Origin of the sequence: Enterobacter cloacae complex sp. IR53030, from assembly GCF_049238365.1 — a bacterium.
Taxonomy (GTDB): Bacteria; Pseudomonadota; Gammaproteobacteria; order Enterobacterales; family Enterobacteriaceae; genus Enterobacter; species Enterobacter kobei.
This window is the reverse complement of record NZ_JBMKHA010000015.1, coordinates 54,253-111,328: the sequence shown is the minus strand read 5'-3', so window position 1 is coordinate 111,328 and position 57,076 is coordinate 54,253. Positions and strand designations below refer to the sequence as shown.

The window sequence follows — 57,076 nt, the reverse complement described above, 5'->3', positions numbered from 1 at the left end:
TGAAGTCGAAGTGACTTCAGCGACTGAACTGAGTGATGAACAGCTTGCGAAAATCACCGCCGCGATGGAAAAACGTCTGTCACGCAAAGTTAAGCTGAATTGCAAAATCGATAAGTCTGTAATGGCAGGCGTAATCATCCGCTCGGGTGATATGGTCATTGATGGCAGCGTACGCGGCCGTCTTGAACGCCTTGCAGACGTCTTGCAGTCTTAAGGGGACTGGAGCATGCAACTGAATTCCACCGAAATCAGCGAACTGATCAAGCAGCGCATTGCTCAGTTCAATGTTGTGAGCGAAGCTCACAATGAAGGTACTATTGTTTCTGTAAGTGACGGTGTTATCCGCATCCACGGCCTGGCCGATTGTATGCAGGGTGAGATGATTTCCCTGCCGGGTAACCGTTACGCTATCGCACTGAACCTGGAGCGCGACTCCGTAGGTGCGGTTGTGATGGGTCCATACGCTGACCTCGCCGAAGGCATGAAGGTTAAGTGTACTGGCCGTATTCTGGAAGTGCCGGTTGGCCGTGGCCTGCTGGGCCGCGTTGTTAACACCCTGGGTGCGCCAATCGACGGTAAAGGTCCGGTTGAGCACGATGGCTTCTCTCCAATCGAAGTTATCGCACCAGGCGTTATCGATCGTCAGTCCGTCGATCAGCCTGTTCAGACAGGCTATAAGTCTGTTGACGCCATGATCCCAATCGGTCGTGGTCAGCGTGAACTGATCATCGGTGACCGTCAGACCGGTAAAACCGCGATGGCAATCGACGCCATCATCAACCAGCGTGACTCCGGCATCAAATGTGTGTACGTGGCCATCGGCCAGAAAGCGTCCACCATTTCTAACGTGGTTCGTAAACTGGAAGAGCACGGCGCGCTGTCTAACACCATCGTGGTTGTGGCTACCGCTTCTGAATCTGCTGCACTGCAATACCTGGCGCCATACGCGGGTTGCGCAATGGGCGAATACTTCCGTGACCGCGGTGAAGATGCACTGATCGTATACGATGACCTGTCTAAACAGGCTGTTGCTTATCGTCAGGTTTCCCTGCTGCTCCGTCGTCCACCAGGACGTGAAGCATTCCCGGGCGACGTATTCTACCTCCACTCTCGTCTGCTGGAGCGTGCTTCCCGCGTTAACGCGGAATACGTCGAGAACTTCACCAAAGGTGAAGTGAAGGGTAAAACGGGCTCTCTGACCGCACTGCCGATCATTGAAACCCAGGCGGGTGACGTTTCTGCGTTCGTTCCGACCAACGTAATTTCCATTACCGATGGTCAGATCTTCCTGGAAACCAACCTGTTTAACTCCGGTATTCGTCCGGCGGTTAACCCGGGTATCTCCGTATCCCGTGTTGGTGGTGCTGCTCAGACCAAGATCATCAAGAAACTGTCCGGTGGTATCCGTACCGCGCTGGCGCAGTATCGTGAACTGGCTGCGTTCTCTCAGTTCGCATCCGATCTGGACGAAGCAACCCGTAAACAGCTGAGCCACGGTCAGAAAGTGACCGAGCTGCTGAAGCAGAAACAGTACGCACCAATGTCTGTTGCTCAGCAGGGCCTGGTACTGTTCGCGGCTGAACGCGGTTACCTCGAAGATGTGGAACTGGCGAAAATCGGTAGCTTCGAAGCCGCTCTGCTGGCTTACGTCGACCGTGATCACGCTCCGCTGATGCAAGAGATCAACCAGACCGGTGGCTATAACGACGAAATCGAAGGCAAGCTGAAAGCTATCCTCGATTCCTTCAAAGCAACCCAATCCTGGTAATCGTCCGGCGGCTTGTCTCAGGACAAGCCGCCTGGCATTGAGGAGAAGCTCATGGCCGGCGCAAAAGAGATACGTAGTAAGATCGCAAGCGTCCAGAACACGCAAAAGATCACTAAAGCGATGGAGATGGTCGCCGCTTCCAAAATGCGTAAATCGCAGGATCGCATGGCGGCCAGCCGTCCTTATGCAGAGACCATGCGCAAAGTGATTGGTCACCTTGCAAACGGTAATCTGGAATACAAGCACCCTTACCTGGAAGAACGCGACGTTAAGCGCGTGGGCTACCTGGTGGTGTCGACTGACCGTGGTCTGTGTGGCGGCTTGAACATTAACCTGTTCAAAAAACTGCTGGCGGATATGAAAGGCTGGTCCGATAAAGGCGTTCAGTGCGATCTGGCACTGATTGGCTCTAAAGGCGTCTCTTTCTTTAACTCCGTTGGTGGCAACATTGTCGCTCAGGTGACCGGTATGGGTGATAACCCGTCCCTGTCCGAACTGATCGGCCCGGTTAAAGTGATGTTGCAGGCCTATGATGAAGGCCGTCTGGACAGACTGTACGTTGTCAGCAACAAATTTATTAACACCATGTCTCAGGTGCCTACGATCACTCAGATGCTGCCTTTACCGGCATCAGAAGATGACGAGTTGAAGCAGAAAGCCTGGGATTACCTGTATGAACCCGATCCGAAACCGCTGCTGGATACCCTGCTGCGTCGTTACGTTGAATCTCAGGTTTATCAGGGCGTTGTAGAAAACCTGGCCAGCGAGCAGGCCGCACGAATGGTGGCGATGAAAGCCGCGACCGATAATGGCGGCAGCCTGATTAAAGAGCTGCAGTTGGTTTACAACAAAGCTCGTCAGGCCAGCATTACTCAGGAACTCACCGAGATTGTCTCGGGGGCCGCCGCGGTTTAACCAGGTTTACGAATTACGTAGAGGATTCAAGATGGCTACTGGAAAGATTGTCCAGGTAATCGGCGCCGTGGTGGACGTCGAGTTCCCTCAGGACGCCGTACCACGCGTGTACGACGCGCTTGAGGTACAGAATGGTAACGAGAGCCTGGTGCTGGAAGTTCAGCAGCAGCTCGGCGGCGGTATCGTGCGTACCATCGCGATGGGTTCTTCCGACGGTCTGCGTCGTGGTCTGGAAGTGAAAGACCTTGAGCACCCGATCGAAGTGCCTGTAGGTAAAGCAACACTGGGTCGTATCATGAACGTATTGGGTCAGCCAATCGACATGAAAGGCAACATCGGTGAAGAAGAGCGTTGGGCTATCCACCGCGCGGCACCTTCCTACGAAGAGCTGTCAAGCTCTCAGGAACTGCTGGAAACCGGCATCAAAGTTATCGACCTGATGTGTCCGTTTGCGAAGGGCGGTAAAGTGGGTCTGTTCGGTGGTGCGGGTGTAGGTAAAACCGTAAACATGATGGAGCTGATCCGTAACATCGCGATCGAGCACTCCGGTTACTCTGTGTTTGCGGGCGTAGGTGAACGTACTCGTGAGGGTAACGACTTCTACCACGAAATGACCGACTCCAACGTTCTGGACAAAGTATCCCTGGTTTACGGCCAGATGAACGAGCCACCAGGAAACCGTCTGCGCGTTGCGCTGACTGGTCTGACGATGGCTGAGAAGTTCCGTGACGAAGGCCGTGACGTTCTGCTGTTCGTTGATAACATCTATCGTTACACCCTGGCCGGTACTGAAGTATCTGCACTGCTGGGTCGTATGCCTTCAGCGGTAGGTTATCAGCCTACGCTGGCGGAAGAGATGGGTGTTCTTCAGGAACGTATCACCTCTACCAAAACCGGTTCTATCACCTCCGTTCAGGCGGTATACGTACCTGCGGATGACTTGACTGACCCATCACCAGCCACCACCTTTGCGCACTTAGATGCAACCGTGGTACTGAGCCGTCAGATCGCGTCTCTGGGTATCTACCCGGCCGTTGACCCGCTGGACTCCACCAGCCGTCAGCTGGATCCACTGGTTGTGGGTCAGGAACACTACGACACCGCGCGTGGCGTACAGTCCCTGCTGCAGCGTTACCAGGAACTGAAAGACATCATCGCCATCCTGGGTATGGATGAGCTGTCTGAAGAAGACAAACTGGTGGTAGCACGTGCGCGTAAGATCCAGCGCTTCCTGTCCCAGCCGTTCTTCGTTGCGGAAGTATTCACCGGTTCTCCGGGTAAATACGTTTCCCTGAAAGACACCATCCGTGGCTTTAAAGGCATCATGGAAGGCGAATACGATCACCTGCCAGAGCAGGCGTTCTACATGGTTGGTTCCATCGAAGAAGCAGTGGAAAAAGCCAAAAAACTTTAACGCCTTAATCGGAGGGTGATATGGCAATGACTTACCACCTGGATGTCGTCAGCGCAGAGCAACAAATGTTCTCTGGTCTGGTCGAGAAAATCCAGGTAACGGGTAGTGAAGGTGAACTGGGTATTTTCCCGGGTCACGCACCGCTGCTCACCGCCATTAAGCCTGGTATGATCCGCATCGTTAAACAGTTCGGTCATGAAGAGTTTATCTATCTGTCCGGCGGCATTCTTGAAGTGCAGCCTGGCAGTGTGACCGTTCTGGCCGATACCGCTATTCGTGGCCAGGATCTCGACGAAGCACGAGCCCTGGAATCGAAGCGTAAGGCTGAAGAGCACATTAGCAGCTCTCATGGTGACGTGGATTACGCTCAGGCGTCTGCGGAGCTGGCCAAAGCGATCGCGAAACTGCGCGTTATCGAGTTGACCAAAAAAGCGATGTAACACCGGCTTGAAAAGCTCAAAAGCCAGTCTGTATACCAGGCTGGCTTTTTTTTTGTGCCTTAATTCATGATGAAAAAGATGTAGAATTTTAAGCATCAAACGTTTTTACTTCTCACTTAAATTACCGTCAGGATGCGTATGTCAAACAGTGCGATGAGCGTGGTGATCCTTGCCGCTGGCAAAGGTACCCGCATGTATTCCGATCTGCCTAAAGTGCTTCACCGTCTGGCAGGAAAGCCAATGGTGCAGCATGTCATTGATGCAGCGAATGAACTGGGGGCCCGTCAGGTCCATCTGGTTTATGGACACGGTGGCGATCTGCTTAAAAAGACGCTGAGCGATGACGCGCTCAACTGGGTGCTCCAGGCTGAACAACTGGGTACTGGCCATGCAATGCAGCAGGCCGCCCCTTTCTTTGCCGATGACGAAGACATCCTGATGCTCTACGGAGACGTCCCGCTGATCTCCGTCGAGACGCTGACTCGCCTGCGTGCAACCAAACCGCAGGGCGGCATCGGTTTATTAACCGTCGTGCTGGACGACCCAACGGGCTATGGCCGTATCACACGTGAGAACGGCCACGTAACGGGTATCGTTGAACACAAAGACGCCAGCGATGAACAGCGTCAGATTCAGGAGATCAACACCGGTATCCTGATTGCCAATGGCGCAGATATGAAGCGCTGGCTGTCGAAGCTCAATAACAACAACGCGCAGGGTGAGTACTACATCACCGATATCATTGCGATGGCGTACCACGAAGGGCGTGAAATTGCCGCCGTTCATCCGGCGCGCATCAGTGAAACGGACGGCGTGAATAACCGTCTGCAGCTTTCTCGTCTCGAGCGCATTTATCAGTCTGAGCAGGCCGAAAAGCTGCTGCTGGCCGGCGTAATGCTGCGCGATCCAGCGCGTTTCGATCTGCGCGGGACCTTGTCGCACGGGCGAGATGTTGAGATTGATACTAACGTTATCCTTGAAGGCAACGTTCAGCTTGGCAACCGCGTCAAAATTGGCGCCGGCTGTGTTATCAAAAACAGCGTCATCGGTGACGACTGCGAAATTAGCCCGTACAGCGTGGTTGAAGATGCTCATCTGGACGCGGCGTGTACTATCGGTCCGTTTGCGCGTCTGCGTCCAGGTGCTGAGCTGCTGGAAGGCGCTCACGTAGGCAACTTCGTGGAAATGAAAAAAGCGCGTCTGGGGAAAGGCTCGAAAGCCGGTCATCTGACCTATCTGGGTGACGCAGAAATTGGCGACAACGTGAATATTGGTGCAGGAACCATTACCTGTAACTATGACGGTGCCAACAAGTTCAAAACCATTATCGGCGACGACGTGTTTGTAGGTTCTGACACGCAGCTGGTGGCGCCTGTCACCGTAGGTAACGGCGTGACCATTGCCGCCGGGACGACCGTGACGCGTGACGTGGCGGATAACGAGTTAGTGTTAAGCCGCGTGCCGCAGGTGCACAAGCAGGGCTGGAAACGCCCGGTGAAGAAGAAGTAACAACAAGGCGGGTGGCGCTACGCTTACCCGCCCTACCATTGAGTAGGCCTGATAAGGCGTAGCCGTCATCAGGCAAACCCGGGTGAGGAGATAAATATATATCTCCCCCCACAAGCAGTACCCATAACTATAACCCCACTCTCTACAAGGCTCGGGGTGCCCGGAAAGGGCAAATACAGGTCAGCGACAACGCAGGCATCATGCCTAAATTCGGAATCTAAAATATGTGTGGAATTGTTGGCGCAGTTGCGCAGCGTGATATTGCTGAAATCCTTCTCGAAGGTTTACGTCGTCTGGAATACCGTGGTTACGACTCTGCCGGTCTGGCTGTCGTAGATGCAGAAGGTCATATGACCCGTCTGCGCCGCCTGGGTAAAGTGCAGATGCTGGCCCAGGCTGCGGAAGAACATCCGCTGCACGGCGGGACGGGTATTGCGCACACCCGCTGGGCGACGCACGGTGAACCATCCGAAGGTAACGCCCACCCGCATGTGTCTGAACACATCGTGGTCGTCCATAACGGCATTATCGAAAACCACGAACCCCTGCGCGAAGAACTGAAAGCGCGCGGTTATACCTTTGTCTCTGAAACCGACACCGAAGTGATTGCTCACCTGGTGCACTGGGAGCTGGCACAGGGCGGCACGCTCCGTGAAGCGGTACTGCGCGCTATTCCTCAGCTGCGCGGTGCATACGGTACGGTAATCATGGATTCCCGCGACCCGTCCACGCTGCTGGCCGCGCGTTCCGGTAGCCCAATGGTTATCGGTCTGGGGATGGGGGAAAACTTCATCGCCTCCGATCAGCTGGCACTTCTGCCGGTGACCCGCCGCTTTATCTTCCTGGAAGAGGGAGATATCGCGGAAGTGACTCGCCGCAGCGTGACCGTTTTCGATACCAAAGGCGAGCAGGTTAAGCGTCAGGAGATCGAATCGAATCTGCAGTACGATGCGGGCGACAAAGGCGCCTACCGTCATTACATGCAGAAAGAGATTTACGAGCAGCCAAACGCGATCAAAAACACCCTGACCGGGCGCATTAGCCACGGCGAGGTGGATCTGAGCGAACTGGGTGCCAATGCCAATGAACTGCTCGGCAAGGTTGAGCATATTCAGATCGTCGCCTGTGGCACCTCCTACAACTCCGGTATGGTCTCTCGCTACTGGTTTGAATCCCTGGCGGGTGTGCCGTGCGACGTGGAAATCGCGTCTGAATTCCGCTATCGCAAATCCGCTGTGCGTCGCAACAGCCTGATGATCACCTTGTCTCAGTCCGGTGAAACGGCAGATACCCTGGCAGCGCTGCGTCTTTCTAAAGAGCTGGGTTACCTGGGCTCTCTGGCCATCTGTAACGTTCCAGGTTCTTCACTGGTGCGCGAGTCCGATCTGGCGCTGATGACCAAAGCGGGCACCGAAATTGGCGTCGCTTCTACTAAAGCGTTTACCACTCAGTTGACGGTTCTGCTGATGCTGGTGGCGAAGCTGGCGCGTCTGAAAGGCGAAGATGCTTCCGTTGAGCACGACATCGTTCACGGGCTGCAGGCGCTGCCGAGCCGTATTGAGCAGATGCTGTCTCAGGACAAACGCATTGAAGCACTGGCAGAGGATTTCTCTGATAAACATCACGCCCTGTTCCTGGGTCGTGGCGATCAGTATCCGATCGCGCTGGAAGGCGCACTGAAGCTGAAAGAGATCTCCTACATTCACGCTGAAGCTTATGCGGCAGGTGAGCTGAAACACGGCCCTCTGGCGCTGATTGATGCGGATATGCCGGTCATCGTTGTGGCACCAAACAACGAACTGCTGGAAAAACTGAAATCCAACATCGAAGAAGTGCGCGCCCGCGGCGGTGTCCTGTACGTCTTCGCTGACAAAGATGCCGGTTTTGCCAGCAGCGACAATATGCACATCATCGAAATGCCGCATGTCGAAGAGGTGATTGCACCGATCTTCTACACTGTTCCGCTGCAGCTGTTGGCTTATCACGTGGCGCTGATCAAAGGCACTGACGTTGACCAGCCGCGTAACCTGGCGAAATCGGTCACGGTTGAATAATTTTATATATTGAAGTGAAATAGCCCCATAAATCTATGATTGTGGGGCTATTTTTTGATCGGTAAATATAAATTTACTCTGAAAATATAATTCTGGAATAATAGAGATATATAAACCCTGGTAGAATTAATCCTGTTTTTTTAAATATAATATTATATTAAGACCTCATTTCATCCTGAACTATTCCATATTCGGCAGGCGAGAATAATAGAATAATATTTCTTCTTGTTATTTTTTATTTTAAAGAGTTTAATGCTCTTCGCTTGTATGCCCTGAAGTATTTATCAGGGAAATAGTATTTTGCAATGTATAATTCAGGATGGTGTTGTAATGAAAGGAAATACGTTAAAGAGCATTGTTGTGCTTTCCTCTTTATTTTTCGGTGCGCAGACACATGCGGCCAATGGCAATGGTACTGTCCATTTCACGGGCGAAATTATCGATAGTACCTGTGAGGTGTCTACCGGTACTAAAGACCAGACCGTTGATTTAGGCAAAGTGAATAAATCAACGTTTACCGGCGTGGGGTCAATGGCGTCGGTTCAGGCATTCCAGATCGATCTGCTGAACTGCCCGGATACCTACAAAAAAGCCAGCGCCCGTTTTGACGGCACCGAAGACGGTGACGGGTACCTGAAGCTGTCTTCTGGCGGGGCGAGTGGCGTTGCGATTGCAATTTATAACCGCGCCGATAACAGTCTGCTTAAGCTTTACAATCAGTCTACGCCTGCCACTATTTCCTCCGGCAAGGCGTCGTTACCATTTATGGCTCGCTATATCGCCACGTCTGCAACCGTAACGGCGGGCACTGCCAATGCGGATTCGGAATTTACGATTACATACAGTAATTAATTCCTTCAATCTCTTTCTGTAAAAAAATAATCAGGCCTGGTGAGGTTGGGTTTGTTGCGCCCTTTTATCGGAAATTATCCAGGCCTGTTACAGGATATAATATGCGCAGGCGTTTTATAATTTTATTTGTTGCTCTTCTTTTCTCATTCGCTACCGGGACGTCAAGTGCCGGGATTGTTATTGGTGGCACCCGCGTTATCTTCCCTGGAAATAAAGCAGATACCACCCTCTCTGTCTTAAATAAAGATACGGCACTGCCTTACCTTCTTCAGGCGTGGGTTGAGCCTTTTAACAATGCGGATAAGCACCAGCCGCCCTTTACGGTTATTCCTCCCGTCTCCCGGCTGGAGCCCGGCCAGGAGCGTGTCCTGCGTATCATTAAAACTCAGGGCGAATTACCGTCTGACAGGGAGTCCGTGTTTTGGCTGAATATTAAAAATATTCCCCCGTCGACAACCGAAGAAAGCAGCAAGCTGGAAATTGCCATCAAAACGCGCATTAAACTCTTCTGGCGTCCGGCGGGTGTTAAGGAAACGCCTGAAACAGCCGCTCTGAAAGTGAAATGGCAACGGCAGGGCAGCATGCTGGTGGTCACCAACCCGACGGCCATTCACGTCAATGTGATCGACGTGGCTATTGATGGCAAGCCGCTCGACCTGGCGATGATAATGCCGTTTGAGACACGTCGGCTGGCGCTGCCTGCTGGCGTGAGCAAAATGCTCACCTGACACAGTATTAATGATTACGGCGCGATTAGCGACGCTATTCAGCAACCTCTTTAACCGCGGCGGGGTTGCTTGTATTGAAACGTTTTCACTCTTTGATTTTATCCCTGCTGTGGCTGGGAGGAAGCTATCCGCTTCTCGTCAGTGCCACACGACCACTCTTTAACGTGCGTCTGCTGGAGCTTGATCGGCCAATTGAGGTCGATATCAGCCAGTTCAATCGCCCGGATAACCTGCCTGAAGGAGAATATCAGGTTGATATCTATGTGAACGATCGATTCATTGCGCGCAGGGCGGTGCGTTTTTTCCGCCACGATCCGGAGAGTGCGTTGGCGCCTTGTTTTGTGGATGTAAAAAACACGCTGGCGATGTTTGGCCTGAAAGTGAACGCGATTAAAGCGCTGGATACGGTGAATGCTGAAGGTTGTGAACCGGTGCCGGTGCTGCCTGGCGCGAAATGGACGCTGGACAGCGAAAAGCTTGCGCTGAAGGCGTCGATCCCTCAGGTCTATCTGGACGCCACGGCGCGTGACGCCATTTCGCCCTCGCGCTGGGATCAGGGTATTGACGCTTTGATGCTGAACTACGATTTCTCCACGACCCAGACGCTGAAGTCAGACTATGACAGTGACGATCTTTACTACCTGAATTTACGCAGCGGGCTGAACATTGGCGGATGGCGTCTGCGTAACTATAGCGCCGTAAATGCGGTCAACAGCCGCGGTAACGTTCGTTCGCTGAGCACGTACTTACAGCATGATATTGCCAGCCTGCGCAGCCAGGCCATGGCGGGTGATACGTGGACCGCGAGCGATCTCTTCGACAGTTCACAGGTGCGCGGCGTGCGTCTGTACACCGACAGCGACATGCTCCCCGATAGCCAGAACGGTTTTGCGCCGGTGGTGCGCGGCGTGGCGAAAACCAACGCCGTGGTCACCATCCGCCAGAACGGCTACATGATTTATCAGTCGGCCGTGCCGCAGGGGCCGTTTGCGTTGACCGATCTCAACACCACCTCAAGCGGCGGAGATCTGGACGTCACCATCAAAGAGGAAGACGGCAGCGAGCAGCATTTTGTTCAGCCTTACGCATCTCTGGCAATTTTGCGTCGGGAGGGGCAAACGGATGTGGACATCAGCATCGGCGAGCGTCGTGATAACGATCGGTTTATGCCAGAGGTGATGCAGGCACAGGTATTGCACGGAATGGCGTGGGGAATGACGCTGTATGGTGGTACGCAGCTGGCAGACGATTACCGCGCGTTTGCCGCCGGCATTGGTAAAGATCTCGGCAATATCGGCGCTATTTCGATGGATATCACCCATGCCCAATCGCACTTTACGGACGATGACGAGCAGGGGCAATCCTGGCGTTTTCTGTACTCAAAAACGTTCGACGTCAGCAATACCAGCCTGCGTATTGTAGGTTATCGCTATTCAACGGAAGGGTTTTACACCCTGGGCGAATGGGCATCGCGCTCGGGCGATAGCGAGAACTTCTGGCATACGGGCAACCGCCGCAGCCGGGTAGAAGGCACCTGGACCCAACCGTTTTCCGAGGGGTACGGTAATGTCTATCTTACGCTGAGCCGGGAGCAATTCTGGCGTACGGACGATGTGCAGCGCCTGATACAGATAGGCTACAGCAACAGCTGGAAGCAGGTCGCGTGGAACCTGTCGTGGAACTATACCGATACGGTGTCTGACAGCATGGGAGAGTGGCAACAAGAAGATGAAAGCGAGCATCTCGTTATGCTGTCGCTGTCTCTGCCGCTTTCGGCCTGGTTACCCAACAGCTACGTCAACTACAACTACGCCCACAGTAACCATGGCACACCTTCCCACCAGATTGGGTTGAACGGCAATCTGCTCGACGATAACAATCTGAGCTGGAACATACAGCAGTCCGTGTATGAAAACCGCGGCACCTCGGCGGGAAATGCGGGACTGGTCTGGGATGCGTCCTACGGCTCGCTAAAGACGAATTATGCCTGGAGCGACGAAAGCCAGAGCCTGAACTACGGCGTCAGCGGCGGCGTGTTGATCCACGACGAAGGCATCACCTTCTCGCAGGAGATGGGCGAAACGGTGGCGCTGATCAAAGCGCCTGGTGCGGCAGGGTTATCGGTAGATAACGCCAGCGGCGTTGCCACCGACTGGCGCGGCTACACCGTGAAGACGCAGCTTTCACCCTACGATGAAAACCGTATTGCGCTTCAGAATAAGGATTTTGTTTCAGGCAACGTTGAGCTGGAACGCAGCGTGCAAAACCTGGTGCCTACGCGTGGCGCGGTGGTGAAAGCCGAGTTTGTTACGCACATCGGCTATCGGGTGCTGTTTAGCGTTTCACTTGCGAACGGCAAGCCTGCACCGTTTGGTGCGGTGGGTACCGCTGCGCTTGATGTGGGAAGCGCAACGGGAATTGTCGGTGACAAAGGTGAACTCTATCTCGCCGGGATGCCCGAATCGGGGCAATTTTCGCTGACGCTCAGCAGCGGCAAGGCCTGTCTGGCTGATTATCACATCCATCAGAAACCTGATTCCGGGCTTGTGCAACTGCCTGTCATTTGTCGATAAAGGATAAGAATGAAACCCCAATTCTGGCTTTTTACTCTCTTTTTTGCCGCTTTTTTTTTACAGGCGGCGCCTACCGGATACTGCGTACCAGACAACGGCAAATACCATAACTATTTCACTGTCGCGGAAGAATTAACGACGCTTGATAACCTGGTTGGCATGCAGCATATGATCGATATGAATAACTCTACGACTTCGTTTAAGGGAACGTGCTACTGCCAGACGGGGAAAAATGAAAGTTACGATCATGCTTACATCACCAGCGTGGTTAATCCAGCCCTGCAGCCCACCACTAGCAGAAACAATATCTCCTATTATTATCTCAATAAGTATCTTGATATCGGTTTGCAAATCTACATTCTTGGCGTTGGCTACACCACCGTTCCCTTCGATCACCTGCCAAATGACATTGGGGGAACGTACCGGTGTCATAATGGCGTCAGTTCGCAAACCACGTTTTACAGCGGCGGGTCGGGCTTTATTTATTTGTATGTCAAAAAACAATTTACCGGCACGATCACCATACCGTCGATGGTCATGGCAAATATCTATGCCACTATCGATCCCCGTACCGTCTCGAGCGAAATCATTTCGGATGTGATTGTGCAGGGATCGGTCACGGTACCGCAAACCTGCGAGATAGATGAAGGCCAGGCGATAATGATTGATTTCAAGTCTATTCTGGCATCGGAATTCTCAGCAAACCGGGGCCAGGCGGTGTCTTCACGCAAGATTACCCGGCAGGTCAATATCAAATGTTCAAATATGATGTTTACCGACACGCTGGGTGCAACCTTCCACGCCTCTGCCGCGACAGCCGACAGTACGATGGTAGCCACCGATAATCCTGACGTGGGTATTAAGATTTACGATAAACATAACAGGGAAATTAATGTAAACGGCGGTGAACTTGAGGCGGAAACGACGAAAATGCCCGTGACTCTGGAAGGCGAGACGCTGGGGACACTCACGTTTTCAAGCGCTCCGGCTAGCGCAACCGGGTCCAGACCCGCGCCCGGTCCGTTCAACGGTACGGCTACCCTGACGATTGAAATCGGACACTAATCCTTTAACGGCTGTTTATGACAGCCGTTGTCATATTTCACGGACAAAACGGCGATCTTTAAAATAAAAATGACAAAAAAATGAATGCCTGATGAATTAAGTGCTATATTTTTCATGTGGTTACACCTTCCTTTGTGTTTGTCATAAAACTGTCATATTTCGTACATTTATCTGTCACCTGTTTGTCCTATTTTGCTCATCGTAGCCACTTAAACAATGATTTACGAAATCCTTGCAGGAGACATTATGAAAGTTATGCGTACCACTGTCGCAACTGTTGTCGCCGCGACCTTATCTCTGAGCGCGTTCTCTGTATTTGCAGAAGCAAGCCTGACTGGCGCTGGTGCAACCTTCCCTGCGCCGGTGTATGCCAAATGGGCGGATACCTACCAGAAAGAAACCGGTAATAAGGTTAACTATCAGGGTATCGGCTCCTCCGGTGGCGTAAAACAAATTACCGCTAACACCGTTGATTTCGGTGCATCAGACGCGCCGTTGTCTGACGATAAACTGAATCAGGAAGGCCTGTTCCAGTTCCCGACCGTGATCGGTGGTGTGGTTCTGGCTATCAACTTGCCGGGCGTGAAGTCTGGTGAGCTGGTGCTGGACGGCAAAACCCTGGGCGACATCTACCTGGGTAAAATCAAAAAATGGGATGACGAAGCGATCGCTAAGCTCAACCCGGGCCTGAAGCTGCCTGCTCAGAACATCGCCGTGGTTCGCCGCGCGGATGGTTCTGGTACTTCCTTCGTCTTCACCAGCTACCTGGCAAAAGTGAACGAAGAGTGGAAATCGAAAGTCGGTTCCGGCTCTACCGTTAACTGGCCAACTGGTCTGGGCGGTAAAGGTAACGACGGTATCGCTGCGTTCGTACAGCGTCTGCCTGGCTCAATTGGCTACGTAGAATACGCGTACGCGAAGCAGAACAACCTGTCCTACACCAAACTGGTGTCTGCTGATGGCAAACCAGTAAGCCCGACCGAAGAGAACTTTGCTAACGCTGCAAAAGGCGCTGACTGGAGCAAATCCTTCGCGCAGGATCTGACGAACCAGAAAGGCGAAGGTGCGTGGCCAATCACCTCCACCACCTTCATCCTGGTTCACAAAGAGCAGAAGAAACCTGAGCAGGGCGCTGAAGTGCTGAAGTTCTTCGACTGGGCATACAAAAACGGCGCTAAACAGGCTAACGACCTGGACTACGCCAGCCTGCCAGACAGCGTGGTTGAGCAGATTCGTGCTGCATGGAAAACCAACGTGAAAGACAGCAGCGGTAAAGCATTGTATTAATTTAGCATTCTGACGAAAATGGCGGGTGGCGCTTGCGCTTACCCGCCGATTTCGTAAACGCGTTTAACAGAAGAGTGATTTATGGCTGCAACCAAGCCTGCATTTAACCCTCCGGGTAAAAAAGGTGACATGATTTTCAGCGCGCTGGTCAAACTGGCTGCGCTGATTGTGCTATTGCTGCTGGGCGGCATTATCGTGTCTCTGATTTTCTCCTCCTGGCCGAGCATTCAGAAATTCGGTTTCTCCTTCCTGTGGACCAAAGAGTGGGATGCGCCGAACGACGTTTACGGTGCGCTGGTGCCCATTTACGGCACGCTGGTGACCTCGTTCATCGCTCTGCTGATTGCGGTTCCAGTAAGCTTCGGTATTGCCCTGTTCCTGACGGAGCTGGCGCCAGGCTGGCTGCGTCGTCCGCTGGGCATCGCCATTGAATTGCTGGCGGCCATTCCAAGTATTGTGTACGGCATGTGGGGCCTGTTTATCTTTGCGCCGCTGTTTGCCACATACTTCCAGGAGCCGGTGGGAAATGTTCTTTCTGCCATTCCGTTTGTTGGCGCCCTCTTCTCTGGCCCGGCATTCGGTATTGGTATTCTTGCGGCAGGGGTGATCCTCGCCATCATGATTATTCCGTACATTGCGGCGGTTATGCGCGATGTCTTTGAACAAACGCCGGTGATGATGAAAGAGTCGGCCTACGGCATCGGCTGCACCACCTGGGAAGTCATCTGGCGCATTGTCCTTCCGTTCACCAAAAATGGGGTGATCGGCGGCGTCATGCTGGGATTAGGCCGTGCGTTGGGTGAAACCATGGCGGTCACCTTTATCATCGGTAACACCTACCAGCTCGACAGCGTCTCTCTGTATATGCCGGGTAACAGTATTACCTCAGCACTGGCGAACGAGTTTGCCGAAGCGGAATCCGGGCTGCACGTCGCGGCGCTGATGGAACTGGGTCTGATTCTGTTCGTTATCACCTTCATTGTTCTGGCGATTTCCAAGCTGATGATCCTGCGTCTCGCGAAAAATGAGGGGGCACGCTGATGGCGACTCTCGAAATGCAAAGCACCGCTCAGCTGGCGGAATCCCGCCGCAAAATGCAGGCAAAGCGTCGTTTTAAAAACCGCATTGCGCTAACGCTTTCCATGGCGACGATGGCGTTCGGCCTGTTCTGGCTGATCTGGATCCTGATGTCCACCATCACCCGTGGTATTGATGGCATGTCGCTGGCGCTGTTCACCGAAATGACGCCGCCGCCAAACACGGCGGGTGGTGGTCTGGCGAACGCCCTGGCGGGGAGTGGATTACTGATCCTGTGGGCGACCGTGTTCGGTACGCCGCTGGGCATTATGGCGGGTATCTACCTGGCAGAGTACGGGCGTAAATCCTGGCTGGCTGAGGTGATTCGCTTCATTAATGACATCCTGCTTTCTGCTCCGTCGATTGTCGTGGGTCTGTTTGTTTACACCATCGTGGTTGCGCAAATGGAACACTTCTCCGGCTGGGCGGGTGTGATTGCGCTGGCGCTGCTGCAGGTGCCTATTGTGATTCGTACCACCGAGAACATGCTGAAACTGGTGCCGGACAGCCTGCGTGAAGCGGCTTATGCGCTGGGTACGCCGAAGTGGAAAATGATCTCTGCGATTACGCTGAAAGCGTCGGTCTCCGGGATCATGACCGGGATTCTGCTGGCTATCGCCCGTATTGCCGGTGAAACGGCTCCGCTGCTGTTTACTGCCCTCTCCAACCAGTTCTGGAGCACGGACATGATGCAGCCGATCGCCAACCTGCCGGTGACGATCTTTAAATTTGCGATGAGCCCATTCGCGGAATGGCAGCAGCTGGCCTGGGCCGGGGTGCTGATCATCACCCTTTGCGTACTGTTGCTGAACATTCTGGCGCGCGTCATTTTCGCGAAGAAGAAACACGGTTAATTTTTTACGGCGCGGCAGCTCGCGGCGCCGAATGAGGAAAAGAGTCAATGAGTATGGTTGATACTGCCCCGGGTAAGATTCAGGTTCGTGATTTGAACTTCTACTACGGCAAATTCCATGCCCTGAAGAACATCAACCTGGATATCGCGAAGAACCAGGTCACGGCATTTATCGGTCCGTCTGGCTGTGGTAAATCCACGCTGCTGCGTACCTTTAACAAAATGTATTCGCTCTATCCGGAGCAGCGTGCTGAAGGTGAAATCATCCTGGACGGTGAAAACATTCTGACCCAGGCGCAGGATATCGCCCTGCTGCGCGCCAAAGTGGGGATGGTGTTCCAGAAACCGACGCCGTTCCCGATGTCCATTTATGACAACATCGCCTTTGGCGTTCGTCTGTTTGAAAAGCTTTCCCGTGCCGATATGGACGAGCGCGTGCAGTGGGCGTTGACCAAGGCCGCATTATGGAACGAAACCAAAGATAAACTTCACCAGAGCGGGTACTCTCTGTCCGGTGGTCAGCAGCAGCGTCTGTGCATTGCGCGCGGTATTGCTATTCGCCCGGAAGTGTTGCTGCTTGATGAGCCGTGTTCAGCGCTGGACCCGATCTCAACTGGCCGTATTGAAGAGCTGATCACCGAGCTGAAGCAGGATTACACCGTGGTTATCGTGACCCACAACATGCAGCAGGCTGCGCGTTGCTCCGATCACACCGCGTTTATGTACCTGGGCGAGCTGATCGAGTTCAGCGATACGGACGCGCTGTTCACCAGACCGGCGAAGAAACAAACCGAAGATTACATTACTGGCCGCTACGGTTGATTTGGAGTGAATCATGGACAACCTCAATCTTAACAAACACATTTCCGGCCAGTTCAACGCAGAGCTGGAGAGTATTCGCACGCAGGTGATGACCATGGGTGGCATGGTTGAACAGCAGCTTTCCGATGCGATTACGGCGATGCACAACCAGGACAGCGAGCTGGCGAAGCGCGTCATTGAAGGCGACAAGAACGTCAACATGATGGAAGTCGCCATCGACGAAGCGTGCGTGCGCATTATCGCGAAACGTCAGCCGACGGCGAGCGATCTGCGTCTGGTGATGGCCATCATCAAAACCATCGCCGAGCTGGAGCGTATTGGTGACGTGGCCGACAAAATCTGCCGCACCGCGCTGGAGAAATTCTCTCAGCAGCACCAGCCGCTGCTGGTGAGCCTGGAGTCACTGGGTCGGCACACCGTGCAGATGCTGCACGACGTGCTGGATGCTTTTGCGCGTATGGATCTGGACGAAGCGGTGCGTATCTACCGGGAAGACAAGAAGGTCGACCAGGAGTATGAAGGCATTGTGCGTCAGCTGATGACCTACATGATGGAAGACTCCCGTACCATCCCAAGCGTGCTGACCGCCCTGTTCTGCGCGCGCTCCATCGAGCGTATCGGCGACCGCTGCCAGAACATTTGCGAATACATTTTCTACTTCGTGAAGGGTCAGGACTTCCGTCACGTCGGCGGCGACGAGCTGGACAAGCTGCTGGCGGGTAAAGACCCGAAAGAGTGATTTTTGTGGCGGATGGCGCTAGCGCTTACCCGCCCTACGCTCTAACTGGTTTTCTCCCTCTCCCTTTGGGAGAGGGGAAACACTACCGAGTAATATCCCACCCGCGCGCTTTCCACAGCTCCGGCAACTGCGCCAGATCGGTAAAGGTCGTCACGTTTGGATGAACGATCGGCTTGTTGTGCGGATCGGCACAGAAGTAAAACACCTCCATCCCTGCATCAATGCCGGACTGCGCACCCGCAGACGAGTCATCCACCAGAATGCAGTTCTCGACGTTGACGTTCATCGCTTTCGCCGCATGGAACATCAGCGCCGGGTCGGGCTTCCAGCGCTGGATATCGTAGCCGCTGAACAGTTTTTCCGGGAAATGGTGCAACATTTCAAGCTTGCCGAGCGAGTGCTGCATTTTGCTGACCGGACCGTTAGAGACCACGCAGATCGGCACCGTCATCGCATCCAGCAGCGTGTTTGCGCCTGCTATGACTTCCAGCTCTGAGTCGAACAGGCGTGCAACCTCGGCGCGATACACCGGCTCCAGATCCGCTTTTGCCAGAAAGACACCGTGTTCTTCGTTAATGATGTCGATAATCTCGTAGAGCTTCACGCCCTTAAAGCGCTTAAACACCTCTTCGAGCTCCAGCGTAATGCCAAATTCCTGGAACATGGTGACATACGCGCGGGAACAAATGACCTCACTGTCGACCAGCGTACCGTCGCAGTCAAAAAATACCGCTTCAATTCCGGACATGCCTTTCCCTTTTAACAAGTTTAACGTTTTCGTACGGCAGTTCGCCGGGACGCAATCGTTGCCGTATAAGCAAAATCAATGAAAAAAGTATCACGTAACCGCCACTATTGTCGCATTTTGGTATAGGATAGCGACGAATTTTCCCTCCTTGTTCGGAAATTGATGATGAGTCAACAACACACTACCCAGACATCTGGTCAGGGTCTGCTTGAGCGCGTGTTTAAACTGCGCGAGCACGGCACAACGGCACGCACCGAAGTGATCGCCGGTTTCACCACCTTCCTGACGATGGTCTACATCGTTTTTGTGAACCCTCAAATTCTGGGCGTTGCTGGCATGGATACCAGCGCCGTCTTTGTGACTACCTGTCTGATTGCGGCGCTTGGCAGCATCCTGATGGGCGTGTTCGCTAACCTGCCGGTTGCGCTGGCTCCCGCTATGGGTCTGAACGCCTTCTTCGCGTTCGTGGTGGTTCAGGCGATGGGGCTGCCGTGGCAGGTAGGCATGGGCGCAATTTTCTGGGGCGCTATTGGTCTGCTGCTGCTGACCATTTTCCGCGTACGTTACTGGATGATCGCGAACATTCCGGTGAGCCTGCGCGTGGGTATTACCAGCGGTATTGGTCTGTTCATCGGTATGATGGGGCTGAAAAACGCCGGTGTGATCGTTGCGAACCCGGAAACGCTGGTGAGCATTGGTCATCTGACCTCGCATAACGTGCTGCTGGGCGTGCTGGGCTTCTTCATCATTGCGATCCTGGCCTCCCGCAATATTCATGCGGCGGTGCTGGTGTCCATCGTGGTCACGACCTTACTGGGCTGGATGCTGGGCGACGTTCACTATAACGGTATCGTCTCTGCGCCACCGAGCGTTTCAACCGTGATTGGTCACGTTGACCTGGCGGGTTCCCTGAACCTGGGCCTGGCGGGTGTGATTTTCTCCTTCATGCTGGTCAACCTGTTTGACTCCTCCGGTACGCTGATTGGCGTGACGGACAAAGCAGGTCTGGCGGATGAGAAAGGGAAATTCCCACGCATGAAGCAGGCGCTGTTTGTGGATAGCATCTCTTCCGTCGCGGGCTCTTTCATCGGCACCTCGTCTGTTACCGCTTACATTGAATCCTCTTCCGGCGTGTCCGTGGGTGGTCGTACCGGCCTGACGGCAGTGGTGGTGGGTATTCTGTTCCTGCTGGTGATCTTCCTCTCTCCGCTGGCGGGTATGGTTCCTCCGTATGCGGCAGCTGGCGCGCTGATTTACGTGGGGGTGCTGATGACCTCCAGCCTGTCACGCGTGAAGTGGGATGATTTAACCGAAGCGGTGCCGGCGTTTATTACCGCCGTGATGATGCCATTCAGCTTCTCGATCACCGAAGGTATCGCGCTGGGCTTTATCTCGTACTGCGTGATGAAGATCGGTACCGGCCGCTTCCGCGATCTCAGCCCGTGCGTGATTGTTGTTGCGCTGCTGTTTGTGCTGAAGATTGTGTTTATCGATGCGCACTAAGGTGCGGTTTGTGGTGTCAGGTGGCGCTTCGCTTACCTGACCTACTGAAGAGTGTAGGCCCGGTAAGCGCTAGCGCCACCGGGCTTTTTTATCAGGCTTTAACCCGCTTAATATAATCCCCAAACGCCGTCAGCTGACCAGACAGATGGTCACGCGTGCTCTGGTCCACCACGTCACCCGTCTGCGGGTCGACCTTGTTCTGAATCACGCCACCCATAAACTCCGGCTTGTTCATCACCATCGCATCCAGGAATACCAGGATCTGGCGCAGGTGGTACTGGCAGCGTGCGCCACCAATGGCACCCATAGAACTGGTCTGAATGAGTACCGGTTTACCCGCCAGCGGCTGCTCAGGTAAACGGGACAGCCAGTCGATGGCATTCTTCAGGCCACCCGGAACCGAGTAGTTATACTCCGGGGTGACAATGACCACGCCGTCGGCCTGGCGGATCTGATCTGCCAGCGCCTCAACGCTCTGCGGGAACCCTTCTTCCTGCTGGACATCTGCATCATACAGCGGGATGTCACCAATAGACGGCAGGGCGCTAATCTCCATACCTGCCGGTGCCAGCTGTGGCAGCGTGCGGGCAACCATCCCGTTAAATGAACCTTTGCGCAGGCTTCCCAGTAACGTAACAACTTTCAACGTATCAGACATGATTACTCCTGTTTCATCATGATGACCCTGAATGGATCAGCTAAGGATGTATGCTTTTTCTGCCGGTAAACTGGTTAATCGCATCAGACGTGCGGCGGGTTCGTTGGCTCGCTCGGGCACATCCGGAAGAGTACGCCATCCCTCTTTACTGTCAAATGCCCAAACCTTTAGCCGTTCGATGGCGGGGCTGACGGCAACGGACCATATCAACACATCTTCTGCATCGCTGAGCGCTTCTACAAGCGTTGCCTGAGCGGCACGCAGGCGTCCGGAGCCTGGCAACAGCTGCAACTGACGGGCGTCATCTGAGGCACAACCGCAGAGCTTGCGGATGCTCTGGCGCAGGGTGATGAGCTGAGCTCTGGCCTCGACAGGATCGGTTTGGTTGCGCACCCAGAGTTTTTCATTACTTGAGAGCGGGTAGTCATCGTGCGGGCTTGCACCGTGGAATCCTCGCGTTGCACGCTGAAGCTCCATATCCAGCCCGCAATCCCCCTCGGTGGTTAGCGCTACACCAATGATATTCCCCGTGTAGGCAATAGAAAAACGGGGGAGATCCGGGTCGGCAAAGACCGGGCGGCCTTCGGGTTGGGTGATGATCTCAGGCAGTTCGCTGGTGCCATACAGCATGAACATCAGTTCTGCGAGCAGCGCTCTGGACGCTAAAAAACGCGTTCTGCGGTGTTCGGGGAGTTTGAGCGCCTCACTGTGACAGGCGGAAGAGATTCTGGCCGATACGAGACGTCCTTCTGTGAGTATCCCTCTTGCAAAGTGCGTTGCCATTTTTCGCTCCTTGATAATGGTCGTATTCGGTTAAACGGTTACATGATTATCGCTCAACTTGCCTCCTGTTTTAATCAGTAAATGGGCGTAAGAGAAGCCTTAGGACCGAACTTTACATTTTCTTAGGCAAAAATCGGACTGTTGGCACCGTATAAGGCCTTGATGGTCTCCCGTAGCCAGAGGATTTTCGGATTATGGCTGTTCCGTTTATGCCAGATCAGCGTGAAGGGAACGGTCAGCTTTTCAGCCTGCGCTTCGTCAATGGGAATGGGAAGCGCGATCAGCTTCCGCTGGTGGAGGTGATTATAGTGATGGCAGTAGTGCGGAGCGGTGGCGATATAGTTATGACCGGGCTGAGCCGCCATAAACATCGCCTGTTCGAAGCCCGGCAGGCTCATGGCGATGGAGCGTTCACGTCCCATCTCCTTGAGAACTTCATCAAGCGCCCAGGTGTCGCTGCGTTCCCAGAAGATGCTGATATGGGGGTAGCGCAGGAAGGTCTCCAGATCCCACTCTTCCTGAAGTGCCGGATGGTCCTCGCGCAGATAGACGCACGGACGGTCGCTAAACAGGATTTCGTAGTCGATAAACCACGGCATCAGTTTCAGCAGTTCCCGCGAGCGCGGGTGCGTTTCGCGGCCGGTGAAGCCCACATCCACTTCCCCGCGCGTAATGGCGTCCAGCGAATCGTAATCCCAGTGACGCATCTTCACCGTTGCCTGCGGATAGCGCTGGTTCACCTGTTCCAGCAGGTCATTGAAGCGGATCAGCATCAACGGCGTTTCTGCAGCCAGCATGAACGTTAGCCCGCCCGGCGAATCATGATGGAATTTGTCGAGGATCTGGTTGCCGATTTGCATCCAGTCCGCCAGGTCCTGCTCCAGGCTGACCGTTAGCGGCGTGGGCAGTAGCCCTAACGGCGTTTTGACAAACAGCGGGTCGTCGAACCAGTCGCGCAGCTTGCCCAGTGATTTACTTACCGCTGACGGCGTGACGTTCATCCGCTTTGCGGCTTTGGTGACGCTGCGCTCCTGCAGCAAAAGCTGCAGACAAAGCAAAAGGTTAAGATCGAGATTGCTGATGGGCTTCTTCATAGTTTGCCGCAGGCTGGATAACCAAAAGTAAAGTGATGCAGACCATGCTACAGCCAATCAGAATCCCGATCAGCATATTGAGCGCGTTAAGTCCGATGACCGCCGCCAGCCAAATCCACAGCGATGAACCGCAGACCTGCGCGATCCCCAGCACCGAACTTGCCACGCCTGCCCGCAGCGAGAACGGGCCGAGCGCCTGACTCATCGCGACGCCAAAACCAACCGAGAATCCGGCGCAAATGAGGGTAATGCCCACCAGCATCACCGCGTGTGAGCTTGCCGTCGCCAGGATAAGACCTGCAGCGAGGAACAGCACCTGCGAGGTCAGCATCAGCATGCGCTGGCTGAAAATATTGAGTGCAAAAGGAGTGGAGAAGGAGACGGCCATACTGACCATGGCGGTTAAGGCCATCACCGTTGAATACTCACCGCGATCGAAGCCCATGGTCTCCATCAGCAATACAGGTGAAACGTTTACATAGGTCAGGATCACCGCCACGCTGAGCGTAGTGACGGCCAGGCGACTAAGGAAAAAGCGGTTGATGAGCTTCTCGGCCGGGTAAATGCTTGACGTATGACCGCTATTCTGCGAACCCGGGTGGGTCTCTTTCAGCACGGCAATCGACAGGACAAACACCAGCGCACCCATGGCTGCCATGGTCCAGAACAGGCTTTGCCACGGGAGTTTCAGCATGATCAGATAGCCTACGACGGGAGCCAGCACCGGGATGATGCAGGTTATGCCGTTCAGCATGGAGAGCACCTTCGCGCGACGCTGGGCGCTTAAGGTATCGCGCAGGATCGCAAAGGCCACCACATAGCAGCCACCCGCTCCAATGCCCTGAATAAAACGTCCTGTCAGGAACAGGTTGCTTTCCTGGGCGACGGAACACAGTATCGATGCCAGGGCGAACACAATCGCACCGGTAATCGCGACAGGCTGACGACCTGCCTTATCCGCAATTTTTCCCGCAAACACCATCGACGACGCCATCCCCGCGAGGTAGGCCGAAAACGCAATATGCAGTTGCGCTTCGCTGGCACCCAGATCGCGGGCGATGTGCGGTAATCCCACCAGATACATATCAATGCCAGACGGATAAAGCAGAACAAGCGCAAAACTACAAAACAGAAAACGAGCCATAACCCCCCCTATGGATGCAGGCAAGCAGAATAGGGGGAGAAGAGGGATTAAGCGAGTTGCCATTTGGACAATGGTGATTTCCTGGGAGGAAATCACCATGGATTAGCGAGTGTCATTTGCCAATACAGAAGCTCGAGAAAATCCTTCCCAGCAGATCGTCCGAGGTAAACTCCCCGGTGATCTCACTCAGATTCTGCTGCGCCAGACGCAGCTCTTCCGCCAGCAGTTCACCCGCCCAGGCGCCGATCAGCTGTGCTTTGCCCTGGTCGAGATGACGGGCCGCCTCTTCCAGCGCCTGCAGGTGACGACGGCGCGCCAGGAAGCCGCCTTCCATGCTGGTGTCAAAGCCCATGCTCTGCTTGAGATGGTTACGCAGGTCGTCCACGCCCTCACCGGTGCGCGCCGACAGGCGAATGAGCGAGTGACCATTCACATCGCTGATACCCAGCGTTTCGCCGGTTACGTCCGCTTTGTTGCGCACTACGGTGATCGGCAGCTTAGCCGGCAGGCGGGCGATAAAATCTGGCCAGATCTCAGCCGGGTCAACGGCGTCGGTGGTGGTGCCGTCCACCATAAACAGCACGCGGTCAGCCTGCTCGATCTCCTGCCAGGCGCGTTCAATACCAATACGCTCAACTTCATCGCTGGCATCGCGCAGACCGGCGGTATCGATAATGTGCAGCGGCATCCCGTCGATGTGGATATGCTCGCGCAGCACGTCGCGGGTGGTACCGGCAATGTCGGTCACAATGGCCGCTTCACGGCCCGCCAGGGCATTCAGCAGGCTCGATTTCCCGGCGTTCGGGCGCCCGGCAATGACCACCTTCATCCCTTCGCGCAGCAGGCTGCCCTGACGCGCCTCGGCGCGCACCGCGTCGAGGTCGCTCATCACCTGGTTGAGCTGGGCTTCGATTTTTCCGTCAGAGAGGAAGTCGATCTCCTCGTCAGGGAAGTCGATAGCTGCTTCCACGTAGATCCGAAGGTGAGTAAGTGCTTCCACCAGGTGATTCACGCGGGCAGAAAATGCCCCCTGAAGCGAGTTCAGGGCGGAGCGAGCCGCCTGTTCAGAACTGGCGTCGATCAGGTCGGCAATCGCCTCGGCCTGGGCTAGGTCAAGCTTATCGTTCAGAAAAGCACGCTCGGAGAACTCGCCCGGCTTCGCAATTCGCAGGCCCGGCAGGGTCAGAATACGTTTTAACAGCAGGTCGAGGATCACCGGGCCGCCGTGGCCCTGCAGCTCCAGCACGTCTTCGCCGGTAAAGGAGTTCGGGCCGGGGAACCACAGCGCAATGCCCTGGTCCAGCGGCGTACCGTCGCTGTCTTTAAATGGCAGGTAATCCGCGTAGCGCGGTTTTGGCAGTTTACCCAGCACCGCTTCGGCCACCTCGCGCGCCTTCAGGCCGGAGATGCGCAGAATACCTACACCACCGCGTCCCGGTGGGGTTGCCTGGGCGACGATAGTGTCGTTATGGCTCATGGTTGCTCTCGTTCAATACAAATAAAAAAGGCGGTCAATCGACCGCCCTTATTTTAGCGTTAACTTATCGGATCAGGACTTTTTCTTTTCGCGGCTATGCAGGCCACGTTTTTCCAGACCACGGTAAATCAGCTGCTGCTGGATGATGGTCACCAGGTTGCTGACGATATAGTACAGCACCAGACCTGACGGGAACCACAGGAAGAACACGGTGAAGATGACCGGCATAAAGGTCATAATCTTCTGCTGCATCGGGTCGGTCACGGTGGTCGGCGACATCTTCTGGATGAAGAACATCGTCACGCCCATCAGGATCGGCAGGATGTAGTATGGGTCCTGTGCGGACAGGTCATGGATCCACAGGGCGAACGGCGCATGGCGCAGCTCAACGGAACCCATCAGCATGTAGTACAGCGCAAGGAAGATTGGCATCTGAATCAGCAGCGGGAAGCAACCACCCAGCGGGTTCACTTTCTCTGCTTTATACAGGGCCATCATTTCCTGGCTCTGACGCTGTTTGTCATCGCCCAGACGCTCACGCATTGCCTGAATCTTCGGCTGCAGCATACGCATCTTCGCCATGGAGGTGTACTGCGCTTTGGTCAGCGGGTACATGATGCCACGAACGATAAAGGTGATAACGATGATGGAGAAGCCCCAGTTACCCAGGAAGCTGTGGATGAACTTCAGCAGCTTAAACAGCGGCTGAGAGATGAACCACAACCAACCGTAATCGACGGTCAGATCCAGGTGCGGCGCAACAGCAGCCATTTTGTCCTGGATTTCCGGGCCGACCCACAGGGTGCTTGCCAGCTTACCGGTTTGACCCGGCTGAACCAGAACTGGCTGAGATTTGTAGCCGATGGCTGCAATACCGTTGCCCAGGTTCGCGGTGTAGAAGTTATTGGTACCGTCGTTATTTGGCACCCATGCAGTCGCGAAATACTGCTGCAGCATTGCCACCCAACCGCCTTTAGCACTGACGTTCAGGTTTTCGTTATCGGCAATGGTGTCGAACTTGTATTTCTCATACTTCGCGTCAGGCGTGGAGTATGCCGCGCCACGGAAGGTGTGCAGCGCGAAGTTGCTGCTTCCGGTGTCACGGTGAGACGGCAGATTGATGGACTGCTTCAGCTGACCGAAGGTAGACAGTTCCAGCGGTTTCGCACCGGTGTTCTGTACGCTGTAGCCCACGTTTACCGCATATTCACCGCGTTTCAGGGTGAAGGTTTTAGTGAACGTGTTGCCTGCCGCGTCGGTATAGGTCATCGGGATAACGAGTTCGTTCTGGCCATCAGCCAGCGCAAAGGTGTCGCTCTCGACGTTATACAGTGGACGCGCACCGTTAGCCGGGTTATCCGGGCCATCACGACCGGTCAGGCCGCTCTGCGCCTGGTAGATAAACTCTGGCGTGGTTTCCAGTAACTGGAACGGTTCGGTAGACTTCAGCTCTTTCGGGTAGGTCAACAGCAGCGCCTGCTCAACATCACCACCACGGGTGTTGATAGTCAGCTCAAGCACATCGGTCTTAACCGTAATCTGTTTCCCCTGGCCACTGGCCGGTACGCCCTGGTCGGCGGCGCTACCCGATGCGGTGGTCGTAGTCTGCGTGGTCTGCTGCTGGGGTTGAGGATTTTTATCCTGCTCCCATGCCTGCCAGATCATGAAAGACACGAACAACAAAGCGATGATAAGAAGATTGCGTTGCGAATCCATCGTTAGTGTTCTCTGGTATCAAAAGGTCCTGGGGGGACGGGGTCGTCTCCACCGGGGTGTAAAGGGTGGCATTTTAATACGCGTTTCACCGTCAACCAACTGCCTTTTATCACTCCAAACCTGCGCAATGCCTCAATTCCGTAGCTTGAGCATGTTGGTGTGAAACGGCAGTGCGGCCCGAGTAGCGGACTAATCAGGCGTTGATAGACCCGAATGAGGGCTATCAGGACCCGTGAGCCAGGCGACAGTGGCGGCGCCATAATTTTTCCAACGCTTCCGAGAGAGCACGGTTATCGAGGTCGGCAACCCCCTTTTTAGCCACCACCACGAAATCCATAGAAGGCAGTTCGTGCTGACGTAAACGGAAGCTTTCACGCGTCAGACGTTTAATCCGATTGCGTTCATGCGCGCGCTTAACGTTTTTCTTGGCGACTGTGAGACCGATGCGGGGATGCCCCAGCGAATTTTGGCGGCCGAGGATGGTGATTTGCGGCGTGCCAGCCCGTTGTGGCTGCTGGAAGACGAAAGTGAAATGAGTGGGAGTTAACAAACGTAACTCCCTGGGAAATGCGAGCTTAACCACTCAGGGGTTAGCTTTATTACTTGGAAACGGTCAGACGAGCGCGGCCTTTAGCACGACGACGTGCCAGAACCTGACGACCATTTTTAGTAGCCATACGAGCACGGAAGCCGTGAGAACGGTTGCGCTTCAGTACAGACGGTTGAAAAGTGCGTTTCATGGCGATTTCTACCTAAACTTGAATAAATTCACTGACTTTTGCGTATACCCGAACGAGTTTCGAACGACTAACGCCTCAGCGTGGGTGATTAAAGAGGCCGGATTGTAATAATTGTACACTCCGGAGTCAATTCTCTTTCCTTATTTCCCGCGTATTTCCGCACGATTTCGCGTGGAAAATGAGCAACGGACGACGCAGGAAGATGAGCATCACGCGCCGGGTCGAGGATTATACGGGCTCGGCAACAAAGCGCAAGGATCGTCCCGGATCTTCGTTAGATCATTTAAGCAATAAATTGTCGTTGCTCATTAAATTTTCCAATATGCGGGCTAAATCGCGAGGCACTCGCGCCAGGATCGTTTACACTTACCCGGTTTCGGATCTTCCTGTGGATAAATCGGGAAGAATCTGTGAGAAACAGAAGATCTCTGGCTCAGTTTAGGCTATGATCCGCGGTCCCGATCGGGATCCCAGGATCCTGGTCAGGATTAAATTGCAGATAGCAATTCGCACGTCACCCTTTGCACAGGGTCATGTCGATGTGCGCCAACAATCATGAATATTCAATAGTTTTCTTTTATTGTTCGAGTGGAGTCCGCCGTGTCACTTTCGCTTTGGCAGCAGTGTCTTGCCCGATTGCAGGATGAGTTACCAGCCACAGAATTCAGTATGTGGATCCGCCCGTTGCAGGCGGAGCTGAGCGATAACACGCTGGCTTTGTATGCGCCAAACCGTTTTGTGCTCGATTGGGTAAGAGACAAGTACCTTAATAACATCAATGGCCTGCTGAACGATTTCTGCGGGTCAGATGTCCCGCAGCTGCGTTTTGAAGTGGGCACCAGGCCCGTCACCCAAACCGTTCGTGAAACCGTGAATGTCGCAGCGCCAGCTCAGGCCGCTCCTGCGCCAGCCCCTCGCGTTGCACCTGCTCGTCAGGGCTGGGATAACGTGCCTGCACCGGCAGAGCCAACCTACCGCTCCAACGTTAACGTGAAGCACACGTTCGATAACTTCGTTGAAGGTAAGTCGAACCAGTTGGCGCGCGCGGCGGCTCGTCAGGTTGCTGATAACCCCGGAGGCGCCTACAACCCGCTGTTCCTGTATGGCGGCACGGGTCTGGGTAAAACGCACCTGCTGCACGCGGTGGGTAACGGCATTATGGCCCGCAAGCCGAATGCGAAAGTGGTGTATATGCACTCCGAGCGCTTCGTTCAGGACATGGTAAAAGCCCTGCAAAACAATGCGATCGAAGAGTTTAAACGCTACTACCGCTCCGTTGATGCGCTGCTGATCGATGACATCCAGTTCTTTGCCAATAAAGAACGATCGCAGGAAGAATTTTTCCACACCTTCAACGCCCTGCTGGAAGGTAATCAGCAGATCATTCTGACCTCGGATCGTTATCCTAAAGAGATCAACGGCGTTGAAGATCGTCTGAAATCCCGCTTCGGCTGGGGCCTGACCGTGGCGATCGAGCCGCCGGAGCTGGAAACCCGCGTCGCGATCCTGATGAAAAAAGCCGATGAGAACGACATTCGCCTGCCGGGTGAAGTGGCGTTCTTTATTGCCAAGCGTCTTCGTTCCAATGTGCGTGAGCTGGAAGGAGCACTGAACCGCGTGATCGCCAATGCCAACTTTACCGGTCGTGCGATCACCATCGATTTTGTGCGAGAAGCGCTGCGTGATCTGCTGGCATTGCAGGAAAAACTGGTCACTATCGACAATATTCAAAAGACGGTGGCCGAGTACTACAAGATCAAAGTGGCAGATTTACTGTCTAAACGTCGTTCCCGCTCGGTGGCGCGTCCGCGTCAGATGGCGATGGCGCTGGCAAAGGAGTTAACCAACCACAGTCTGCCGGAAATCGGCGATGCGTTTGGTGGCCGTGACCATACGACCGTCCTGCATGCGTGCCGCAAGATTGAGCAGTTACGCGAAGAAAGCCACGACATAAAAGAAGATTTCTCCAATTTAATCAGAACACTATCATCGTGACGCTATGAAATTTACCGTTGAACGTGAACATTTATTAAAACCGCTGCAACAGGTGAGTGGCCCATTAGGTGGCCGCCCAACGCTGCCTATTCTCGGAAACCTGCTGCTTCAGGTCGCGGACGGTACGCTGTCGCTGACCGGTACAGATCTGGAAATGGAAATGATCGCGCGCGTTACGCTGACGCAGCCGCACGACGCGGGCGCGACCACGGTTCCGGCACGTAAATTCTTTGATATCTGCCGTGGGCTGCCGGAAGGTGCTGAAATTGCCGTGCAGCTGGAAGGCGATCGTATGCTGGTGCGCTCTGGCCGCAGCCGTTTTTCGCTCTCCACGCTGCCTGCTGCAGACTTCCCGAACCTGGACGACTGGCAGAGTGAAGTTGAATTCACCCTGCCGCAGGCGACGATGAAGCGTTTGATTGAAGCCACGCAGTTCTCCATGGCGCATCAGGACGTTCGTTACTACTTAAACGGCATGCTGTTCGAAACCGAAGGCGAAGAGCTGCGTACCGTAGCGACCGACGGCCACCGTCTGGCGGTCTGTTCTATGCCGATTGGCGACTCGCTGCCAAACCATTCGGTGATCGTGCCGCGTAAAGGGGTGATTGAGCTGATGCGTATGCTCGACGGTGGCGATACGCCGCTGCGCGTGCAGATCGGCAGCAATAACATCCGCGCGCATGTGGGCGATTTTGTCTTCACTTCGAAGCTGGTTGACGGCCGTTTCCCGGATTATCGCCGCGTATTGCCGAAGAACCCGGACAAGACACTGGAAGCGGGCTGCGATAGCCTCAAGCAGGCGTTTGCCCGTGCCGCCATTCTCTCTAACGAGAAATTTCGCGGCGTGCGTCTGTACGTGAGTGAAAACCAGATCAAAATCACCGCCAATAACCCGGAGCAGGAAGAGGCAGAAGAGATTCTGGACGTCACCTACGCCGGAACCGAGATGGAAATCGGCTTCAACGTCAGCTATGTGCTGGACGTGTTGAACGCGCTGAAATGCGAGAACGTGCGCATTCTGCTGACCGACTCCGTATCGAGCGTACAGATTGAAGATGCTGCCAGCCAAAGCGCGGCTTATGTTGTCATGCCAATGAGACTGTAATGTCGCTCACCCGTCTGTTGATCCGCGACTTTCGCAACATCGAAAGCGCGGATCTCGCTCTCTCCCCTGGCTTTAACTTCCTGGTTGGCGCAAACGGCAGTGGCAAAACCAGCGTGCTGGAAGCCATCTACACGCTCGGCCATGGTCGGGCGTTTCGCAGTTTGCAGATTGGCCGCGTCATTCGCCACGAGCAGGAATCTTTTGTTCTGCATGGGCGTTTGCAGGGGGCGGAGCGAGAAACCGCCATTGGCCTGACCAAAGACAAGCAGGGCGACAGCAAGGTACGCATCGACGGCACCGACGGCCACAAGGTGGCGGAGCTGGCGCTGCTCATGCCGATGCAGCTGATTACGCCCGAGGGGTTTACTTTACTCAACGGCGGCCCCAAATACAGAAGAGCATTCCTCGACTGGGGATGCTTTCACAACGAAGCCGGTTTCTTTAACGCCTGGAGCAACCTGAAGCGCCTGCTCAAGCAGCGTAACGCCGCGTTGCGCCAGGTCACCCGTTACGCCCAGCTGCGCCCGTGGGATTTGGAGCTTATCCCTCTCGCGGAACAGATCAGCCGCTGGCGTGCCGAATACAGCGCAGGTATCGCCGAAGACATGGCCGACACCTGCAAACAGTTTTTACCCGAGTTCTCTCTCACCTTCTCCTTCCAGCGCGGCTGGGAGAAAGAGACGGATTATGCCGAGGTGTTAGAGAGAAACTTCGAGCGCGACCGCATGCTGACCTACACCGCGCACGGCCCGCACAAGGCGGATTTCCGCATTCGTGCCGACGGTGCGCCGGTGGAAGACACATTGTCGCGCGGGCAACTCAAGCTCCTGATGTGCGCACTGCGCCTGGCGCAGGGAGAGTTCCTCACTCGCGAGAGCGGGCGACGCTGCCTGTACCTGATAGATGATTTTGCCTCGGAACTTGACGACGCGCGGCGCGGGCTGCTTGCCAGCCGCTTAAAAGCCACGCAGTCGCAGGTTTTCGTCAGCGCGATTAGCGCTGAACACGTTATGGACATGTCGGACGAAAATTCGAAGATGTTTACCGTGGAAAAGGGTAAAATAACGGATTAACCCAAGTTGAAATGAGCGAGAAACGTTGATGTCGAATTCTTATGACTCCTCCAGTATCAAAGTCCTGAAAGGGCTGGATGCGGTGCGTAAGCGCCCGGGTATGTATATCGGCGACACGGATGACGGCACCGGTCTGCACCACATGGTATTCGAGGTGGTAGATAACGCTATCGACGAAGCGCTCGCGGGTCACTGTAAAGACATCGTGGTCACCATCCATGCGGACAACTCCGTCTCCGTCACTGATGATGGCCGTGGCATCCCAACCGGTATTCACCCGGAAGAGGGCGTCTCTGCTGCGGAAGTGATCATGACCGTTCTGCACGCAGGCGGTAAGTTTGACGATAACTCCTATAAAGTTTCCGGCGGCCTGCACGGCGTAGGCGTCTCCGTGGTTAACGCCCTGTCGCAGAAGCTGGAACTGGTTATCCAGCGTGAAGGCAAAATCCACCGTCAGCTTTATACGCACGGCGTGCCGCAGGCACCGCTGGCCGTCACTGGCGACACCGACAAAACCGGTACCATGGTGCGTTTCTGGCCGAGCCTCGAAACCTTCACCAACGTCACCGAATTCGAGTATGACATCCTGGCGAAACGCCTGCGTGAACTGTCGTTCCTGAACTCCGGTGTGTCGATTCGTCTGCGCGACAAGCGTGACAATAAAGAAGACCACTTCCACTATGAAGGCGGGATCAAGGCGTTCGTTGAGTATCTGAATAAGAATAAAACGCCAATTCACCCGAATATCTTCTACTTCTCCACAGAAAAAGACGGTATCGGCGTTGAAGTGGCGTTGCAGTGGAACGATGGTTTCCAGGAAAACATCTACTGCTTCACCAACAACATTCCACAGCGTGACGGCGGTACGCACCTGGCGGGCTTCCGCGCGGCGATGACCCGTACCCTGAACGCCTACATGGACAAAGAAGGCTACAGCAAAAAAGCGAAAGTCAGCGCCACCGGCGACGATGCCCGTGAAGGTTTGATTGCCGTTGTCTCCGTGAAGGTGCCGGATCCGAAGTTCTCATCACAGACCAAAGATAAGCTGGTCTCTTCTGAGGTGAAATCGGCGGTTGAACAGCAGATGAACGAACTGCTGAGCGAATACCTGCTGGAAAACCCGTCTGACGCGAAAATCGTTGTCGGCAAAATTATTGACGCGGCACGTGCTCGTGAAGCTGCGCGTAAAGCCCGTGAAATGACCCGTCGTAAAGGCGCTCTGGACTTAGCGGGTCTGCCAGGCAAGCTGGCTGACTGCCAGGAACGCGACCCGGCGCTCTCTGAACTGTACCTTGTGGAAGGGGACTCCGCGGGCGGTTCTGCGAAGCAGGGCCGTAACCGTAAGAACCAGGCAATCCTGCCGTTGAAGGGTAAAATCCTCAACGTTGAGAAGGCGCGCTTCGACAAAATGCTCTCTTCTCAGGAAGTAGCGACGCTTATCACCGCGCTGGGCTGCGGCATTGGGCGTGACGAGTACAACCCGGACAAACTGCGTTATCACAGCATCATCATCATGACCGATGCGGACGTCGACGGCTCGCACATCCGTACGCTGCTGTTGACCTTCTTCTATCGTCAGATGCCGGAAATCGTTGAACGTGGCCACGTCTACATTGCACAGCCACCGCTGTACAAAGTGAAGAAAGGCAAGCAGGAACAGTACATTAAAGATGACGATGCGATGGATCAGTACCAAATCGCGATCGCGCTTGACGGTGCAACCCTGCACGCGAACTCTCATGCCCCTGCACTGGCCGGCGAGCCGCTGGAGCGTCTGGTTTCTGAGTTCAACGCCACTCAGAAAATGATTGGTCGTATGGAGCGTCGTTATCCGAAAGCGCTGCTGAAGGAGCTGATCTATCAGCCAACCCTGACTGAAGCCGAACTGAGCGACGAACAGGCAGTTACCCGCTGGGTGAACACCCTGGTGAGCGAGCTGAACGAGAAAGAGCAGCACGGTAGCCAGTGGAAATTTGACGTTCAGCAGAACGCGGCCCATCAGTTCGAGCCGATTGTTCGCGTGCGCACCCACGGCGTCGACACCGACTACCCGCTGGAGCACGAATTCGTGACCGGTCCGGAATACCGTCGTATCTGCACCCTCGGCGAGAAGCTGCGCGGTCTGATCGAAGACGATGCGTTTATCGAACGTGGCGAACGTCGTCAGCCGGTAGCCAGCTTCGAGCAGGCGCTGGACTGGCTGGTGAAAGAGTCCCGTCGCGGTCTTTCTATCCAGCGTTATAAAGGTCTGGGCGAAATGAACCCGGATCAGCTGTGGGAAACCACCATGGATCCAGAAAGCCGTCGTATGCTGCGCGTCACCGTGAAAGATGCGATTGCAGCCGACCAGCTGTTCACGACGTTGATGGGCGATGCGGTTGAACCACGCCGTGCCTTCATCGAAGAGAACGCGCTGAAAGCGGCGAATATCGATATTTAATCGTAGTGAGATTGCTTTACTGAGGCCGCGCATTTAGCGCGGCTTTTTTATGGCCGCAGACAAATCCAGCGACAGCACTGACGGTAAACGGCTGGCGAGCATATCGACGGCAATTCTGACTCTCAGTGGCAGATGTGGCGTCTTTTGCCAGACTGCATGAACGTCGAAGCGCACTTCCGGTGCCTGCTTTAACAGCGGGATGAGTTTTCCCTGATGAATTTCTCTGCTGGCCATCCAGCAGGGCAGCCACGCAATGCCGTGTCCGGCCAGCGCCGCATCGCAGATAGCCTGCAAGTCGTCCATGTTGAGTGAGGAGCGGGGAGTAAAGGTGTGCGACGTCCCTTCGTTATCCATCAGCTCCCAGGGCAAAACTCTGCCTGCGCGCAGATAGTTAATGGCTGCATGGTGTGCTAAATCCGCAACGCTTTGTGGCTGGCCCCTCTCCAGCAGGTAATCCGGCGCGGCGCACAGCACCATCCGGTGCTCCCCCAGCCTTCTGGCGACCAGCATGCTACTGTCCTGAAGCGTGCCGTTACGTACCGCCATATCGAATCCTTCCTCCACGAGATCCACCACGCGGTCGCTGAACGACATTTCCAGTTCAAGACCGGGGTGCTCCTGCGCCAGTTCTATCAGCAAAGGGGCAACGCACTGACGGCCAAACAGAACCGGCATGGCGACGCGCAGGCGGCCACGGATCTGCTGTCTCCCGGACTCAAGCAACGATTCTGCGCCCCGAATCTCCTCCAGCGCGCGCAGGCAGCGTTCATAAAAAAGTGCGCCGTTATCGGTCAGCTTCAGGCTACGGGTGGTTCGCTGAAACAGACGAACGCCAAGACGCTGTTCAAGGCGAGCGATGCTTTTTCCTACCGCCGAGCGTGACAAATGCAGACGGATGGCGGCCTGAGCAAAACTTCCCGCCTCCACGGCGGCGACAAAAACAGGGATATCCTTCAGCGTATCGCTCATGAATTGTATCTTTTGTGGCGTCAATAAAGAGAAAACTTATCGCCACTGGAGAGATTAAGTCAACGGTAGACTGTCAGAACTGAAGCTTAATAGATGGCAGGAGTAAATTATGACAGAGACAATGCAACGCTGGTCCATGAATGACCTCGGGCGCGAGAACCTCAGACTCATTCAGGAACCTGTTCAAACGCCTGGCCCGGGTGAAGTGCGCGTACGGGTAAATGCCGTTGCACTTAACTATCGCGATAAAATGGTTATTGAAGGCACGATGCCGATTCCGCTTACCTTCCCGTTTACCCCTGCGTCTGACATGGCGGGCGTGGTGGACAGCACGGGCGAAGGCGTAACACGTTTCAAACCCGGCGCTCGCGTCATTTCCACTTTCTTCCCGGAGTGGATCGACGGCAGGCCGCAGGCGGACGCGCGCAATTTGCCCTATAAAACCTCCGGCGGCTATTTCCAGGGAATGCTGGCCGAGTATGTGATTGTGAAGGAAGACGCGCTGGTGGCCGCCCCGGACACTCTGGACGATGCAGAAGCCAGCACGCTGCCCTGCGCAGGGCTTACCGCCTGGTTCGCGCTGGTGGAGCGCGGTCAGTTACGTGCCGGGCAATCGGTACTGGTGCAGGGGACGGGCGGCGTGGCGATATTCGCCCTGCAGATCGCAAAAGCGCACGGCGCAGAGGTGTTTGTCACCTCGGGGAGCGATGAAAAACTGGCGCTGGCCAAAAAACTGGGCGCCACCCAGGGCATCAACCGGCTGAAAGGCGACTGGGCTGAAAATACCCTGGCGCTCACGCAGGATCGCGGCATCGACCATATTATCGAAACCGTGGGGGGAGAGAACCTGAAGCATTCCCTGCGTGCCGTTGCCGTTCACGGGCGTATTTCTGTTATTGGCGTGCTGGCCGGAAGTGAGATTTCGCTGTCCGCTGGCGAACTGTTGCTGAAATCTCCGGTCATTCAGGGGATTGGCGTCGGGCACCGCCGGGCGCTGGAAGATTTCGTCCGCGCTGTGGATGTGACGGGACTGAAACCTGTGATCGAGCATCGCTACCGCTTTGATGAACTCGAACAGGCGCTTAAACACCTGGATCGCGGTGCGTTTGGCAAAATTGTCCTGACCCGCGAGTAAGGCATTATTCCCCGGGATGCGGGTAAAAGGGGCACTTCTGTTGCGCAATGTAGCTCTATTTTTGTGTGCTTAATCGCGTTAGCATGAGACAGCACTCATTTATCCTGGGGAACTCATGGCTATCAAACTCATTGCAATCGACATGGATGGCACGCTGCTGCTGCCAGACCACACTATCTCTCCTGCCGTTAAAAACGCGATCGCTGCCGCACGCGCGAAGGGCGTGAATGTGGTACTGACCACCGGGCGTCCGTATGCGGGCGTGCACAGTTACCTGAAAGAGCTGCACATGAACCAGCCGGGTGATTACTGCATCACCTATAACGGCGCGCTGGTGCAGAAAGCCGCAGATGGCAGCACGGTTGCGCAAACGGCACTGAGCTACGACGACTATCTCTTCCTGGAAAAACTTTCCCGTGAAGTGGGCTCTCACTTCCACGCGCTCGATCGCAATACGCTCTACACCGCCAACCGCGATATCAGCTACTACACGGTGCATGAATCTTACGTTGCGACCATTCCGCTGGTCTTCTGTGAAGCCGAGAAAATGGACCCGGCGACGCAGTTCCTGAAAGTGATGATGATCGATGAGCCGGAGATCCTGGATAAAGCCATCGCGCGTATTCCGGCAGAGGTCAAAGAGAAGTACACCGTGTTGAAAAGCGCGCCGTACTTCCTCGAAATTCTCGATAAACGCGTCAATAAAGGCACGGGTGTAAAATCACTGGCTGACGCGCTGGGTATTAAACCTGAGGAAATCATGGCGCTGGGCGACCAGGAAAACGACATCGCGATGATTGAATTTGCGGGGATGGGCGTCGCGATGGATAACGCGATCCCGTCGGTGAAAGACGTGGCTAACTTCGTCACCAAATCCAATCTGGAAGACGGTGTGGCGTACGCCATCGAGAAGTTTGTGCTGCAGTAACGCCTGTTTGCATTCATCGGCCTCGGTTATCAACCGGGGCTTTTTTTTGCGCTGAATTTATTGAATTGTTCTTTTTGTGATCTTGATTGTAGTACAACATTGAATGATTGTACTACATTAAAGCCATGGCAAAGACGAACTCCCTCACGTTTGTACTGCAAAAGTGAGGTGAAATTCGGCGGTCGCGGTAAAGTAGTCATGTACACAAAGAGCACAAGGACTCTCCATGACTCTCAATAAAACCGATCGCATCGTCATTACGCTGGGCACCCAGATTGTCGGGGGGAAATACGTTCCCGGTTCGCCACTGCCAGCAGAGGCTGAACTGTGTGAGGAATTTGAAACTTCGCGCAACATCATCCGGGAAGTGTTCCGCTCGCTGATGGCGAAGCGTCTGATTGAAATGAAACGGTATCGCGGCGCGTTTGTTGCCCCGCGCAACCAGTGGAACTACCTCGATACCGACGTATTGCAGTGGGTACTGGAAAACGATTACGACCCGCGGCTTATCGGCGCGATGAGTGAAGTCCGAAATCTGGTGGAACCGGCAATCGCACGTTGGGCAGCGGAACGGGCAACGTCCGGCGACCTGGCACAAATCGAGTCGGCTTTAAACGACATGATTGCCAATAACCAGAACCGGGAAGCGTTCAATGAGGCTGATATTCGCTATCACGAAGCGGTGTTGCAGTCGGTACATAACCCGGTATTACAGCAGCTTAGCGTGGCGATCAGCTCGCTACAGCGAGCAGTATTTGAACGTACCTGGATGGGTGATGAGGCCAACATGCCAAAAACGCTCCAGGAACATAAAGCGCTGTTTGATGCGATACGGCATCAGGATGGCAATGCGGCAGAGCAGGCGGCACTTACCATGATTGCCAGCTCGACACGAAGGTTGAAGGAAATCACATGACATCTCGCTACATCGCAATTGACTGGGGTTCGACCAATCTGCGCGCCTGGCTGTACCAGGACGAGCAGTGCCTGGAGAGCAGGCAATCAGAAGCAGGCGTAACGCGCCTGAACGGTAAATCCCCTGAGGCGGTGTTAGCAGAAGTGACGCAAAACTGGCGCGATAGCGCCACGCCGGTAGTCATGGCGGGTATGGTAGGAAGTAACGTAGGCTGGAAAACCGCGCCTTATCTGCCTGTTCCCGCCCATTTCTCCGCTATTGGCGATCGTTTAACGTCCGTAGGCGACAATATCTGGATTATTCCCGGTTTGTGCGTTTCTCGCGACGATAACCACAACGTGATGCGCGGCGAAGAGACGCAGCTCCTTGGCGCGCGCACGCTATCTCCTTCTTCTGTCTACGTTATGCCCGGAACGCACTGCAAGTGGGTCCAGGCGGATGCTGAGCAAATCCACGACTTTCGCACCGTGATGACCGGCGAGCTGCATCATTTGCTGCTCAACCATTCGCTGGTGGGGGCGGGTTTGCCGGAGCAAAAATCCTCGCCAGAGGCGTTTGCTGCTGGTCTGGCGCGTGGGAACGCCTGTCCTGTCGTTTTGCCGCAACTTTTTGAGGTTCGCGCCTCGCACGTGCTGGGCGATCTCCCGCGCGAGCAGGTCAGTGAATTTCTCTCGGGCCTGCTGATTGGCGCTGAGGTCGCCAGCATGCGTGACTTCATCGCGCACGAGCAGGCCATCACGATTGTCGCAGGCGCATCGCTAACGTCACGCTACGAACAGGCGTTCCGCGCTGTTGGGCTTACCGTTTCAACGGTACCCGGCGACACGGCATTTCAGGCAGGAATAAGGAGCATCGCTCATGCAGTGGCAAACTGACCTTCCCCTTATCGCGATTTTGCGCGGTATCACGCCCGATGAGGCGTTAGCGCACGTCGGCGCAGTTATAGACGCCGGGTTCGACGCGGTGGAGATTCCGCTCAACTCCCCACAATGGGAAAAGAGCATTCCGGCCGTGGTGGATGCGTTTGGTGATAAAGCGCTGATTGGCGCGGGGACCGTCTTACAACCGGAGCAGGTGGACCAGCTGGCAAAGATGGGCTGCAAGCTCATCGTCACCCCGAACATCCATCCTGAGGTGATCCGCCGTGCGGTGGGTTACGGCATGACCGTTTGTCCGGGATGCGCGACGGCCACAGAAGCGTTTACTGCCCTCGACGCGGGCGCGCAATCGCTGAAAATTTTCCCGTCCTCGGCTTTTGGTCCGGATTACATCAAAGCGCTGAAGGCGGTATTGCCCGCCAGCGTGCCGGTCTTTGCCGTGGGTGGCGTTACGCCAGAAAACCTGGGCCAGTGGATAAGCGCTGGCTGTGTGGGCGCGGGGCTGGGCAGCGATCTTTATCGCGCCGGACAGCCCGTTGAACGTACCGCACAGCAGGCGGCAGCATTTGTGAAAGCGTATCGAGAGGCAGTGAAATGAAAATAACCAAACTCACCACGTACCGTTTACCCCCGCGCTGGATGTTCCTGAAAATCGAAACCGACGAAGGTGTTGTGGGCTGGGGCGAGCCGGTGATTGAAGGGCGAGCCCGCACCGTTGAAGCTGCAGTGCATGAGCTGGGGGAATATCTGATTGGGCAGGATCCGGCACGCATTAACGACCTCTGGCAGGTGATGTATCGCGCGGGTTTCTACCGCGGTGGTCCGATTCTCATGAGCGCTATCGCCGGTATCGACCAGGCGCTATGGGATATCAAAGGTAAAGTGCTGAACGCCCCGGTCTGGCAACTGATGGGTGGCCTGGTGCGCGACAAAATCAAAGCCTATAGCTGGGTCGGAGGCGACCGCCCTGCGGAAGTGATCGACGGCATTACACAGCTGCGCAACATCGGTTTTGACACCTTCAAGCTCAACGGCTGCGAAGAGATGGGCGTCATCGACAACTCGCGCGCGGTAGACCGGGCGGTAAATACCGTGGCGCAAATCCGTGAAGCCTTCGGCAACGAGATTGAGTTCGGTCTGGATTTTCATGGGCGTGTCAGCGCACCGATGGCGAAGGTGCTCATTAAAGAACTGGAACCATATCGCCCGCTGTTTATCGAAGAGCCGGTGCTGGCCGAGCAGGCCGAATACTATCCGAAGCTGGCTGAACAGACGCACATTCCTATCGCGGCGGGCGAACGGATGTTCTCACGCTTTGAATTTAAACGGGTGCTCGAAGCGGGCGGCATTGCGATCCTGCAGCCGGATCTCTCCCACGCGGGCGGTATCACCGAATGCTACAAAATTGCCGGCATGGCAGAAGCCTACGACGTGGCGCTGGCTCCGCACTGTCCGCTCGGACCAATCGCGCTGGCGGCCTGCCTGCATGTCGATTTTGTCTCCCGCAATGCCGTGTTCCAGGAACAAAGCATGGGGATTCACTATAACAAAGGCGCGGAACTGCTCGATTTTGTGAAAAACAAAGAAGACTTCAGCATGGAAGGCGGATTCTTTAAACCGTTAACGAAACCGGGTCTGGGTGTTGAAATTGACGAAGCCAAAGTTATTGAGCTGAGTAAACATGCGCCGGACTGGCGTAACCCGTTATGGCGGCATGAAGACGGTTCAGTCGCCGAGTGGTAAATGCGCGTCATACTTCGCGCTGGTGAGGCGTTGGCTGCGCTTTCTTACCCCGGTCACATACTTTTGTATGCTCCCGGGGATGCGAAAACTTGCCGCCTTCCCCCAGCACGAATTATTTAGCGCATTCTGGCTACGTTTTTAAATAAAAAAATAATAACACCCTCTGAAACTACAGGGCATGGTGAGCGGCTTCGCTATGCCCAAAATCTGGAGACAGATTGCGATGGATATTCCAGTTACTGCTGCAAAAACCGGGCGTCGCCGTTACCTGACGCTGTTGATGATCTTTATTACCGTGGTCATTTGTTATGTTGACCGCGCCAACCTTGCCGTGGCATCGGCCCATATTCAGGAAGAGTTTGGTATCACTAAAGCGGAAATGGGTTATGTCTTCTCGGCGTTTGCCTGGCTCTATACGCTTTGCCAGATCCCGGGCGGCTGGTTCCTTGACCGCGTGGGTTCACGTCTGACTTATTTTATCGCTATTTTTGGCTGGTCCGTGGCGACCTTGTTCCAGGGCTTCACGACCGGACTAATGTCGCTGATCGGTCTGCGTGCCATCACCGGGATATTTGAAGCACCCGCGTTCCCGACCAATAACCGCATGGTGACCAGCTGGTTCCCGGAACACGAACGTGCCTCCGCGGTGGGCTTTTACACCTCCGGGCAGTTTGTTGGTCTGGCATTCCTGACGCCATTGTTAATCTGGATCCAGGAACTGCTGAGTTGGCACTGGGTGTTTATTGTTACCGGTGGGATCGGCATCATCTGGTCGTTTATCTGGATTAAGGTCTATCAGCCGCCGCGCCTGACCAAAAGCATCAGCAAAGCAGAGCTGGACTATATCCGCGACGGCGGCGGCCTGGTGGATGGTGATGCGCCCGTGAAAAAAGAGGCGCGCCAGCCGCTGACCAAAGCCGACTGGAAGCTGGTCTTCCACCGTAAGCTGGTGGGGGTTTACCTGGGGCAATTTGCGGTGACGTCCACGCTGTGGTTCTTCCTGACGTGGTTCCCAAACTACCTGACGCAGGAGAAGGGGATCACCGCGCTGAAGGCGGGCTTTATGACCACCGTACCGTTCCTTGCCGCGTTCTTCGGTGTCCTGCTCTCGGGCTGGCTGGCGGATAAGCTGGTAAAAAAAGGGTTCTCATTGGGGGTAGCGCGTAAAACACCGATTATCTGCGGATTGCTGATCTCCACCTGCATCATGGGTGCCAACTATACCAACGATCCGGTGTGGATAATGACCCTGATGGCAGTGGCGTTCTTTGGTAATGGTTTCGCATCGATTACCTGGTCGCTGGTGTCGTCCCTGGCACCGATGCGGCTGATCGGTCTGACCGGCGGTGTGTTCAACTTCGTTGGCGGGCTGGGTGGAATTACCGTGCCGCTGGTCATTGGTTATCTGGCTCAGGATTACGGTTTTGGCCCGGCGCTGGTTTACATCTCCGCCGTGGCGTTGATTGGCGCGCTTTCTTACATACTGCTGGTAGGCGATGTGAAACGAGTAGGCTAATCCACACGGATGTTTTACCCTGATGCGATAACTGCGCATCAGGGTATCCTCATGAAACAAATCACCTTCGCTTCCCGCAACCACCAGCTTACTAATATCAATACCTGGACGCCGGACAGCCAGTGGCTGGTCTATGACGTGCGTCCGTCAGGCGCGTCGTTCACCGGTGAAACCATCGAGCGAGTTAATGTAGGCACGGGCGAGGTCGAGGTGATTTATCGCGCGACGGACGGCGCGCACGTTGGCGTGGTGACCGTTCATCCTGCACAGGATGAATACGTCTTTATCCACGGTCCGAAACACCCGGATGCGGACTGGCGCTACGATTTTCATCATCGCCAGGGGGTGATTGCGCATCACGGTCAGGTAAGCAATCTGGATGCGATGGATATCACCGCGCCCTATACTCCAGGCGCGCTGCGCGGTGGCAGCCACGTACATGTCTTCAGCCCGAACGGGCAGTTGGTCAGCTTTACCTATAACGACCATGTCATGCATATGCGCGATCCGAAGCTCGATTTACGCAACGTTGGCGTGGCGGCGCCTTTCGGCCCGGTGAATCCACAGGGGAACCATCCGCGTGAATATCCGGGAACCTTCTGGAGCGTGCTGGTCAGCCGCACGACGCCTAACCCACAACCGGGCAGCGACGAAATCAATCGCGCCTACGAAGAGGGCTGGGTGGGCAACGACAGGCTGGCGTTTATCGGCGATACCCTCTCAGCACAGGGCGAAAAAGTGCCTGAACTGTTCATTGTTAACCTGCCAGTAGATGAACAGGGCTGGAAACGTGCGGGTGATGCGCCGCTGCAGGGAACGCCAGAAATGCTGCCTGCGCCGCCAGCGGGCGTGATGCAGCGTCGGTTAACCTTCACGCACCACAACCGCTATCCGGGTCTGGTGAACGTGCCGCGCCACTGGGTGCGCAGTAACCCGCAGGCGACACAAATCGCGTTTCTGATGCGTGATGATAACGGCGTTGTGCAGCTGTGGCTGATCTCGCCTGAGGGCGGCGAGCCGCGCCAGCTCACCCACGCTGAGCGCGATATCCAGTCTGCGTTCAACTGGCACCCGTCCGGGAAGATGCTGGGATTTGTGCTCGAAAATCGGATTGCGTGCTGCGACGCACAGACCGGAGAGGTGACGTTTTTGACGTCCGATCACGGCAATCCACCTTCTGCGGATGCCGTCGTGTTTTCCCCGAACGGGCGCGTTATTGCATGGATGGAAGAGACGGGCGGTTTCCGTCAGCTTTGGATAACGGAAACCGCACAGAACTAGCGCGGAGGCATCTCGGCGGGCGGAATGACGGCGTTGGTCGCCAGGTTTTCCTGCTCGCTTTTCTCTACCCGTGAACGTACGGAGTCATCCTTACGGAATACATCCCACGGCAGCAGAAGCGTATCCGCTACTGCCGTAAACGGCATATCCAGGATAACCAGGGATTTGGTGCCCCAGTTGGTATCGTCATCGGAGATCATCGCCGCGCTGGCGCGCGTCCCCGGATATGTTCCTTCTTTACCGCCGGTGTGAGACATCACGCTCGAACACCCGCAAAGTAAAACTACCCCGCTGAACGTCGTCAGCTTTATCAGAACATTTTTCATCATCACTCAGTCATCGTTAATGTTACTGCATAGACCTGCAACTCAGGGTTATAGCGAGCCTTATCCGAAATGGATAGCTCGATAATCCCGCACTGTGGCAGTCATCGCAATTTAACCCTTTGTGCTGTTGTCCCAGAGTCTATGCGACAACCAGCAAAGTGCAAAAAAATCTCACATAAATAGTCTTGAAAAGCCCGGTTCCAGACCCATTTTAAGAATGTGACCCGATAACGAACGCGCCTGATGGGCGTTCGGGGGCACAAAGGCCTGTCCATGGTGGAAGGCTATAATTTCTCGCTGATTTCAGGAGTTTTATTTATGCGTAACTTCGATCTTTCTCCGCTATACCGTTCTGCAATTGGTTTTGACCGCCTGTTTAACCATTTAGAAAATAACCAAAGCCAGAGCAATGGCTACCCTCCATACAATGTCGAGCTGGTTGACGAAAACCACTACCGCATCGCGATTGCCGTTGCCGGTTTTGCAGAAAACGAACTGGAGATCACCGCGCAGGACAACCTGCTGGTGGTGAAAGGTTCCCATACGGCCGAGCAGAAAGAACGTACCTACCTCTACCAGGGCATCGCCGAGCGTAACTTTGAACGCAAGTTCCAGTTAGCCGAGAACATTCACGTCAAGGGCGCGAACCTGGTTAACGGCCTGCTGTTTATCGAACTGGAACGCGTGATTCCGGAAGAGAAAAAACCGCGCCGTATCGAAATTAACTAATCACGGGGGTCGCAAGCGCGGCCCACACAGACTTGCTTGCCGTAACGGGAGCATATGCGAATCCATCAGGATTTGCAGGAACAACTGCGCACAAAATTAAACTGTGCCGAACTCGCTTCTTAGAAGGAGATTTAGTATGCGTAACTATGATTTATCCCCTCTGCTGCGTCAGTGGATTGGTTTTGACAAACTGGCTAACGCCCTGCAAAGCACGACTGAGCACCAGACGTTTCCGCCGTATAACATTGAAAAAAGTGACGATAACCACTATCGCATCACCCTTGCGCTGGCCGGTTTCCGCCAGGAGGATCTGGAGATCCAGCTTGAAGGTACCCGTCTGACCGTGAAAGGGACGCCGGAAAAACAGGAGACCGAGACTCAATGGCTGCATCAGGGGCTGGTTAATCAGCCGTTTAGCCTGAGCTTTACCCTGGCAGACCATATGGACGTGTCCGGTGCGACCTTTACCAACGGGCTACTGCATATCGATCTGACCCGTAACGTGCCGGAAGCCATCGCGCCGCAGCGTATCGCCATTAGCGAGCGGCCGGCGTTGAACAGTTAACAAGCCCGCCGAACCTGTAGGTCGGGTAAGGCGTAGCCGCCACCCGACACCGCTCACAGACCGCATAAGGCCCTGCCACGGCAGGGCTTTTTTGTGCGCCATCGCCCATACAACGCCCCACGGCTCTGAGAGAATCCCTGATATAACTAAGGTTATGGGCAGGGAGTGGATCATGAGTGATATCGCGTTAACCGTTAGCGTGTTGGCCCTGGTCGCTGTTGTGGGACTATGGATAGGCAATATCAAAATCCGCGGCGTCGGGTTTGGCATTGGTGGCGTGCTGTTTGGCGGCATTTTTGTCGGGCATTTTGCCGATCGGCTCGGGCTGGCTCTGAGCGCTGAAATGCTCCACTTTGTTCAGGAGTTCGGCCTGATCCTGTTCGTTTATACCATCGGGATTCAGGTAGGCCCTGGCTTTTTTGCCTCCCTGCGTGTCTCCGGACTACGGCTCAATCTTTTTGCGTTCGGCATTGTGGTCATGGGCGGGCTGGTCACCGCGATTCTGCACAAAATCTTTGATATTCCCCTTCCTGTGGTTCTGGGCATTTTCTCCGGCGCGGTCACCAACACCCCGGCGCTCGGTGCGGGCCAGCAAATCCTGCGCGATCTGGGGATTCAACCCGGCATTGTCGACCAGATGGGGATGAGCTACGCCATGGCCTATCCGTTTGGCATCTGTGGCATTCTGCTCTCCATGTGGCTGGTACGCGTACTGTTTCGCGTTAACGTCGAATCAGAGGCCAAAGATCACGAAACCACGCTGACCAACGGCCATATGCCCATCAAAACCATCAACATTCGCGTCGATAATCCCAACCTGAATAATATGGCGATTCAGGACGTACCGATCCTGAACAGCGCCAACATCATCTGCTCCCGCCTTAAGCGTGACGATATGCTGATGGTGCCCGCGCCCGGCACCGTTATTCAGCAAGGCGATCTGCTACATCTGGTCGGCCAGCCCGGGGATTTAAACAATGCGCGACTGGTCATTGGTCAGGAAGTGGACACCTCGCTCTCCACGCGCGGCACCGATATGCGGGTGGAACGCGTCGTGGTGACCAATGAGCATGTTCTCGGCAAAAAAATACGCGATCTGCAGGTAAAAGAACGCTATGACGTGGTTATCTCCCGTCTGAATCGCGCGGGTGTTGAACTGGTCGCCAGCCCGGAAGCCAGCCTGCAGTTCGGGGATATCCTCAACCTGGTTGGTCGCCCGTCGTCAATTGACGCGGTGGCGGATATGGTGGGTAACGCCCAGCAAAAACTGCAGCAGGTACAGATGCTGCCGGTGTTTATCGGCATCGGCCTGGGCGTGCTGCTGGGCTCCATTCCACTGTACGTGCCGGGCTTCCCGGTGGCGCTTAAGCTGGGCCTGGCAGGCGGGCCGCTGATTATGGCGCTGATCCTCGGGCGCATCGGCTGTATTGGTAAGCTCTACTGGTTTATGCCGCCGAGTGCCAACCTGGCGCTGCGCGAGCTGGGCATCGTGCTGTTTCTGGCAGTGGTCGGGCTGAAATCCGGCGGGGATTTTGTCGATACCCTGATCAAGGGCGAAGGGATGAGCTGGGTCGGTTACGGCATATTTATCACGGCAATCCCGCTGCTGACGGTAGGCATTCTGGCGCGGATGTTCGCCAAAATGAACTACCTGACGCTGTGCGGCATGCTGGCGGGCTCCATGACCGATCCCCCTGCGCTCGCGTTTGCCAATAACCTGCATGCCACCAGTGGTGCAGCGGCACTCTCCTATGCCACCGTCTACCCGCTGGTAATGTTCCTGCGCATCATCACGCCGCAGCTACTGGCGGTGCTGTTCTGGGGGATGAGCTAGCAGCACTTCCGGGTGGATGCGCCGCAGATGGTAGTCCACCTGGTAATCACTGGTATTACGGAACATCACGGAATAATTGAGGAACTCGCCGCTGTCGCTGTAGGAAAGTGACGTGATTCGCAGCAGCGGCGTCTGTTCCGGCAGGTTCAGGTAACCGGCCAGCTGTTTATCTGCCAGCACCGGCGTCAGGCTCTCATAGTTGCCGCTGATGGTGATCCCGCACTCTTTCTCGATGTAATCAAACTTTGACCCTTCCAGATGCGCCAGCGAGAGGTTGCGAAACAGCTTCACCGGCATAAAGCTGTCCTCCAGCATCAGCGGCTTCCCGTCCACGTAGCGTACCCGCCGGGAAAAGTAGATCCGCTCATCGACCTGAATCCGCAGCTGGCTGGCGATGGCGGGTGGCGCGGGCATCACTTCAAACTGCAACACTTTACTCTGCACCTCTTTTCCCTGCTGACGCAGCACCTCCACCAGCCCGGTCAGATTCGTGGTTTCGTGGTGAACGTCCTTACGCGAGACAAACGTGCCGCTGCCGTGCCGTCGCTCAACCAGCCCCCAGCTCACCAGCAGATCCAGCGCCTTGCGGATGGTCATGCGCGCCACGCCGAACTCCTGCGCCAGCGCTTTCTCACCCGGTAGCGGGCTGCCGATGTTGTAGTCCGACGAATTCAGCCGCAGCCGCAATCTGTCGGCAATAGATTTGTAGATCACCAGTAGACCTCTCTGCCCGCATCATGGCGTCGGTTACGTCTTCACATGTTCATATTTACAACGAAAAGTAGACCTCACTGGTCAAAATAAAACCATGAATGCGATCACGAATCGCAACGGCACGCCATGTTCGCGTATCAGTAAGTTCTTATGCTCACCTCAGGCCAGCAAAAAACCATAACGGCCTCTACCCCCTACAGGTTGTTACGTGAGGATTTAAAAATGCTCAGTCAAATACAACGTTTTGGCGGTGCCATGTTTACCCCGGTGTTGCTGTTTCCGTTTGCCGGGATCGTGGTGGGAATCGCCATTATGCTTCGCAACCCGCTGTTTGTCGGCGAAGCCTTAACGGCCCCTGATAATCTTTTCGCGCAGATCGTTCACATTATTGAAGAGGGCGGCTGGGCGGTATTTCGCAATATGCCGCTGATTTTCGCCGTCGGTTTACCGATTGGCCTGGCAAAGCAGGCGCAGGGCCGCGCCTGTCTGGCGGTGCTGATTAGCTTCCTGACCTGGAACTACTTCATCAACGCGATGGGGATGACCTGGGGTCACTTCTTCGGCGTCGATTTCTCCGCCGAACCCACGGCGGGAAGCGGGCTGGCGATGATTGCCGGGATCAAAACGCTCGATACCAGCATCATCGGTGCCATTGTGATTTCTGGCATCGTGACCGCTATCCACAACCGCTATTTCGACAAGCCGCTGCCGGTTTTCCTGGGGATTTTCCAGGGCAGTTCGTTTGTCGTTATCCTCGCGTTTTTCGTCATGATCCCCTGCGCCTGGCTGACATTGCTGGGCTGGCCGAAAGTGCAGATGGGCATTGAGTCCCTACAGGCGTTCCTGCGCTCAGCCGGTGCGCTGGGCGTGTGGGTGTACACCTTCCTGGAACGCATTCTGATCCCAACCGGATTGCACCACTTCGTCTATGGCCCGTTCATCTTCGGCCCGGCGGCGGTGGAAGGCGGTATTCAGGTCTACTGGGCGCAGCATCTGCAGGAATTCAGCCAGAGTACCCTGCCGCTGAAAACCCTCTTCCCCGAAGGCGGGTTCGCGCTCCACGGCAACTCCAAGGTGTTTGGCTCGGTCGGGATTGCGCTGGCGATCTGGTACACCGCCTCAGCGGAAAACCGCGTCAAAGTGGCGGGGCTGCTGGTCCCGGCCACGCTCACTGCCGTGCTGGTGGGCATTACTGAACCGCTCGAATTTACCTTCCTGTTTATCTCGCCGCTGCTGTTTGCCGTTCACGCCGTGCTGGCGGCCACCATGGCAACGGTGATGTACACCTTTGGTGTGGTCGGCAACATGGGCGGCGGCCTGCTGGACCAGTTCCTGCCGCAAAACTGGATCCCGATGTTCCATAACCACGCCTCAACGGTCTTCACGCAAATCGGCATCGGCGTCTGCTTTACCGGCCTCTACTTCATGGTTTTCAAAACGCTGATTGTGCGTCTGAACCTCAAAACGCCGGGCCGGGAAGAGAGCGAAATCAAACTGTACAGCAAGGCCGACTATAAGGCGGCACGCGGGCAAACCACTGCCCCGGCGGCGGCCAGCCAGCAGGTCGGACAGGCCGCCGGATTCCTGCAGGCGCTCGGCGGTGCGGCCAATATCGAAAGCATCAACAACTGCGCCACCCGCTTGCGTATCGCGCTGGTGGATATGGCGAAAACCCAAAGCGACGACGTCTTCAAAGCCCTGGGCGCACACGGTGTGGTGCGACGCGGCAACGGCATTCAGGTGATTGTCGGTCTGCACGTTCCTCAGGTGCGTGACCAGCTGGAATCGCTGATGAAAACCCCTTTAACGAATGAACAAACCACCCTGACAGAGGCTATATCATGAAAAAATTCTCAGTTGTCATTGCAGGCGGCGGCAGCACCTTTACGCCTGGTATCGTCCTGATGCTGTTAGCCAACCGTGACCGTTTCCCGCTGCGCGCCCTGAAGTTTTATGACAACGACGGCGCACGTCAGGAGACCATCGCCGAAGCGTGCAAAATCATCCTTAGAGAGCAGGCGCCGGAGATTGAGTTTAGCTACACCACCGATCCTAAAGCGGCGTTTACCGATGTGGATTTCGTGATGGCGCATATCCGCGTCGGCAAATACCCGATGCGTGAAAAAGATGAGAAAATCCCGCTGCGCCACGGCGTGCTGGGCCAGGAAACCTGCGGGCCAGGTGGGATTTCCTACGGCATGCGCTCGATCGGCGGCGTGCTGGAGCTGGTAGATTACATGGAGCAGTACTCCCCGAATGCGTGGATGCTGAACTACTCCAACCCGGCGGCGATTGTCGCGGAAGCCACGCGCCGCCTGCGTCCGAATGCCAAAATCCTCAACATCTGCGATATGCCGATTGGCATCGAAGGACGCATGGCGCAGATCGTTGGCCTGAAAGACCGCAAAGAGATGCGCGTGCGCTACTACGGTCTGAACCACTTCGGCTGGTGGACCTCGATTGAAGATCTCAACGGTAACGATTTAATGCCGAAACTGCGCGAATACGTGGCGAAATACGGCTATGTTCCGCCTTCTGAAGATGCGCATACCGAAGCAAGCTGGAACGATACCTTTGCCAAAGCAAAAGATGTGCAGGCGCTGGATCCGGACACCATGCCGAACACCTATCTGAAATACTATCTGTTCCCGGACTACGTTGTTGCGCACTCTAACCCGGAACGGACCCGCGCCAATGAAGTCATGGATCACCGCGAGAAACATGTGTTCAGCTCCTGTCGGGCGATCATCGAAGCGGGTAATTCCGCCGCCGGGGAGCTGGAAATCGACGAACATGCGTCGTACATCGTTGATCTGGCGACCGCGATTGCCTTTAACACCCAGGAACGCATGTTGCTGATTGTGCCAAACAACGGTGCCATTCATAACTTTGATGCCGATGCGATGGTGGAAATTCCGTGTCTGGTGGGCCATAACGGACCGGAGCCGCTCACGGTTGGCGATATTCCACACTTCCAGAAAGGGCTGATGAGCCAGCAGGTGGCGGTGGAAAAACTGGTGGTGGATGCCTGGGAGCAGCGTTCGTATCAGAAACTCTGGCAGGCGATTACCCTGTCGAAAACCGTGCCGAGCGCGTCAGTCGCGAAAGCGATTCTGGATGACCTGATCGAAGCCAACAAAGAGTACTGGCCGGAACTGCACTAACCTTCCTGACCGGCATCCCCCGATGCCGGTCTCCTTGTCCTGGTCGATTTACGCTATGCTGAAGCCTGCCCGTAGCTCGACAAGGAACCTCCATGAAAATTTCCCGCCTCGGTGAAGCGCCGGATTATCGCTTCTCTCTGGCTAATGAACGCACGTTCTTAGCGTGGATCCGCACGGCGCTGGGCTTTCTGGCTGCAGGTGTCGGCCTCGATCAGCTCGCACCTGATTTCGCCACGCCGCTGATCCGCGAAGTACTGGCGCTGCTTCTGTGCCTGTTCGCAGGCGTGCTGGCGATTTACGGCTATCTGCGCTGGTTGCGCAATGAGAAGGCGATGCGTCTGAAGCAGGATTTACCCTATACGCGCGGGTTACTCATCATCAGCGCGATCCTGCTGACGGTGGCAGGCGTGGTGATGGTGCTGGTGTTCTATGGCGGATAGCCGCAAAGCGCGACGCGAAGCGGACCCTGGCCTGCAGCCGGAGCGGACGTCGCTCGCATGGCTGCGCACGTTGCTGGGGTATGGCGCGCTGATTGCTCTGGCGATCAAGCACAACTGGCACCGGACCGGGGTGCCATTCTGGATCTCGATTGTTGTGCTGGCGCTGGTAGCCTTCATTTTGTGGCGCTATACCCGCAGCCGTAACCTGATGGACGTGGCGCAGGATGATTTTGTGCAGCCGAAAGCGGTGCGGGATAAGTTCCTGATCGCGCTCGCTGTGCTGTCTCTGTCTTTACTCTTTGCCGTTACTCACATTCAGCAAATGGTGAGCTTATAAGCCCGGTGGCGGCTACGCCTTACCGGGCCTACGATTAACGGCTTTTTGCTAAATACTTCGCCATCTCGTCTTCCGGCACCATGCCGCCCCCGGTTGCCCATACCAGGTGGGTGACGTTGGCATCTGAATGCACACGCAGCGGCCCGGCCATGCCCGCCAGCGCGGACGGTTCCAGACGAATGTCTTCCTCCTGCGCCAGCCAGCCGAGCATGTCATACATGCTTTGATCGGAAAGCGTGTAGAACCCGTCCAGCAGGCGCTCCATCGCGCGGCCCACGAAGCCGGACGCGCGCCCGACCGCCAGGCCGTCTGCCGCCGTCACGTTGTCGATACCCAGGTTCTGCACCGCAATCTCGTCGTGCAGGCCGGTGTAAACGCCGAGCAGCATGCACGGCGAGTGCGTGGGTTCCGCAAAGAAGCAGTGGACGTTATCACCGAAGGCCAGCTTCAGGCCAAACGCCACGCCGCCAGGGCCGCCGCCGACACCGCAGGGCAGGTAGACGTACAGGGGATGCGCCGCATCCACCACGCGGCCCTGTTCGGCAAACTGCGCCTTCAGCCGCTCGCCTGCCACCGCGTAGCCGAGGAACAAAGTGCGGGAGTTTTCATCGTCAATAAAGAAGCAGTTCGGATCGCTTTCTGCCGCTTTGCGCCCCTGTTCCACCGCCACGCCGTAATCCTGCTCATACTCCACGACGATGACGCCATGGCTGCGGAGCTTCGCTTTCTTCCACTCGCGGGCATCGGCGGACATGTGCACCGTCACCTTAAAGCCGATGCGTGCGCTCATAATGCCGATGGACATCCCCAGGTTGCCGGTTGAGCCCACCGCAATGCTGTACTGGCTGAAGAAGTCCTTAAAGCGCGGCTCCAGCAGGACGCTGTAGTCGTCTTCGATGCTCAGCAAGCCGGCGTCCAGCGCCAGTTTCTCCGCGTGGGTCAACACCTCGTAGATGCCGCCGCGTGCTTTAATCGAGCCGGAAATCGGAAGATGACTGTCTTTTTTCAGCAGCAGGGTGCCGGGAATGGTCTTGTCATATTCTTTCCCCAGTCGCGCCTGCATGGCCGGAATGGCGACCAGTTCGGATTCAATAATCCCCTTCGTGACGGCCGTTTCCGGAAAGGCTTTCGCCAGATACGGCGCGAAGCGGTTAAGGCGCGCGTGCGCGTCGTCCACGTCGGCTTTGGACAGCCCGACGTAAGGCAATCCTTCCGCCAGCGTCGTGGTACGTGGGTTAAGCCAGGTGGTTTCTTTCAGGGCAATCAGATCCTCAACCAGAGGAAACTGTGCGGTTAAAGTAGTGATAGTTGCGTTTTCCATAGTACGTCTCTTCGCGCTCAGATAATGAAAGAAAGCAGGAATGTGCCGCCAAGTGCAAGCACCGAGGCGATAAACGTCGCCGTCGTATAGTATTTGAAGGTCTCATTCAGGGTTGCGCCGCAGTATTGCTTCACCAGCCAGAAGAGAGAATCGGTGACGATCGTGCAGCCAATGGCGCCGGAACCGATAGCAATGGTGATGATCTCCGGACTCACGTTCGGATAGAGCGGCAGCATCGGCGCGACTATCGCCGTGGCGCCCATCATCGCGACCGTGGCGGAGCCTACGGCGGCATGCAGCACCAGCGCCACCAGCCAGGCGAGCAGGATAGGATGCATGTGCAGGTTCGAGAGAATATGCGCCAGTGAGTCCGCCAGTCCGCTGGTTTTGAGGATGGCGTTGAACGCGCCGCCCGCGCCGATAATCAGCAAAATATTGGCGATAGAGCCAAAACCGTGCTCGGTGTGCGTCAGCATCGCCCCCATGCTCATATGCTGGCGGATCCCCAGCAGGTAGTAGGCGACAAACACGGCGATAAACATCGCGGTGATCGGGTTGCCGATAAATTCGAGGAGCGTATACAGCGAACCTTCTTTTGCCATATTCAGCTCGGCAATGGTCTTCACCAGCATGAGGCCAATTGGCAGCAGAACCGTAAACAGCGTGGCGCCCAGCGACGGGAGGGTGTGTTCTTCCCGCACCTTGAGGTCTGAAAATTCTGCCGGAACCGGTTTAAACGGCAGACGATTGCCGAGCAGTTTCAGGAACAGCGGGCCACCGACCAGAGACGCCACCAGTCCTACCATCAAACCATAAACAATCACCGTTCCGACGTCCGCGCCTAACTTATTGGTCACAAACAGCGCGGCTGGATGCGGAGGCACCACACAGTGCACCGCCATCAGCGCGGTACAGAGCGGAATGGCCAGCTTGAGCAGCGACGTGTTGGTCTTTTTGGCGATGGAAAACGCCAGCGGGATCAGCAGTACCACGCCCACTTCCACGAACAGCGTAATGCCGCAGATCAGGCCCACCAGCACCATAATCACGTCTGCTGACAGCCAGCGGCAGCGCTGCAGCGCGATCCCGATACGCTCTGCCGCACCGGAGACCTCCATCATTTTGCCGAGAATGGTGCCCAGACCAATCACCGCCGCCAGGAAGCCCAGCGTACCGCCAATCCCGCTCTCAATGGCGTTCACCATATCCAGTGGGCTCATTCCCATCACCGCACCGACGAAAAAGCTCGCCAGCAGCAGCGCGAGGAACGGGTGAAACTTCAGCTTAACGATGGTTAAAACAATTAACACAATGCTGACCAGCAGCGTTGCCACAACCCAGACCTGAGATCCCATATCTCACCTCACCCTTATGTCATCTGTGGGTATTGGACGAAAAAACGGCAGGGGCTGACAAACGATATAAATTGGCATTCAGGTGAGCCAGATTGGATCAACTGAGTGACTACGCTCTAAAAAACGCACTTAACTTGCATTAGGTTCACATAAATTCACCCTTAAACGGTATGCTGAGCGCAGAAACCCCGCGTGAGAATTGTGATGACCGATGCGAATGAAGCCAGAAACCGGCTGTTAAACGGCTGGCAGCTGTCGAAAATGTACACCTTTGAAGTGGCCGCCCGGCATGAGTCCTTCGCGCTGGCCGCGGAGGAGCTCTCGCTCAGCCCCAGCGCGGTGAGCCACCGCATTAATCTGCTGGAAGAGGAGCTGGGCATTCAGCTGTTCGTCCGCTCGCACCGTAAGGTTGAGCTGACGCAGGAGGGGAAGCGCGTTTACTGGACCCTTAAATCCTCCCTCGATACCCTGAATCAGGAGATCCTGGACATCAAAAACCAGGCGCTCTCCGGTACGCTAACGGTGTACTCCCGGCCATCGATTGCGCAGTGCTGGCTGGTTCCCATGCTGGGAGATTTTACCCGCCGCTATCCGTCGATTTCACTCACCGTCCTGACCGGAAATGATTACGTCAATATGCAGCGAACGGGCATCGATCTGGCGCTCTATTTCGACGATACGCCGGCAAACCACCTTTCCCAACACTTCCTGATGGATGAGGAGATTTTGCCCGTTTGTTCGCCCGCGTACGCCCGCGAACATCAACTGCTTAAAAACCCCCATAACCTCAGCCACTGTACGTTGCTGCATGACCGTCAGGCCTGGAGCAATGATTCCGGTACGGATGAATGGCTAAGCTGGGCGCAGCATTTTGCGATAAATATGCCGCCATCGTCGGGGATTGGTTTTGATCGTTCTGATTTAGCGATTATTGCGGCCATCAATGATGTGGGGGTGGCGATGGGCAGAAAGCGGCTGGTGCAGAAACGGCTCGAGAAGGGAGAGTTGATTGCACCGTTTGGTGAAAAGACCCTCAAATGCCATCAGCATTACTATATCTCAACGCTTCCGGGCCGCCAGTGGCCGAAAATTGACGCCTTTATTAGCTGGCTGAGAGAACGGGCAAGGTGAAGAATTATTACGCTTTGACGCTACACCAAATGTGAAAAAGCGTGCTAAATACAGGTAATGCTTTCGATTTATCCAGGGTAAACCGTGTTAAAGCCTTTTATTGCCTCTGCGTTACTGATCTCATCCGGCTGGGCGATTGCCGCTGAGCCGGCGATGACGGCTGCCCGCTATGCTCAGCAGCTGGGTGTGGGGATGGATGTAGACTGGGCGCGTACCGAGCGCGGTATACGTGAATTTGACCCGCTGGTGGTACGCGATTTTCGTGCAAAAGGCATTAGCCATGTGCGCATCCGCGTCGCCGATGAGCCGACGGAAGCGCGGCTCATCCATCTGCGCAAGCTGGTGGAAGCCTGCGAGCAGTATGGTGTCATCCCGATTATTGCTTATCAGGCAGATGAATATAAAAACGACCCGAAAGCCGATAATGAGAAAGAGACAATCAACTGGTGGATTGCCGTCGCCCACTATTTCGGCCAGAGCTACCCGCAGTTGGGTTTTGACCTGATTTACGAGCCCGCCGACAAGCTCAACCACAACCTCGCGTCGTTAAATCGCGTGTATGAAAAAACCATAAAAGCGATCCATGACATTGACCCGCAGCGCATGATTTTCATCGCACCGCGCCTGCGCGCCGCGCCGGAGGATTTAACCAGCCTGAAGCTGCCTGCGCACAGCCAGAACTTCCTGCTGGCGGAGTGGCATATTTTCCCGTGGGGGCCGCTGAAAAATAACGGTAAATACCCGTGGACGTCCGGCACGGCGGCAGAGAAAGCGGCTATCCATAATCGCATCAATACCGCGCTGCGCTGGCAGCAAAAAACCGGGCACGTCAGCTGGGTCGGAGGCTGGGGCGTGGGGGAGTCAAACCACCTCACGCCAACCGCTTCGCAAATGGCCTTCGCCACCTTTATGGCCTGCGAGCTGCAAAAGGCGAAAATTCCGTATGCGCTTAACGCGGATTTCCAGTTTTACGACGGGGAAGAGGGCGCCTGGCGACCTGCGCCAGAGCCGTTATTACAGGCGATGATTGCTCCCGTCTGTGAAAAACCCGGCGACAAGCCGGGCCATCATGCGGTTAAACCGGCTGCTCGTGATGCGGGACACGCGACGCCAGCGGCAGCCAGCACAGTAAAATCAGCAGCCCCATCAGCGTCATCAGCAAACCCAAACTAGCCTGCCCGGTCTGCGGCATCATGGCCGAGAGCCAGGCCAGCGCGCCGGA

At 55.4% G+C, this 57,076-nt stretch carries 54 protein-coding genes, 1 pseudogene and 1 other annotated feature (2 of these 56 running past the window's edge); of the genes and pseudogenes, 38 read left to right on the top strand and 17 right to left on the bottom strand.

Translation table 11 applies throughout. The features are described from left to right. From atpH to phoU, 16 genes are all read left to right on the top strand, one after another. A protein-coding gene (gene atpH, locus ACOTXR_RS16135) for a F0F1 ATP synthase subunit delta (protein ID WP_008500192.1) crosses the window boundary here: on the top strand, positions 1–214 show its 3' portion. 320 nt of this gene lie to the left of the window's left edge; 214 of the gene's 534 nt are visible here — the last part of the coding sequence; its start codon lies off the left edge, out of view; it ends in the stop codon at positions 212–214. A gap of 12 nt (positions 215–226) precedes the next feature. Next, a complete protein-coding gene (atpA, locus tag ACOTXR_RS16130; protein WP_003862367.1) occupies positions 227–1,768 on the top strand; it encodes a F0F1 ATP synthase subunit alpha in 1,542 nt (513 codons plus the stop codon). A gap of 51 nt (positions 1,769–1,819) precedes the next feature. After that, on the top strand, positions 1,820–2,683 hold the full coding sequence (gene atpG, locus ACOTXR_RS16125; RefSeq protein ID WP_014881884.1) for a F0F1 ATP synthase subunit gamma: 864 nt from the start codon (positions 1,820–1,822) through the stop codon (positions 2,681–2,683). Positions 2,684–2,714: 31 nt separating this feature from the next. Then, entirely contained in the window at positions 2,715–4,097 is a 1,383-nt protein-coding gene (gene atpD, locus ACOTXR_RS16120; protein ID WP_058690200.1) for a F0F1 ATP synthase subunit beta, read from the top strand. A gap of 20 nt (positions 4,098–4,117) precedes the next feature. Further along, positions 4,118–4,537, top strand: a complete 420-nt coding sequence (locus tag ACOTXR_RS16115; protein WP_006177560.1) for a F0F1 ATP synthase subunit epsilon — start codon at positions 4,118–4,120, stop codon at positions 4,535–4,537. Between the two features lie 138 nt (positions 4,538–4,675). Next, positions 4,676–6,046: a bifunctional UDP-N-acetylglucosamine diphosphorylase/glucosamine-1-phosphate N-acetyltransferase GlmU gene (glmU, locus tag ACOTXR_RS16110; protein ID WP_058690201.1), complete on the top strand. Its 1,371-nt coding sequence runs from the start codon at positions 4,676–4,678 to the stop codon at positions 6,044–6,046. A 224-nt stretch (positions 6,047–6,270) separates the two neighbouring features. After that, positions 6,271–8,100: a glutamine--fructose-6-phosphate transaminase (isomerizing) gene (gene glmS, locus ACOTXR_RS16105; protein WP_014881886.1), complete on the top strand. Its 1,830-nt coding sequence runs from the start codon at positions 6,271–6,273 to the stop codon at positions 8,098–8,100. A gap of 330 nt (positions 8,101–8,430) precedes the next feature. Further along, entirely contained in the window at positions 8,431–8,952 is a 522-nt protein-coding gene (locus ACOTXR_RS16100) for a fimbrial protein (protein WP_014881887.1), read from the top strand. A 101-nt stretch (positions 8,953–9,053) separates the two neighbouring features. Then, a complete protein-coding gene (locus ACOTXR_RS16095) occupies positions 9,054–9,680 on the top strand; it encodes a fimbria/pilus periplasmic chaperone (protein ID WP_058690202.1) in 627 nt (208 codons plus the stop codon). A gap of 95 nt (positions 9,681–9,775) precedes the next feature. Continuing rightward, complete coding sequence (locus ACOTXR_RS16090) at positions 9,776–12,253, top strand: fimbria/pilus outer membrane usher protein (protein ID WP_373371635.1); 2,478 nt, start codon at positions 9,776–9,778, stop codon at positions 12,251–12,253. Between the two features lie 9 nt (positions 12,254–12,262). Further along, positions 12,263–13,318: a fimbrial protein gene (locus tag ACOTXR_RS16085; protein ID WP_222834729.1), complete on the top strand. Its 1,056-nt coding sequence runs from the start codon at positions 12,263–12,265 to the stop codon at positions 13,316–13,318. 246 nt (positions 13,319–13,564) lie between these two features. Next, complete coding sequence (gene pstS / locus ACOTXR_RS16080) at positions 13,565–14,605, top strand: phosphate ABC transporter substrate-binding protein PstS (protein ID WP_014881891.1); 1,041 nt, start codon at positions 13,565–13,567, stop codon at positions 14,603–14,605. Between the two features lie 81 nt (positions 14,606–14,686). Then, the gene (gene pstC / locus ACOTXR_RS16075; protein WP_014881892.1) at positions 14,687–15,646 is read left to right on the top strand and encodes a phosphate ABC transporter permease PstC; all 960 of its coding nucleotides are present in this window, start codon (positions 14,687–14,689) and stop codon (positions 15,644–15,646) included. Next, positions 15,646–16,536, top strand: coding sequence for a phosphate ABC transporter permease PstA (pstA, locus tag ACOTXR_RS16070; protein ID WP_014881893.1), 891 nt, complete (start codon positions 15,646–15,648; stop codon positions 16,534–16,536). Before pstC ends, pstA begins: the two co-directional genes overlap by 1 nt. A 47-nt stretch (positions 16,537–16,583) precedes the next feature. Beyond that, the gene (gene pstB, locus ACOTXR_RS16065; protein WP_010426574.1) at positions 16,584–17,357 is read left to right on the top strand and encodes a phosphate ABC transporter ATP-binding protein PstB; all 774 of its coding nucleotides are present in this window, start codon (positions 16,584–16,586) and stop codon (positions 17,355–17,357) included. 13 nt (positions 17,358–17,370) lie between these two features. After that, positions 17,371–18,096 (top strand): phosphate signaling complex protein PhoU, encoded by a 726-nt coding sequence (phoU, locus tag ACOTXR_RS16060; protein WP_008500182.1) that lies wholly within the window; start codon positions 17,371–17,373, stop codon positions 18,094–18,096. A gap of 82 nt (positions 18,097–18,178) precedes the next feature. Here phoU and yieH read toward each other — a convergent pair whose 3' ends face one another. Then, the gene (gene yieH / locus ACOTXR_RS16055) at positions 18,179–18,844 is read right to left on the bottom strand and encodes a 6-phosphogluconate phosphatase (protein WP_045134502.1); all 666 of its coding nucleotides are present in this window, start codon (positions 18,842–18,844) and stop codon (positions 18,179–18,181) included. Positions 18,845–19,009: 165 nt separating this feature from the next. Between yieH and adeP the strand changes: the two genes are divergently transcribed. Then, positions 19,010–20,347: an adenine permease AdeP gene (gene adeP / locus ACOTXR_RS16050; RefSeq protein WP_137675653.1), complete on the top strand. Its 1,338-nt coding sequence runs from the start codon at positions 19,010–19,012 to the stop codon at positions 20,345–20,347. Between the two features lie 91 nt (positions 20,348–20,438). Here the strand turns inward: adeP and ACOTXR_RS16045 are convergent, their stop codons facing one another. The 10 genes and pseudogenes from ACOTXR_RS16045 to ACOTXR_RS16000 form a co-directional block, all read right to left on the bottom strand. After that, positions 20,439–21,005 carry an NADPH-dependent FMN reductase gene (locus ACOTXR_RS16045; RefSeq protein ID WP_014881896.1) on the bottom strand — a complete coding sequence of 189 codons (567 nt, stop codon included), beginning with the start codon at positions 21,003–21,005 and terminating at the stop codon, positions 20,439–20,441. A 36-nt stretch (positions 21,006–21,041) separates the two neighbouring features. After that, a complete protein-coding gene (locus ACOTXR_RS16040) occupies positions 21,042–21,788 on the bottom strand; it encodes a 4'-phosphopantetheinyl transferase family protein (protein WP_014881897.1) in 747 nt (248 codons plus the stop codon). Between the two features lie 122 nt (positions 21,789–21,910). After that, positions 21,911–22,882, bottom strand: coding sequence for an HTH-type transcriptional regulator YidZ (gene yidZ / locus ACOTXR_RS16035; RefSeq protein ID WP_058690205.1), 972 nt, complete (start codon positions 22,880–22,882; stop codon positions 21,911–21,913). Further along, positions 22,851–24,026 carry an MFS transporter gene (locus ACOTXR_RS16030; protein WP_058690206.1) on the bottom strand — a complete coding sequence of 392 codons (1,176 nt, stop codon included), beginning with the start codon at positions 24,024–24,026 and terminating at the stop codon, positions 22,851–22,853. Before ACOTXR_RS16030 ends, yidZ begins: the two co-directional genes overlap by 32 nt. 112 nt (positions 24,027–24,138) lie before the next feature. Continuing rightward, a complete protein-coding gene (gene mnmE / locus ACOTXR_RS16025; RefSeq protein WP_014881900.1) occupies positions 24,139–25,503 on the bottom strand; it encodes a tRNA uridine-5-carboxymethylaminomethyl(34) synthesis GTPase MnmE in 1,365 nt (454 codons plus the stop codon). A gap of 72 nt (positions 25,504–25,575) precedes the next feature. Next, complete coding sequence (gene yidC, locus ACOTXR_RS16020; RefSeq protein WP_058690207.1) at positions 25,576–27,219, bottom strand: membrane protein insertase YidC; 1,644 nt, start codon at positions 27,217–27,219, stop codon at positions 25,576–25,578. Between the two features lie 2 nt (positions 27,220–27,221). Next, positions 27,222–27,479: a membrane protein insertion efficiency factor YidD gene (yidD, locus tag ACOTXR_RS16015; RefSeq protein WP_001307474.1), complete on the bottom strand. Its 258-nt coding sequence runs from the start codon at positions 27,477–27,479 to the stop codon at positions 27,222–27,224. Then, positions 27,443–27,802, bottom strand: a complete 360-nt coding sequence (rnpA, locus tag ACOTXR_RS16010) for a ribonuclease P protein component (protein WP_014072458.1) — start codon at positions 27,800–27,802, stop codon at positions 27,443–27,445. The genes yidD and rnpA overlap by 37 nt, the downstream gene beginning before the upstream one ends. Positions 27,803–27,818: 16 nt before the next feature. Continuing rightward, positions 27,819–27,959 carry a 50S ribosomal protein L34 gene (rpmH, locus tag ACOTXR_RS16005; RefSeq protein WP_000831330.1) on the bottom strand — a complete coding sequence of 47 codons (141 nt, stop codon included), beginning with the start codon at positions 27,957–27,959 and terminating at the stop codon, positions 27,819–27,821. 228 nt (positions 27,960–28,187) lie between these two features. Then, positions 28,188–28,238: pseudogene (locus tag ACOTXR_RS16000) on the bottom strand (hypothetical protein); the annotation flags it as partial. 321 nt (positions 28,239–28,559) lie between these two features. On the opposite strand from ACOTXR_RS16000, the gene dnaA reads away from it, so the two are divergent. Genes dnaA through gyrB form a run of 4 tightly spaced genes read left to right on the top strand, consistent with a single transcriptional unit; the run spans position 28,560 to position 34,572 of the window. Beyond that, on the top strand, positions 28,560–29,954 hold the full coding sequence (gene dnaA / locus ACOTXR_RS15995; RefSeq protein WP_014881902.1) for a chromosomal replication initiator protein DnaA: 1,395 nt from the start codon (positions 28,560–28,562) through the stop codon (positions 29,952–29,954). A 4-nt stretch (positions 29,955–29,958) separates the two neighbouring features. Next, entirely contained in the window at positions 29,959–31,059 is a 1,101-nt protein-coding gene (gene dnaN, locus ACOTXR_RS15990) for a DNA polymerase III subunit beta (protein ID WP_010426557.1), read from the top strand. Next, on the top strand, positions 31,059–32,132 hold the full coding sequence (gene recF / locus ACOTXR_RS15985; protein WP_014881903.1) for a DNA replication/repair protein RecF: 1,074 nt from the start codon (positions 31,059–31,061) through the stop codon (positions 32,130–32,132). Before dnaN ends, recF begins: the two co-directional genes overlap by 1 nt. Before the next feature lie 28 nt (positions 32,133–32,160). Continuing rightward, on the top strand, positions 32,161–34,572 hold the full coding sequence (gyrB, locus tag ACOTXR_RS15980) for a DNA topoisomerase (ATP-hydrolyzing) subunit B (RefSeq protein ID WP_058690208.1): 2,412 nt from the start codon (positions 32,161–32,163) through the stop codon (positions 34,570–34,572). A 33-nt stretch (positions 34,573–34,605) separates the two neighbouring features. Here the strand turns inward: gyrB and ACOTXR_RS15975 are convergent, their stop codons facing one another. Beyond that, a complete protein-coding gene (locus ACOTXR_RS15975) occupies positions 34,606–35,541 on the bottom strand; it encodes a LysR family transcriptional regulator (protein ID WP_058690209.1) in 936 nt (311 codons plus the stop codon). 109 nt (positions 35,542–35,650) lie between these two features. On the opposite strand from ACOTXR_RS15975, the gene ACOTXR_RS15970 reads away from it, so the two are divergent. From ACOTXR_RS15970 to ACOTXR_RS15935, 8 genes are all read left to right on the top strand, one after another. Beyond that, entirely contained in the window at positions 35,651–36,676 is a 1,026-nt protein-coding gene (locus ACOTXR_RS15970; RefSeq protein WP_058690210.1) for a zinc-dependent alcohol dehydrogenase family protein, read from the top strand. A gap of 115 nt (positions 36,677–36,791) precedes the next feature. Further along, positions 36,792–37,604 carry a sugar-phosphatase gene (yidA, locus tag ACOTXR_RS15965; RefSeq protein WP_014881907.1) on the top strand — a complete coding sequence of 271 codons (813 nt, stop codon included), beginning with the start codon at positions 36,792–36,794 and terminating at the stop codon, positions 37,602–37,604. Between the two features lie 226 nt (positions 37,605–37,830). Then, a complete protein-coding gene (gene dgoR / locus ACOTXR_RS15960) occupies positions 37,831–38,520 on the top strand; it encodes a D-galactonate utilization transcriptional regulator DgoR (RefSeq protein WP_014881908.1) in 690 nt (229 codons plus the stop codon). Next, positions 38,517–39,395 (top strand): 2-dehydro-3-deoxygalactonokinase, encoded by an 879-nt coding sequence (locus ACOTXR_RS15955; RefSeq protein WP_014881909.1) that lies wholly within the window; start codon positions 38,517–38,519, stop codon positions 39,393–39,395. Before dgoR ends, ACOTXR_RS15955 begins: the two co-directional genes overlap by 4 nt. Next, a complete protein-coding gene (locus tag ACOTXR_RS15950; RefSeq protein WP_032635239.1) occupies positions 39,379–39,996 on the top strand; it encodes a 2-dehydro-3-deoxy-6-phosphogalactonate aldolase in 618 nt (205 codons plus the stop codon). The genes ACOTXR_RS15955 and ACOTXR_RS15950 overlap by 17 nt, the downstream gene beginning before the upstream one ends. Further along, positions 39,993–41,141: a galactonate dehydratase gene (gene dgoD / locus ACOTXR_RS15945; RefSeq protein WP_024907394.1), complete on the top strand. Its 1,149-nt coding sequence runs from the start codon at positions 39,993–39,995 to the stop codon at positions 41,139–41,141. Before ACOTXR_RS15950 ends, dgoD begins: the two co-directional genes overlap by 4 nt. 178 nt (positions 41,142–41,319) lie before the next feature. Further along, positions 41,320–42,657 carry an MFS transporter gene (locus ACOTXR_RS15940; RefSeq protein WP_058690211.1) on the top strand — a complete coding sequence of 446 codons (1,338 nt, stop codon included), beginning with the start codon at positions 41,320–41,322 and terminating at the stop codon, positions 42,655–42,657. 51 nt (positions 42,658–42,708) lie between these two features. Continuing rightward, positions 42,709–43,938, top strand: coding sequence for a DUF3748 domain-containing protein (locus ACOTXR_RS15935; RefSeq protein ID WP_023331672.1), 1,230 nt, complete (start codon positions 42,709–42,711; stop codon positions 43,936–43,938). On the opposite strand, the gene ACOTXR_RS15930 is transcribed toward ACOTXR_RS15935, so the two are convergent. Then, positions 43,935–44,267, bottom strand: a complete 333-nt coding sequence (locus ACOTXR_RS15930; RefSeq protein ID WP_014881914.1) for a YceK/YidQ family lipoprotein — start codon at positions 44,265–44,267, stop codon at positions 43,935–43,937. The two genes, ACOTXR_RS15935 and ACOTXR_RS15930, sit on opposite strands and share 4 nt — an antisense overlap. A gap of 250 nt (positions 44,268–44,517) precedes the next feature. Further along, positions 44,518–44,589: a sequence feature (ROSE (Repression Of Heat Shock gene Expression) occurs in the 5'-region of heat shock genes and acts as an RNA thermometer to modulate expression.), on the top strand. Between ACOTXR_RS15930 and ibpA the strand changes: the two genes are divergently transcribed. The 3 genes from ibpA (at position 44,583) to ACOTXR_RS15915 (ending at position 47,392) form a co-directional block, all read left to right on the top strand. Then, complete coding sequence (gene ibpA / locus ACOTXR_RS15925; protein WP_008500162.1) at positions 44,583–44,993, top strand: small heat shock chaperone IbpA; 411 nt, start codon at positions 44,583–44,585, stop codon at positions 44,991–44,993. Its footprint overlaps the feature before it by 7 nt. A gap of 136 nt (positions 44,994–45,129) precedes the next feature. Continuing rightward, positions 45,130–45,558 carry a small heat shock chaperone IbpB gene (gene ibpB, locus ACOTXR_RS15920; RefSeq protein ID WP_023331674.1) on the top strand — a complete coding sequence of 143 codons (429 nt, stop codon included), beginning with the start codon at positions 45,130–45,132 and terminating at the stop codon, positions 45,556–45,558. A 172-nt stretch (positions 45,559–45,730) separates the two neighbouring features. Beyond that, positions 45,731–47,392, top strand: a complete 1,662-nt coding sequence (locus tag ACOTXR_RS15915; RefSeq protein ID WP_014881916.1) for a putative transporter — start codon at positions 45,731–45,733, stop codon at positions 47,390–47,392. On the opposite strand, the gene ACOTXR_RS15910 is transcribed toward ACOTXR_RS15915, so the two are convergent. Next, complete coding sequence (locus tag ACOTXR_RS15910) at positions 47,360–48,106, bottom strand: GntR family transcriptional regulator (protein ID WP_045281354.1); 747 nt, start codon at positions 48,104–48,106, stop codon at positions 47,360–47,362. The two genes, ACOTXR_RS15915 and ACOTXR_RS15910, sit on opposite strands and share 33 nt — an antisense overlap. A gap of 222 nt (positions 48,107–48,328) precedes the next feature. Between ACOTXR_RS15910 and ACOTXR_RS15905 the strand changes: the two genes are divergently transcribed. The 4 genes from ACOTXR_RS15905 to ACOTXR_RS15890 all read left to right on the top strand — a co-directional run bounded on the left by ACOTXR_RS15905 (position 48,329) and on the right by ACOTXR_RS15890 (position 52,047). Beyond that, the gene (locus ACOTXR_RS15905; protein ID WP_014881918.1) at positions 48,329–49,951 is read left to right on the top strand and encodes an alpha-glucoside-specific PTS transporter subunit IIBC; all 1,623 of its coding nucleotides are present in this window, start codon (positions 48,329–48,331) and stop codon (positions 49,949–49,951) included. After that, positions 49,948–51,270 carry a 6-phospho-alpha-glucosidase gene (locus tag ACOTXR_RS15900; protein WP_058690212.1) on the top strand — a complete coding sequence of 441 codons (1,323 nt, stop codon included), beginning with the start codon at positions 49,948–49,950 and terminating at the stop codon, positions 51,268–51,270. The genes ACOTXR_RS15905 and ACOTXR_RS15900 overlap by 4 nt, the downstream gene beginning before the upstream one ends. A gap of 92 nt (positions 51,271–51,362) precedes the next feature. After that, on the top strand, positions 51,363–51,710 hold the full coding sequence (locus tag ACOTXR_RS15895; protein ID WP_014068263.1) for a YidH family protein: 348 nt from the start codon (positions 51,363–51,365) through the stop codon (positions 51,708–51,710). Further along, positions 51,700–52,047: a DUF202 domain-containing protein gene (locus tag ACOTXR_RS15890; RefSeq protein ID WP_023331677.1), complete on the top strand. Its 348-nt coding sequence runs from the start codon at positions 51,700–51,702 to the stop codon at positions 52,045–52,047. Before ACOTXR_RS15895 ends, ACOTXR_RS15890 begins: the two co-directional genes overlap by 11 nt. 34 nt (positions 52,048–52,081) lie before the next feature. Here the strand turns inward: ACOTXR_RS15890 and dsdA are convergent, their stop codons facing one another. Next, on the bottom strand, positions 52,082–53,368 hold the full coding sequence (gene dsdA / locus ACOTXR_RS15885) for a D-serine ammonia-lyase (protein WP_222834731.1): 1,287 nt from the start codon (positions 53,366–53,368) through the stop codon (positions 52,082–52,084). Between the two features lie 17 nt (positions 53,369–53,385). Next, positions 53,386–54,723: a D-serine transporter DsdX gene (gene dsdX / locus ACOTXR_RS15880; RefSeq protein WP_058690214.1), complete on the bottom strand. Its 1,338-nt coding sequence runs from the start codon at positions 54,721–54,723 to the stop codon at positions 53,386–53,388. Between the two features lie 204 nt (positions 54,724–54,927). Here dsdX and dsdC point away from each other — a divergent pair, with 204 nt between their 5' ends. Beyond that, a complete protein-coding gene (dsdC, locus tag ACOTXR_RS15875) occupies positions 54,928–55,854 on the top strand; it encodes a DNA-binding transcriptional regulator DsdC (protein ID WP_058690215.1) in 927 nt (308 codons plus the stop codon). Between the two features lie 84 nt (positions 55,855–55,938). Further along, complete coding sequence (locus ACOTXR_RS15870) at positions 55,939–57,027, top strand: cellulase family glycosylhydrolase (RefSeq protein WP_032635252.1); 1,089 nt, start codon at positions 55,939–55,941, stop codon at positions 57,025–57,027. Here the strand turns inward: ACOTXR_RS15870 and emrD are convergent. Then, positions 56,930–57,076, bottom strand: the end of a protein-coding gene (gene emrD, locus ACOTXR_RS15865) for a multidrug efflux MFS transporter EmrD (protein ID WP_222834732.1). The gene runs 1,038 nt beyond the window's last position; only the last 147 of its 1,185 coding nucleotides appear in the window; its start codon lies beyond the right edge, outside the window; its stop codon occupies positions 56,930–56,932. The genes ACOTXR_RS15870 and emrD overlap by 98 nt on opposite strands.

Excerpts from the sequence above, each read along its gene's own strand:
- atpA (WP_003862367.1), top strand. The coding sequence starts at position 227 with ATGCAACTGAATTCCACCGAAATCAGCGAACTGATCAAGCAGCGCATT.
- atpG (WP_014881884.1), top strand. The coding sequence starts at position 1,820 with ATGGCCGGCGCAAAAGAGATACGTAGTAAGATCGCAAGCGTCCAGAAC.
- atpD (WP_058690200.1), top strand. The coding sequence starts at position 2,715 with ATGGCTACTGGAAAGATTGTCCAGGTAATCGGCGCCGTGGTGGACGTC.
- ACOTXR_RS16115 (WP_006177560.1), top strand. The coding sequence starts at position 4,118 with ATGGCAATGACTTACCACCTGGATGTCGTCAGCGCAGAGCAACAAATG.
- glmU (WP_058690201.1), top strand. The coding sequence starts at position 4,676 with ATGTCAAACAGTGCGATGAGCGTGGTGATCCTTGCCGCTGGCAAAGGT.
- glmS (WP_014881886.1), top strand. The coding sequence starts at position 6,271 with ATGTGTGGAATTGTTGGCGCAGTTGCGCAGCGTGATATTGCTGAAATC.
- ACOTXR_RS16100 (WP_014881887.1), top strand. The coding sequence starts at position 8,431 with ATGAAAGGAAATACGTTAAAGAGCATTGTTGTGCTTTCCTCTTTATTT.
- ACOTXR_RS16095 (WP_058690202.1), top strand. The coding sequence starts at position 9,054 with ATGCGCAGGCGTTTTATAATTTTATTTGTTGCTCTTCTTTTCTCATTC.
- ACOTXR_RS16085 (WP_222834729.1), top strand. The coding sequence starts at position 12,263 with ATGAAACCCCAATTCTGGCTTTTTACTCTCTTTTTTGCCGCTTTTTTT.
- pstS (WP_014881891.1), top strand. The coding sequence starts at position 13,565 with ATGAAAGTTATGCGTACCACTGTCGCAACTGTTGTCGCCGCGACCTTA.
- pstC (WP_014881892.1), top strand. The coding sequence starts at position 14,687 with ATGGCTGCAACCAAGCCTGCATTTAACCCTCCGGGTAAAAAAGGTGAC.
- pstA (WP_014881893.1), top strand. The coding sequence starts at position 15,646 with ATGGCGACTCTCGAAATGCAAAGCACCGCTCAGCTGGCGGAATCCCGC.
- pstB (WP_010426574.1), top strand. The coding sequence starts at position 16,584 with ATGAGTATGGTTGATACTGCCCCGGGTAAGATTCAGGTTCGTGATTTG.
- phoU (WP_008500182.1), top strand. The coding sequence starts at position 17,371 with ATGGACAACCTCAATCTTAACAAACACATTTCCGGCCAGTTCAACGCA.
- yieH (WP_045134502.1), bottom strand. The coding sequence starts at position 18,844 with ATGTCCGGAATTGAAGCGGTATTTTTTGACTGCGACGGTACGCTGGTC.
- adeP (WP_137675653.1), top strand. The coding sequence starts at position 19,010 with ATGAGTCAACAACACACTACCCAGACATCTGGTCAGGGTCTGCTTGAG.
- ACOTXR_RS16045 (WP_014881896.1), bottom strand. The coding sequence starts at position 21,005 with ATGTCTGATACGTTGAAAGTTGTTACGTTACTGGGAAGCCTGCGCAAA.
- ACOTXR_RS16040 (WP_014881897.1), bottom strand. The coding sequence starts at position 21,788 with ATGGCAACGCACTTTGCAAGAGGGATACTCACAGAAGGACGTCTCGTA.
- yidZ (WP_058690205.1), bottom strand. The coding sequence starts at position 22,882 with ATGAAGAAGCCCATCAGCAATCTCGATCTTAACCTTTTGCTTTGTCTG.
- ACOTXR_RS16030 (WP_058690206.1), bottom strand. The coding sequence starts at position 24,026 with ATGGCTCGTTTTCTGTTTTGTAGTTTTGCGCTTGTTCTGCTTTATCCG.
- mnmE (WP_014881900.1), bottom strand. The coding sequence starts at position 25,503 with ATGAGCCATAACGACACTATCGTCGCCCAGGCAACCCCACCGGGACGC.
- yidC (WP_058690207.1), bottom strand. The coding sequence starts at position 27,219 with ATGGATTCGCAACGCAATCTTCTTATCATCGCTTTGTTGTTCGTGTCT.
- yidD (WP_001307474.1), bottom strand. The coding sequence starts at position 27,479 with ATGGCGCCGCCACTGTCGCCTGGCTCACGGGTCCTGATAGCCCTCATT.
- rpmH (WP_000831330.1), bottom strand. The coding sequence starts at position 27,959 with ATGAAACGCACTTTTCAACCGTCTGTACTGAAGCGCAACCGTTCTCAC.
- dnaN (WP_010426557.1), top strand. The coding sequence starts at position 29,959 with ATGAAATTTACCGTTGAACGTGAACATTTATTAAAACCGCTGCAACAG.
- recF (WP_014881903.1), top strand. The coding sequence starts at position 31,059 with ATGTCGCTCACCCGTCTGTTGATCCGCGACTTTCGCAACATCGAAAGC.
- gyrB (WP_058690208.1), top strand. The coding sequence starts at position 32,161 with ATGTCGAATTCTTATGACTCCTCCAGTATCAAAGTCCTGAAAGGGCTG.
- ACOTXR_RS15975 (WP_058690209.1), bottom strand. The coding sequence starts at position 35,541 with ATGAGCGATACGCTGAAGGATATCCCTGTTTTTGTCGCCGCCGTGGAG.
- ACOTXR_RS15970 (WP_058690210.1), top strand. The coding sequence starts at position 35,651 with ATGACAGAGACAATGCAACGCTGGTCCATGAATGACCTCGGGCGCGAG.
- yidA (WP_014881907.1), top strand. The coding sequence starts at position 36,792 with ATGGCTATCAAACTCATTGCAATCGACATGGATGGCACGCTGCTGCTG.
- dgoR (WP_014881908.1), top strand. The coding sequence starts at position 37,831 with ATGACTCTCAATAAAACCGATCGCATCGTCATTACGCTGGGCACCCAG.
- ACOTXR_RS15955 (WP_014881909.1), top strand. The coding sequence starts at position 38,517 with ATGACATCTCGCTACATCGCAATTGACTGGGGTTCGACCAATCTGCGC.
- ACOTXR_RS15950 (WP_032635239.1), top strand. The coding sequence starts at position 39,379 with ATGCAGTGGCAAACTGACCTTCCCCTTATCGCGATTTTGCGCGGTATC.
- dgoD (WP_024907394.1), top strand. The coding sequence starts at position 39,993 with ATGAAAATAACCAAACTCACCACGTACCGTTTACCCCCGCGCTGGATG.
- ACOTXR_RS15940 (WP_058690211.1), top strand. The coding sequence starts at position 41,320 with ATGGTGAGCGGCTTCGCTATGCCCAAAATCTGGAGACAGATTGCGATG.
- ACOTXR_RS15935 (WP_023331672.1), top strand. The coding sequence starts at position 42,709 with ATGAAACAAATCACCTTCGCTTCCCGCAACCACCAGCTTACTAATATC.
- ACOTXR_RS15930 (WP_014881914.1), bottom strand. The coding sequence starts at position 44,267 with ATGATGAAAAATGTTCTGATAAAGCTGACGACGTTCAGCGGGGTAGTT.
- ibpA (WP_008500162.1), top strand. The coding sequence starts at position 44,583 with ATGCGTAACTTCGATCTTTCTCCGCTATACCGTTCTGCAATTGGTTTT.
- ibpB (WP_023331674.1), top strand. The coding sequence starts at position 45,130 with ATGCGTAACTATGATTTATCCCCTCTGCTGCGTCAGTGGATTGGTTTT.
- ACOTXR_RS15915 (WP_014881916.1), top strand. The coding sequence starts at position 45,731 with ATGAGTGATATCGCGTTAACCGTTAGCGTGTTGGCCCTGGTCGCTGTT.
- ACOTXR_RS15905 (WP_014881918.1), top strand. The coding sequence starts at position 48,329 with ATGCTCAGTCAAATACAACGTTTTGGCGGTGCCATGTTTACCCCGGTG.
- ACOTXR_RS15900 (WP_058690212.1), top strand. The coding sequence starts at position 49,948 with ATGAAAAAATTCTCAGTTGTCATTGCAGGCGGCGGCAGCACCTTTACG.
- ACOTXR_RS15895 (WP_014068263.1), top strand. The coding sequence starts at position 51,363 with ATGAAAATTTCCCGCCTCGGTGAAGCGCCGGATTATCGCTTCTCTCTG.
- ACOTXR_RS15890 (WP_023331677.1), top strand. The coding sequence starts at position 51,700 with ATGGCGGATAGCCGCAAAGCGCGACGCGAAGCGGACCCTGGCCTGCAG.
- dsdA (WP_222834731.1), bottom strand. The coding sequence starts at position 53,368 with ATGGAAAACGCAACTATCACTACTTTAACCGCACAGTTTCCTCTGGTT.
- dsdX (WP_058690214.1), bottom strand. The coding sequence starts at position 54,723 with ATGGGATCTCAGGTCTGGGTTGTGGCAACGCTGCTGGTCAGCATTGTG.
- dsdC (WP_058690215.1), top strand. The coding sequence starts at position 54,928 with ATGACCGATGCGAATGAAGCCAGAAACCGGCTGTTAAACGGCTGGCAG.